Source organism: Amycolatopsis sp. NPDC104863 (assembly GCF_055582965.1).
Window position 1 is genome coordinate 396,267 of the sequence record NZ_JBVJOW010000005.1, and the last position, 43,621, is coordinate 439,887.

46 protein-coding genes and 1 pseudogene (1 of these 47 running past the window's edge) are annotated in these 43,621 nt (G+C 72.1%); 22 read left to right on the forward strand and 25 right to left on the reverse strand.

The window, feature by feature from the left end; translation table 11 throughout:
- On the forward strand, positions 1 to 2,147 hold the 3' portion of the coding sequence (locus ACZ63J_RS28700; protein WP_465401857.1) for an alpha-(1->3)-arabinofuranosyltransferase. Its footprint begins 1,864 nt before the window's first position; only the last 2,147 of its 4,011 coding nucleotides appear in the window; its start codon lies beyond the left edge, outside the window; it ends in the stop codon at positions 2,145 to 2,147.
- Positions 2,148 to 2,151: 4 nt separating this feature from the next.
- Here ACZ63J_RS28700 and ACZ63J_RS28705 read toward each other — a convergent pair whose 3' ends face one another.
- Positions 2,152 to 3,372, reverse strand: coding sequence for an oligosaccharide flippase family protein (locus ACZ63J_RS28705; protein WP_465401855.1), 1,221 nt, complete (start codon positions 3,370 to 3,372; stop codon positions 2,152 to 2,154).
- A 70-nt stretch (positions 3,373 to 3,442) separates the two neighbouring features.
- Between ACZ63J_RS28705 and ACZ63J_RS28710 the strand changes: the two genes are divergently transcribed.
- Genes ACZ63J_RS28710 through ACZ63J_RS28720 form a run of 3 tightly spaced genes read left to right on the forward strand, consistent with a single transcriptional unit; the run spans position 3,443 to position 6,386 of the window.
- Entirely contained in the window at positions 3,443 to 5,125 is a 1,683-nt protein-coding gene (locus ACZ63J_RS28710) for an MmpA family trehalose lipid delivery protein (RefSeq protein ID WP_465401853.1), read from the forward strand.
- Between the two features lie 3 nt (positions 5,126 to 5,128).
- A complete protein-coding gene (locus ACZ63J_RS28715) occupies positions 5,129 to 5,311 on the forward strand; it encodes a hypothetical protein (protein ID WP_465336623.1) in 183 nt (60 codons plus the stop codon).
- A gap of 4 nt (positions 5,312 to 5,315) precedes the next feature.
- On the forward strand, positions 5,316 to 6,386 hold the full coding sequence (locus ACZ63J_RS28720; RefSeq protein ID WP_465401852.1) for a hypothetical protein: 1,071 nt from the start codon (positions 5,316 to 5,318) through the stop codon (positions 6,384 to 6,386).
- 6 nt (positions 6,387 to 6,392) lie between these two features.
- Here ACZ63J_RS28720 and ACZ63J_RS28725 read toward each other — a convergent pair whose 3' ends face one another.
- On the reverse strand, positions 6,393 to 7,529 hold the full coding sequence (locus ACZ63J_RS28725; RefSeq protein WP_465402213.1) for a glycosyltransferase family 4 protein: 1,137 nt from the start codon (positions 7,527 to 7,529) through the stop codon (positions 6,393 to 6,395).
- Positions 7,530 to 7,689: 160 nt separating this feature from the next.
- Here ACZ63J_RS28725 and ACZ63J_RS28730 point away from each other — a divergent pair, with 160 nt between their 5' ends.
- Entirely contained in the window at positions 7,690 to 8,385 is a 696-nt protein-coding gene (locus ACZ63J_RS28730; RefSeq protein WP_465401850.1) for a class I SAM-dependent methyltransferase, read from the forward strand.
- 1 nt (position 8,386) lies between these two features.
- Here the strand turns inward: ACZ63J_RS28730 and pgfA are convergent, their stop codons facing one another.
- Positions 8,387 to 9,481, reverse strand: coding sequence for a cell envelope lipid trafficking protein PgfA (gene pgfA, locus ACZ63J_RS28735; RefSeq protein WP_465439673.1), 1,095 nt, complete (start codon positions 9,479 to 9,481; stop codon positions 8,387 to 8,389).
- A 238-nt stretch (positions 9,482 to 9,719) separates the two neighbouring features.
- Between pgfA and ACZ63J_RS28740 the strand changes: the two genes are divergently transcribed.
- Positions 9,720 to 10,217: a hypothetical protein gene (locus ACZ63J_RS28740; RefSeq protein ID WP_465401848.1), complete on the forward strand. Its 498-nt coding sequence runs from the start codon at positions 9,720 to 9,722 to the stop codon at positions 10,215 to 10,217.
- A 469-nt stretch (positions 10,218 to 10,686) separates the two neighbouring features.
- On the opposite strand, the gene ACZ63J_RS28745 is transcribed toward ACZ63J_RS28740, so the two are convergent.
- Complete coding sequence (locus ACZ63J_RS28745) at positions 10,687 to 10,860, reverse strand: hypothetical protein (RefSeq protein ID WP_465401846.1); 174 nt, start codon at positions 10,858 to 10,860, stop codon at positions 10,687 to 10,689.
- 23 nt (positions 10,861 to 10,883) lie between these two features.
- Positions 10,884 to 11,315 carry a RidA family protein gene (locus tag ACZ63J_RS28750; RefSeq protein WP_465303441.1) on the reverse strand — a complete coding sequence of 144 codons (432 nt, stop codon included), beginning with the start codon at positions 11,313 to 11,315 and terminating at the stop codon, positions 10,884 to 10,886.
- A 68-nt stretch (positions 11,316 to 11,383) separates the two neighbouring features.
- Here ACZ63J_RS28750 and ACZ63J_RS28755 point away from each other — a divergent pair, with 68 nt between their 5' ends.
- Complete coding sequence (locus ACZ63J_RS28755; RefSeq protein WP_465401844.1) at positions 11,384 to 11,851, forward strand: MarR family winged helix-turn-helix transcriptional regulator; 468 nt, start codon at positions 11,384 to 11,386, stop codon at positions 11,849 to 11,851.
- Here the strand turns inward: ACZ63J_RS28755 and ACZ63J_RS28760 are convergent.
- The 4 genes from ACZ63J_RS28760 to ACZ63J_RS28775 all read right to left on the reverse strand — a co-directional run bounded on the left by ACZ63J_RS28760 (position 11,848) and on the right by ACZ63J_RS28775 (position 14,490).
- A complete protein-coding gene (locus ACZ63J_RS28760; RefSeq protein ID WP_247056639.1) occupies positions 11,848 to 12,054 on the reverse strand; it encodes a helix-turn-helix domain-containing protein in 207 nt (68 codons plus the stop codon). The two genes, ACZ63J_RS28755 and ACZ63J_RS28760, sit on opposite strands and share 4 nt — an antisense overlap.
- Positions 12,054 to 12,533, reverse strand: coding sequence for a DUF2975 domain-containing protein (locus ACZ63J_RS28765; RefSeq protein WP_465336628.1), 480 nt, complete (start codon positions 12,531 to 12,533; stop codon positions 12,054 to 12,056). The genes ACZ63J_RS28760 and ACZ63J_RS28765 overlap by 1 nt, the downstream gene beginning before the upstream one ends.
- Positions 12,534 to 12,583: 50 nt before the next feature.
- Entirely contained in the window at positions 12,584 to 13,756 is a 1,173-nt protein-coding gene (locus tag ACZ63J_RS28770) for a PucR family transcriptional regulator (protein WP_465401842.1), read from the reverse strand.
- A gap of 107 nt (positions 13,757 to 13,863) precedes the next feature.
- Complete coding sequence (locus ACZ63J_RS28775; RefSeq protein ID WP_465401841.1) at positions 13,864 to 14,490, reverse strand: class I SAM-dependent methyltransferase; 627 nt, start codon at positions 14,488 to 14,490, stop codon at positions 13,864 to 13,866.
- 151 nt (positions 14,491 to 14,641) lie between these two features.
- Here ACZ63J_RS28775 and ACZ63J_RS28780 point away from each other — a divergent pair, with 151 nt between their 5' ends.
- Positions 14,642 to 16,627 (forward strand): glycosyl hydrolase family 28-related protein, encoded by a 1,986-nt coding sequence (locus tag ACZ63J_RS28780; protein ID WP_465401839.1) that lies wholly within the window; start codon positions 14,642 to 14,644, stop codon positions 16,625 to 16,627.
- 16 nt (positions 16,628 to 16,643) lie between these two features.
- Positions 16,644 to 17,120, forward strand: coding sequence for a nitroreductase family deazaflavin-dependent oxidoreductase (locus tag ACZ63J_RS28785; protein WP_465336632.1), 477 nt, complete (start codon positions 16,644 to 16,646; stop codon positions 17,118 to 17,120).
- Here the strand turns inward: ACZ63J_RS28785 and ACZ63J_RS28790 are convergent.
- A complete protein-coding gene (locus ACZ63J_RS28790) occupies positions 17,110 to 17,643 on the reverse strand; it encodes a GNAT family N-acetyltransferase (RefSeq protein WP_323322308.1) in 534 nt (177 codons plus the stop codon). The genes ACZ63J_RS28785 and ACZ63J_RS28790 overlap by 11 nt on opposite strands.
- Positions 17,644 to 17,728: 85 nt before the next feature.
- Here ACZ63J_RS28790 and ACZ63J_RS28795 point away from each other — a divergent pair, with 85 nt between their 5' ends.
- Entirely contained in the window at positions 17,729 to 18,310 is a 582-nt protein-coding gene (locus ACZ63J_RS28795) for a YdeI/OmpD-associated family protein (RefSeq protein WP_465401837.1), read from the forward strand.
- Positions 18,311 to 18,338: 28 nt separating this feature from the next.
- The gene (locus ACZ63J_RS28800; RefSeq protein ID WP_465402209.1) at positions 18,339 to 19,688 is read left to right on the forward strand and encodes a pyridoxal phosphate-dependent decarboxylase family protein; all 1,350 of its coding nucleotides are present in this window, start codon (positions 18,339 to 18,341) and stop codon (positions 19,686 to 19,688) included.
- Here the strand turns inward: ACZ63J_RS28800 and ACZ63J_RS28805 are convergent.
- Positions 19,682 to 20,074 (reverse strand): hypothetical protein, encoded by a 393-nt coding sequence (locus tag ACZ63J_RS28805; protein ID WP_465401835.1) that lies wholly within the window; start codon positions 20,072 to 20,074, stop codon positions 19,682 to 19,684. The genes ACZ63J_RS28800 and ACZ63J_RS28805 overlap by 7 nt on opposite strands.
- 147 nt (positions 20,075 to 20,221) lie before the next feature.
- On the opposite strand from ACZ63J_RS28805, the gene ACZ63J_RS28810 reads away from it, so the two are divergent.
- Positions 20,222 to 21,424 carry a glycoside hydrolase family 18 protein gene (locus ACZ63J_RS28810; protein ID WP_465401834.1) on the forward strand — a complete coding sequence of 401 codons (1,203 nt, stop codon included), beginning with the start codon at positions 20,222 to 20,224 and terminating at the stop codon, positions 21,422 to 21,424.
- A 51-nt stretch (positions 21,425 to 21,475) separates the two neighbouring features.
- On the opposite strand, the gene ACZ63J_RS28815 is transcribed toward ACZ63J_RS28810, so the two are convergent.
- Complete coding sequence (locus ACZ63J_RS28815; RefSeq protein WP_465401832.1) at positions 21,476 to 22,612, reverse strand: MFS transporter; 1,137 nt, start codon at positions 22,610 to 22,612, stop codon at positions 21,476 to 21,478.
- A gap of 54 nt (positions 22,613 to 22,666) precedes the next feature.
- On the opposite strand from ACZ63J_RS28815, the gene ACZ63J_RS28820 reads away from it, so the two are divergent.
- Positions 22,667 to 23,026 carry a MerR family transcriptional regulator gene (locus tag ACZ63J_RS28820; protein WP_465336637.1) on the forward strand — a complete coding sequence of 120 codons (360 nt, stop codon included), beginning with the start codon at positions 22,667 to 22,669 and terminating at the stop codon, positions 23,024 to 23,026.
- Here the strand turns inward: ACZ63J_RS28820 and ACZ63J_RS28825 are convergent.
- From ACZ63J_RS28825 to ACZ63J_RS28835, 3 genes are all read right to left on the reverse strand, one after another.
- Positions 23,023 to 23,154 (reverse strand): hypothetical protein, encoded by a 132-nt coding sequence (locus ACZ63J_RS28825; protein WP_465401830.1) that lies wholly within the window; start codon positions 23,152 to 23,154, stop codon positions 23,023 to 23,025. The genes ACZ63J_RS28820 and ACZ63J_RS28825 overlap by 4 nt on opposite strands.
- A gap of 696 nt (positions 23,155 to 23,850) precedes the next feature.
- Entirely contained in the window at positions 23,851 to 24,807 is a 957-nt protein-coding gene (locus tag ACZ63J_RS28830; protein ID WP_465336640.1) for a LuxR C-terminal-related transcriptional regulator, read from the reverse strand.
- Positions 24,808 to 24,956: 149 nt separating this feature from the next.
- Entirely contained in the window at positions 24,957 to 25,379 is a 423-nt protein-coding gene (locus ACZ63J_RS28835; protein ID WP_465303471.1) for a DUF5709 domain-containing protein, read from the reverse strand.
- 98 nt (positions 25,380 to 25,477) lie between these two features.
- Here ACZ63J_RS28835 and ACZ63J_RS28840 point away from each other — a divergent pair, with 98 nt between their 5' ends.
- Positions 25,478 to 26,302 carry a cyclase family protein gene (locus ACZ63J_RS28840; protein WP_465336642.1) on the forward strand — a complete coding sequence of 275 codons (825 nt, stop codon included), beginning with the start codon at positions 25,478 to 25,480 and terminating at the stop codon, positions 26,300 to 26,302.
- Between the two features lie 48 nt (positions 26,303 to 26,350).
- Here the strand turns inward: ACZ63J_RS28840 and ACZ63J_RS28845 are convergent, their stop codons facing one another.
- From ACZ63J_RS28845 to ACZ63J_RS28860, 4 genes are all read right to left on the reverse strand, one after another.
- On the reverse strand, positions 26,351 to 28,666 hold the full coding sequence (locus ACZ63J_RS28845; protein ID WP_465401828.1) for a putative bifunctional diguanylate cyclase/phosphodiesterase: 2,316 nt from the start codon (positions 28,664 to 28,666) through the stop codon (positions 26,351 to 26,353).
- 96 nt (positions 28,667 to 28,762) lie between these two features.
- Positions 28,763 to 29,581 carry an ABC transporter permease gene (locus ACZ63J_RS28850; protein WP_465401826.1) on the reverse strand — a complete coding sequence of 273 codons (819 nt, stop codon included), beginning with the start codon at positions 29,579 to 29,581 and terminating at the stop codon, positions 28,763 to 28,765.
- Positions 29,571 to 30,464, reverse strand: a complete 894-nt coding sequence (locus ACZ63J_RS28855; RefSeq protein WP_465401825.1) for an ABC transporter ATP-binding protein — start codon at positions 30,462 to 30,464, stop codon at positions 29,571 to 29,573. The genes ACZ63J_RS28850 and ACZ63J_RS28855 overlap by 11 nt, the downstream gene beginning before the upstream one ends.
- Positions 30,373 to 30,924, reverse strand: coding sequence for a hypothetical protein (locus ACZ63J_RS28860; RefSeq protein WP_465401823.1), 552 nt, complete (start codon positions 30,922 to 30,924; stop codon positions 30,373 to 30,375). The genes ACZ63J_RS28855 and ACZ63J_RS28860 overlap by 92 nt, the downstream gene beginning before the upstream one ends.
- Before the next feature lie 112 nt (positions 30,925 to 31,036).
- Here ACZ63J_RS28860 and ACZ63J_RS28865 point away from each other — a divergent pair, with 112 nt between their 5' ends.
- From ACZ63J_RS28865 to ACZ63J_RS28875, 3 genes are all read left to right on the forward strand, one after another.
- On the forward strand, positions 31,037 to 32,086 hold the full coding sequence (locus tag ACZ63J_RS28865; protein WP_465401821.1) for an amidohydrolase family protein: 1,050 nt from the start codon (positions 31,037 to 31,039) through the stop codon (positions 32,084 to 32,086).
- A gap of 142 nt (positions 32,087 to 32,228) precedes the next feature.
- The gene (gene sigJ / locus ACZ63J_RS28870) at positions 32,229 to 33,110 is read left to right on the forward strand and encodes an RNA polymerase sigma factor SigJ (RefSeq protein WP_465401819.1); all 882 of its coding nucleotides are present in this window, start codon (positions 32,229 to 32,231) and stop codon (positions 33,108 to 33,110) included.
- 33 nt (positions 33,111 to 33,143) lie between these two features.
- The gene (locus tag ACZ63J_RS28875; protein ID WP_465402207.1) at positions 33,144 to 33,776 is read left to right on the forward strand and encodes a TetR/AcrR family transcriptional regulator; all 633 of its coding nucleotides are present in this window, start codon (positions 33,144 to 33,146) and stop codon (positions 33,774 to 33,776) included.
- On the opposite strand, the gene ACZ63J_RS28880 is transcribed toward ACZ63J_RS28875, so the two are convergent.
- Together ACZ63J_RS28880 and ACZ63J_RS28885 are read right to left on the reverse strand one after the other, a co-directional pair.
- On the reverse strand, positions 33,773 to 33,928 hold the full coding sequence (locus ACZ63J_RS28880; protein ID WP_465401817.1) for a hypothetical protein: 156 nt from the start codon (positions 33,926 to 33,928) through the stop codon (positions 33,773 to 33,775). The genes ACZ63J_RS28875 and ACZ63J_RS28880 overlap by 4 nt on opposite strands.
- A 273-nt stretch (positions 33,929 to 34,201) precedes the next feature.
- Entirely contained in the window at positions 34,202 to 34,369 is a 168-nt protein-coding gene (locus ACZ63J_RS28885) for a hypothetical protein (protein ID WP_465303487.1), read from the reverse strand.
- 269 nt (positions 34,370 to 34,638) lie between these two features.
- On the opposite strand from ACZ63J_RS28885, the gene ACZ63J_RS28890 reads away from it, so the two are divergent.
- Positions 34,639 to 35,595 carry a hypothetical protein gene (locus ACZ63J_RS28890; RefSeq protein WP_465336649.1) on the forward strand — a complete coding sequence of 319 codons (957 nt, stop codon included), beginning with the start codon at positions 34,639 to 34,641 and terminating at the stop codon, positions 35,593 to 35,595.
- On the opposite strand, the gene ACZ63J_RS28895 is transcribed toward ACZ63J_RS28890, so the two are convergent.
- Positions 35,576 to 38,320, reverse strand: coding sequence for a hypothetical protein (locus ACZ63J_RS28895; protein ID WP_465401815.1), 2,745 nt, complete (start codon positions 38,318 to 38,320; stop codon positions 35,576 to 35,578). The genes ACZ63J_RS28890 and ACZ63J_RS28895 overlap by 20 nt on opposite strands.
- Positions 38,321 to 38,624: 304 nt before the next feature.
- Here ACZ63J_RS28895 and shbA point away from each other — a divergent pair, with 304 nt between their 5' ends.
- The 3 genes from shbA to ACZ63J_RS28910 all read left to right on the forward strand — a co-directional run bounded on the left by shbA (position 38,625) and on the right by ACZ63J_RS28910 (position 40,408).
- On the forward strand, positions 38,625 to 39,269 hold the full coding sequence (gene shbA, locus ACZ63J_RS28900) for an RNA polymerase sigma factor ShbA (protein WP_465401813.1): 645 nt from the start codon (positions 38,625 to 38,627) through the stop codon (positions 39,267 to 39,269).
- Positions 39,270 to 39,297: 28 nt separating this feature from the next.
- Positions 39,298 to 40,185 (forward strand): 1-aminocyclopropane-1-carboxylate deaminase/D-cysteine desulfhydrase, encoded by an 888-nt coding sequence (locus ACZ63J_RS28905; RefSeq protein ID WP_465401811.1) that lies wholly within the window; start codon positions 39,298 to 39,300, stop codon positions 40,183 to 40,185.
- A 61-nt stretch (positions 40,186 to 40,246) separates the two neighbouring features.
- Positions 40,247 to 40,408: a hypothetical protein gene (locus tag ACZ63J_RS28910; protein ID WP_465401810.1), complete on the forward strand. Its 162-nt coding sequence runs from the start codon at positions 40,247 to 40,249 to the stop codon at positions 40,406 to 40,408.
- 11 nt (positions 40,409 to 40,419) lie between these two features.
- Here ACZ63J_RS28910 and ACZ63J_RS28915 read toward each other — a convergent pair whose 3' ends face one another.
- The 3 genes and pseudogenes from ACZ63J_RS28915 to ACZ63J_RS28925 all read right to left on the reverse strand — a co-directional run bounded on the left by ACZ63J_RS28915 (position 40,420) and on the right by ACZ63J_RS28925 (position 41,759).
- Positions 40,420 to 40,716, reverse strand: coding sequence for a cupin domain-containing protein (locus tag ACZ63J_RS28915; protein ID WP_465401808.1), 297 nt, complete (start codon positions 40,714 to 40,716; stop codon positions 40,420 to 40,422).
- Between the two features lie 9 nt (positions 40,717 to 40,725).
- Positions 40,726 to 41,237, reverse strand: a pseudogene (locus tag ACZ63J_RS28920) (sigma-70 family RNA polymerase sigma factor).
- 156 nt (positions 41,238 to 41,393) lie between these two features.
- On the reverse strand, positions 41,394 to 41,759 hold the full coding sequence (locus tag ACZ63J_RS28925) for an RNA-binding S4 domain-containing protein (protein WP_465336653.1): 366 nt from the start codon (positions 41,757 to 41,759) through the stop codon (positions 41,394 to 41,396).
- Positions 41,760 to 42,037: 278 nt separating this feature from the next.
- Between ACZ63J_RS28925 and ACZ63J_RS28930 the strand changes: the two genes are divergently transcribed.
- On the forward strand, positions 42,038 to 43,516 hold the full coding sequence (locus ACZ63J_RS28930) for a GMC oxidoreductase (RefSeq protein ID WP_465401807.1): 1,479 nt from the start codon (positions 42,038 to 42,040) through the stop codon (positions 43,514 to 43,516).
- Positions 43,517 to 43,621: the final 105 nt, after the last annotated feature.

The window sequence follows — 43,621 nt, forward strand, 5'->3', positions numbered from 1 at the left end:
ACGGCGGCTCGCCGGGCGGGCCCCGGCTGGTGACCGACGGCCTGCGGCGCGCCGAGCGGAACGTCGGCGGGGTGCGGGACAACCTCAGCCAGACGCTGACCGCCGGCGAGGCCTACCGCCAGCAGCGCGCGGCCGGCGACGTGCTGCCGTTCCCGGGTCAGGAGCACCAGACCGTGGCCGCCTACCGGGGCATCCGCTCGGTGACGGCGTCGACGGCCGCGTCGTTCGCCGACGCCTTCGGCGGCTCGGACCCGGGGCACCAGCCGTTCGCCGCGATCGACGGCGACCCGCGCACGGCGTGGCACTCGTCGTCGTTCACCGGGCCGATCGGGCAGTGGCTCGAGGTGGAGCTGGACACCCCGCGGCTGGTGACCTCGGTGGACCTGCAGATGGTGGACGACATCCGGGTGGGCTGGCCGGCGACCCGCGTCCGGATCACGACCGACAACGGCTCGGTCGACCAGCAGGTCGTCCGCGGCGCGGGTGCGCACAGCTACTCCGTCGCCGCCGGCGTGACGCGCAAGGTGCGGATCACGTTGCTGTCGCTGGTGGTCGGGCGGCAGGACGGGAACGTCGGCATCGCGGAGCTGGCCATTCCCGGCACCCAGCCGCAGCGCGCGCTGGAGGTGCCCGCGGACCTGCCGGCCGGCCCCGCGCCCGGGTTCGCCTTCACGCGCGGTGCGTCACCGCGGTACGCGTGCCTGCCCGTGGACGGCGCGGTGCGGTGCGACGCCTCCGCCGCCCGCGACGGCGAGGAACCCGACGGCATCCGGCGGCTCTTCAGCACCACGGCCGAGCAGACGTTCCTGGTCGGCGGCTCGGTGCTGCCCGCCGGGGGCGGGAAGAACCCGGTGCAGCTGCCCGGGGTTTCGGTCGCGTCGACGTCACAGCTCGGCGGCGACCCGGCGGCGGGCGGGTTCGCGGCCGTGGACGGCGACGCGGGCACGACGTGGCGGCCCGACATCACCGACCTGCGGCCGACGCTCACGCTCGGGTGGACCGGCCCGAAGCGGATTTCCGGGCTGCACATCGGGGTTTCGCCGTCGAGCGGGGCCCGGGTGCCGCGGCAGGTGCAGCTGGTCGGCCGCACGGGCAACCGCACGGTGGAGCTCGACGCGGGTGGGTCCGCGAGCTTCGAGCCGCTGGACACCGACCAGCTGCAGATCGTGCTGCCCGGAGACGACGACGATCCCACGGCCCGCTCGGCGGTGGGGATCGGCAACCTCTCACTGTCCGGAACGGACGGTCTGCTGCCCGGGCCGGACCCGGCGTTCACGGTGCCGTGCGGGTCCGGGCCCAACGTCCACCTGGACGGCCTCGACTACCGGACGTCGGTGCAGGGCACGCTGGCCGACATCACCGCGCACCGGCCGCTGGAGCTGCGGATGTGCCGCGACTCCGAGGGCGGGATCGTGCTCCCGGCGGGCGGGCACGAGCTGCGGACGGACCGGTCGGAGTCGTTCGTGGTCCAGGACCTCTGGCTGCGTCCGGCGACGGCCGCGGCGCCACCGGTGCACCGCGCGGTCCAGGTGGGCAAGTGGGACGCGGCGTCGCGGTCGGTGACGGTGGCGCCGGGCGAAGAGGCCGTGCTGGCGGTGCCGGAAAACGCGAACGCGGGCTGGACGGCCACTTTGGACGGTCGTGAGCTGACCCGCACCCGGGTCGACGGCTGGCAGCAGGCGTGGATCGTCCCGGCCGGCGCGGGCGGGGTGGTGTCCCTGTCGTTCGGCCCGGACTCTTCGTACCGGCTGGGGTTGCTGATCGGCGCGCTGGCGGTGCTTTTGCTGCTGGTGGGGGTGTTCTGGCCGGCCCGGCGGAAGGTTTTCGCGGTGGCTCCGGGCGGGTCGCTGGTGCCGGTGGTCCTGATCGGGCTGCTCGTGACGCTGGGCGGGATGCTGCCGGTGGTGCTGTTGATCGGGTGCCTGCTGGCGCGGCAGTTCTCGGAGCGGGCGCCGCGGTACATCGCCTTGGGCGGGGTGCTCGTGGCGGTGGTGGTGTCGGTGTTCGGGCGGGTGCTGGGGCACGGGCAGGAGTGGGCCTACGGGCCGGTGACGCAGGCGGCGTTGCTGCTGGCGGCGGCCGCGATGGTGTCGACCTGTGTGGACTGGTTCACCCGCAAAGATGTCGTGAGTGGTAATTCGGGTTAGAACCCTAATTACCACTCACGACGGCCGCGGCAGACCGGCGAGCTCGCAGCTCCAGCGCCACTCCGGCCACCGCCAGCCCGCCGGCACAACAAGCCGCCACCGTCACCACCTGCACAGCCGACGCGTGCAGCCAGGCCGTGATCACCAGTGCCTCCACGGCCACCGCCGCCCACATCAGCACCGTCACGCGGCGGTCGCCGTCGGCCAGGCGCGCGTACAACAGGATCTGCACCAGCGCCAGCATCGACCCGGCCAGCGCGAACGGCCACACCGGCATCGTGCTCCCGGCGTACTTCGCGCCGCCGATCAACGCCAGCAGCGACGGGCCCAGCACCACGGAAACCAGCAGCACCACCGAGTCCAGCGCCGCGCACACCGCCAGCGCCACCGGCAGCACCCGGCGACGGCCGGCCGACAGCGCGAACCGGGGGAGCACCAGCACGCCGACCGCCTGCGGCAGCCAGTACGCGATCTTCGTGACGATCGCTCCCAGCGCGTACTCGCCGGCCGACGCCGCCGGGAGCGTGTGCCGCGCCAGGACCAGGTCGAGGTTCACCAGGAGCACCAGCGCCAGCATCGCCTGGGCCGTGTGCAGCACCTCGGCGCCGTGGCGGTCGGACCAGCGGGGACGCGGGCGGCCGCAGACCTGCCAGCCCGCCGTGACCACCGCCAGCGAACCGATCGCCGTGCCGGCCAGCGCGCCCGTCGTCGACCCCGAAACCAGCAGCCCCACCAGGGAACCGCCGACCTTGCCCGCCCCCTCCAGCGCGATCAGGCCGGCCAGCGTCGAGAACCGGTGGCCGCCCTGCAGGAGCCCGTGGAACAGCCCGAGCAGCGTCAACGGCCCCAGCGAGGCCGTCAGCAGCAGCGCCGGCGCCAGGGAGCCCAGGTGCAGCAGGAGCACCAGCAGCGGGCTGAGCGTCAACGCCGCCGTGGCGACGATCGCGCTGGTCATCAGCCCCAGCGCGAACAGCGAGCCGCTGTGCTGCGGCGAGCGGGCGACGCGCAGCGCGACCACCGTCTGCAGGCCCATCGCCGGGACGACGCCGATCACCAGCACCGCCAGCAGCGAGCTCAGCTCCCCGAACGCACCGGGCGCGAGGAGCCGCGCGGCCACCAGGCTGAGCACGTAGCTGCCGGCGTTGTTGCCCGCGAGCGCGAGCGAGACGAGGATCGCCGCGACCCGGTTGCCCGTCCGCGTCGGCACTTCGGTGTCTACGCTCAACGGCGGGCTCCCGTTACCGGCGGGTAATGACCAGGCACCATAACCGTGCCCGCACCGGAAAGGAAGGGCAGTGGACACACCGAGCCGACGCTTCGCGCTCCCCGTGCTGTCCGCGGTGCTGGCGTTCGCTGTCTGCGCGCCCCTGCTCGGGCGCGGGTTCGTCCTGAGTTACGACATGGTCTTCGCGCCACGCCAGTATTTTGTGCCGGACGCCTTCGGCCTCGGCGCCGTGCTGCCGCGCTCGGTCCCCGCCGACGCCGTCGTCGCGCTCGTGACCACCGTGGTGCCCGGAGACATCGTCCAGAAGATCGTCTTGCTGCTGGCCATCTTCTTCGCCGCCCAAGGCGCCGGCCGGCTCGTCCCGACCGAACACCTCGGCACCCGGCTCGTCGCCGCGACGGCGTACGCCTGGACGCCGTACGTCGCGGAGCGGTTGTTCATCGGGCACTGGCCGCTGCTGCTGACGTACGCGTGCCTGCCGTGGATCGTCCGGGCGGGACTGTCGGCACGCGACCACGAACCCAACGCCCTGCCGAGGCTGGTGCTCGCCTGCGCCCCGGCCGTGCTGACTCCGCCGGGTGGAGTGCTCGCGGCCGCCGTCGCGATCGTGGCGGCGGGACCGCGCCGGATCTGGCAGACGGTCGCGCTCTCCCTGCTGCTCAACCTGCCGTGGCTGGTGCCGGCGTTCCTCAACACCGGCGGCACGTTCTCCGACCCGGCCGGCGTTGCGGCGTTCAGCGCCCGCGCGGAAAGCTGGGGCCCCGCGCTGCTCAGCGTGCTCGGCCTCGGGGGCATCTGGAACGCCGAAACGGTGCCGGGCAGCCGGAGCATGCCGCTGATCCCGGTGCTCGTTCTTGTCGTCGTCGCCATCGCGGTCGCCGGGTTCCGCCCGCTCGCCGCGCGGTGGGGGACCCCGCCCGTCCGCGCCCTGGTCCTGCTCGGTGTCGCGGGGGTGCTCCTGGCGTCCCTGGCGACGTTGCCGGGCGGGGCGACGCTGCTGGACTTCGCGACGCGGCACGTGCCCGGCGCGGGACTGCTGCGGGACGCCCAGAAGTGGGTGGCCTGGTGGGCATTGCCGCTCTCGCTGGGGTTCGCGCTGGCCATCGAGGTCGCCGCGGCGAAGCTGCGGACCGCGGGCGGCCGCGCCGCGCTGGTGACCGCGGCGGTCGTCTTCCCGCTGCTCACCATGCCGGACCTGGCCTGGGGCGGCTGGGGACGGCTCGGCACCGCGCAGTACCCGCCCGACTGGCAGGCAGTGTCCGAAGTGCTCGGTGACCGGCCGGGTGACGTGCTGGCGCTGCCGCTTTCGGCGTTCCGCGGCTTCGCCTGGAACGACAGCCGCACGCAGCTCGACCCGGCGCCGCGCGTCCTGCCGAAACCAGTGTTGATGGACGACGCGCTGCAGGTCGGTCCCGAACGCATCGCCGGTGAGGACCCGAGGATCGGGGACGTCCGCGCGGCGACGTCGGCGCGGCAGCTCACCGACGCGGGCATCGGCTGGATCCTCGTCGAACACGGGACACCCGGCGAGGTCGACACGCGGTTGCTCGACGGCGCGACGGAGGTGTGGTCGGGTGACTGGCTGACGCTCTACCGGACCCCGGGTGTGCCGGCGGTGAAGGAGATCGCGTGGGCGCCCGCCTTGGTGGCGAACGGAGTAGCGCTCGGGTTGCTGTGCGTCGCACTGTTGTGCCGCATGTTACCGATGCGTACATTGGGCCGCGGCAGGAGTTCCCCGCCGCGGAAGGAGTGACACGTGGGCACGGTCATCGGCGTGGTCGCCGCCGTCATCATCGGAGGCGGACTGGCGACGGGGGCGGGCTTCGCACTCACCAAGGGCGCGGATCCGGACAGCACCACGCAGGTGCAGGAAAAGCTCAACGCGCCGTTGAAGTACAACCCCGCCGACCACCCGGCCAAGCTCTACGGGAACCGCTGACGCGGTGCCCCGGCTCGCCTCCGACCACGCGCACCGCGTCGTCGGGCTCTACGGCGACCCCACCGTTTCCTGGAGCATCCTCCTCGAAGCGGAGCTCGGCACGGCCGTGCCCGACCCGGAGAAGCTCCGCTCGCGGCTGGCTGCCGCCGCTCAGCAGTACCCGCATCTCGGTGTGCTGCCCGAAATCGAGCTGACCACCGCGGCCGACCTGCCCGCCGTCCGCGAGCGGTTCGCTGTCGCGCCTTACGAACGCGCCGATCCGCTGGTCCGCGTCGCCGTCTGTGTGGACGAGCTGACGCTCCTGGTCGCGGCACACCACGGCGCGCTCGACGGTCTCGGCCTGCTGGCCCTGCTCGGCATCCTCCTCGACGTCCCGGTGTCCTCGGGCGCGACCGGGATCGGCGAACGCGTGGCGGGCAAGGCGTTCCTCGTCTCCGCCGTCCAGCGGTTCGCTGAAGCCCTTTTCACGCCGCCCGCAAGGATTGCGCCCGACCGGGCCGCTCCGGCCGCGGGAGACGTCTTCGCGGCCGCGTACGAGCAGCGGGTGCGCCTGGGCGCCGCGGGGTTCGTCGCCGCGGCGGCCCGCACGACCGAACGCTGGAACCAGGCCCACTGGAAGCGCGCCGACCGGATCGTGGCGGCGCTGGGCGCGTCGTGGCGGCCGGGCGCCGCGCCGGAACCCGTGCACGACAGCGCGTTCTTCCGGCTGCGGCTGGGAAACCACCCGGCGGCGGGCGACGTCGCGACGGTGTTGCGCGAACAGCCGCCGGAGCCCGACTTCCCGGCCCGCAGCAGCCGGCTGGCGCGGCTGGGCACACGCCTGCTGGCGAGCCGGCTCGGCTCGACGTTCCTGATGTCGAACCTGGGGGTGGTGTCCACGGGGGACACCGTGCGCTCACTGGCGTTCTACCCGGCGGCCAGCGGCCGGTCCGGGGTGGCGTTCGGCGCGGCGACCACGGGCGGCACCACGACGGTGACGGTCCGTGCCCGCCGCAAGGACTTCGACGCGCTGGCGGCGGCGCGGCTGCTGGCTGAGTTCCGGGACGCGGTGCGGGAGCAGGGGTCGGGGCGCTGAGTCAGTTCACTCGGCGAGCTCCGGGACCCGGGCCGGGACCAGGACCCGCGGCCGCGGCGCCGGCCGCCCGGAGACGTCCTCCACCAGCGAAGCGAACTCGCCGACACTCGCGTCCCAGCTGAACCGGCCGGCCCGCTCGGCTCCGGCCAGGCCCATCTCCGCGCGCCGCAGGCCGTCGGCGAGGAGGCCGTCGACCCGGGCCGTGAAGTCGTCGAAGTCGTCCGCCAGTAGGCCCGTGCGGCCCTCCACAATGGATTCGGCGACCCCGCCGGCCGACCGGTAGGCGACCGAGGGCACGCCGTGCGCCGCGGCCTCCATGATGACGATGCCCCAGCCCTCCTTGACCGACGGGCACAGGTGCAGCCACGACCGCGCGAGCACCTCGTGCTTGGCCTGCTCGTCGACCCAGCCGTGCAGGACCACGCGGTCGGCCACCCCGCGCGACGCCGCGTGCGCGCGCAGCACCTCGTCCCACGGCCCCTGGCCGACGACCTCGAGCCGCAGCTCCGGCCAGCGCCGGGCGAGCTGTGCGACGACGTCGATGGCGTGCTCGATCCGCTTGTGCGGCACCAGCCTGCTCACCGCGACGAGCGTCGGTGACGCGTCCCGTTCGGACACGCACACCGGTGGCGCGTCGAGCCCGTTCGGCACCACGCTCACCCGCTCGTTCTCGACGCCCAGCCCGGCCAGCTCGGCCTTGGTGACCTCGGAAACCGTGACGTACCGGCACTTCCGGAACAGCCACGGCGCCAGCCGCGACTCGATCCACCAGCCGGCCCGGCCCAGCACCTCGCCGAGCGCGCTGATCCACTGTTCCTTGTGGACGTGGTGCACGAGCACCAGCACGGGACAGCCGGCGACCAGCCGGGCGAAGAACGGCATGCCGTTCTGGACGTCCACCACGAGGTCGGCGCGGGCCCGGCGGATCGCCCGCAGCGCGTGCGCGTAGACGCCGAACTTGTTGCCCCGCCGCCGGTAGCGGACGCCGTCACGCCACTCGCCGTCGGTCGCGCCCAGGTAGGCGGCACACTGGATCTCGACCCGGTACCCCGCTCTCGCGAGCCCTTCGGCCATCCGCTCGACGTACCGCTCGGACCCGCCACCTTCGGGGTGGCCGGTGTCGCGCCAGTTGACGAGGAGCACTCGAGGTCGTTCCATCGGGTTATCCAAACGTTAGCGACGATGCTAGGTTACCGGTGCGTACACAGTAGAGGAACGTATTCGGGAAAGCGACGGTTCAATGGTAGGCAATCGAATTTCTCCCGTGGCCGGGCAGCCGCATCGCGCGACGCTCCGCCGTTCCGTGACGCTGTTCCGCACGTTCCTCACCGAGCAGTCCGACCCGGACGGCTTCTATTCCGCGCTGGCCGCCGATTCGGTGCGGCAACTGGCCGCGCACACTCCGCTGTCCGGCCGCACGGTCCTCGACGTCGGCGGCGGCCCCGGGTACTTTTCGGACGCCTTCCGCGCGGCGGGCGCGGTGTACCTCGGGCTCGACCCGGACGTCGGCGAGCTGTCCGCGCGGGGTGAGCCCGGCGAGAACATGATCCGCGCCAGCGGCACGGAACTGCCGGTGCGCACCGGATCCGTCGACGTCTGCTACTCGTCGAACGTCCTGGAGCACGTCGCCGAGCCGTGGGTGATGCTCGAGGAGATGTGCCGGGTGACCAAGCCTGGTGGCACGGTCTTCGCGTCGTTCACGCCGTGGTACTCCCCGTGGGGCGGCCACGAGACGGCGCCGTGGCACTTCCTCGGCGGCGACTACGCCCGGCAGCGCTATCTCCGGAAACTCGGGAAGCAGCCGAAGAACAAATTCGGGGAAAGCCTGTTCCCCGTTTCGGTGGGCGCCGCGCTTCGCTGGGCGAAGACGACGCCGCTCGCCGACGTCGTCGCCGGGTATCCGCGTTACCACCCGAGCTGGGCGATGTGGATCGTGCGGATTCCCGGCCTCCGGGAAATCGCGTCCTGGAATCTGGTGCTGGTGCTGCGCCGGCGGTGAATCAGGTCTGGGCGAAGACCACCTGACGCCGTTTCCGCGGCGCCGGCGGTTCGGGGCGCCGGCGCCGGAACAGCACCACGAGCGAGGCGATGATCAGCACACCGCCGCCGATGCCGAGCCAGAGCGGGCCGGTGCTGGACAGGAACTCCAGCTTGCCCTTGTTCGCGTCCACCTGGTCGACCATCTGCGCGATGGTCTTGCCGTTGTAGGCGAGCGTGCCGTCGAACACGATCGTCGCGGTGGTGAGGGTGCGCAGCTCTTGGTGCTGTTGTTGCTGCTGCTTGACCTCGATGCCGGTGACCGGCTCGACCCACATCGTGTTGACACCGCGGTAGTAGAGGTCGGCCTTGACCGTCGGCTCGGTGCGGCCGACGAGCGCGCCCGGCACGTCCTTGGTGGCGATCTTCGTGTCGGGGATGTCCTGGACGTACCGGTAGGTCTCGATCCCGTTCACCGTCTCGGTGCCGGAGAACTTGGCGGTGACGGCCTTGCCGGTGTTGTCGTCGTAGACCGGGTAGTCCTTCTGTTCGGCGCCGAACGGGAACTTGAAGTTCAGGCCGGGCTGCGCCTTGTAGTCGTTGGTCTCGGGCGGCTTCTGCCCGTCCTTGTCGGCCTTGTCCTTCAGCTCCGTGACGAAGCTGCTGTTGGCGTCGCACGGCGGGTCGGACTCGCCGTGCGGTTCGTAGCCGGCACCGGTGCGCCGGTCGAAGCAGACCTGCCGCTTGCTGGCGGAGAGCACGGTGTTGTCGGCGTCGTCGGTGACCTGCACCGCCAGGAGCCAGACCGCGTAGTCGGTGTCCTGACGCATCTCCGGCGCGGCGAAGTTCGCCTGCACGTGCCCGGTCGCGGTCAGCTTCGCGTCTTCGCGGATGTTCGAGACCGGACCGGATCCGTTGTCGGTCACGGCGAGGACCTTGCTCGCGGTGCCTTCCAGCACCGACGTCGAGTCCTGGTCGAGCGGCACCTTGGCGAGCTCGGGGTACACGTAGGTCGGGAGGAGCACTGCCCCTGCGACCGCAAACACGCCCAGTGCCAGCAAGATCAGGCCGAAAGCACGTCGCAACGGTCCTCCTGGGTCGTCGTCGACACCACACAAATTACCCGGCGGTAATCAGTGCCCGGATAGTGGCCCGCGCCACGCCGCGCGTCAAAGTGTGACCGGCGGTCACAGCCACCCGGTGCGACCGGAAGGTGGCATGTGCGCGGCCGTTCGGACCAAGCGACCAAACATGTTTGTTCCCGGGCACAACGGGCATGGGCCCACCATCGGACGATCCTCACTCCGCCGCGCCGGACCACCAAGGAGAATTCCTCTTTTGCCCCAGGACCCATCGATGGTCGCCATCGCGGCGACCGCGCGCTGGCGGGCCCGGATCGTGGCGGCGGCCGCGAGCGCGGGGATCACCCTCACCGATCCGCTGGCCGGCGTGCCCGGCATCCGCGTGCTCGCCTGCACCCCGGGCGACCTCGGCGTGCTCGTGCCCCGGCTCGTCCGGGACGAAGTGCCGTCCCGAGCGGCGATCGGCGCGCATTCGGACTCGATCGCCGACCCGGAGCTGCGTGACGCCGTCGCCGACGTCGCGGCGCTGCTTTCGTTGCACGGCAACGTGGTGCTCGACCTGGACGCCGGCGGCCGCCGGCGGGCCCCGGCCCGGCCGGACGTGGTCGTCTCGGCCGGTGTGGACCGTCCCCAGTGGACGGAGCCGGCGGTGACGCTCCCGGTGGGCACGGCCCGCCGCGGGGGCCCGCTCACGGTGGCGCTCACCGCCGGTCCCGGCTTCGAAGGCCTGCTGCTCGACCTGGCCCGCCTGGTCGAGGCCGACGCGGCCTAGGCCGGGCGGAACTCGGCTTCTTCGAAGGCGGCCTTGCCGGCGAACGAGCTCCGCACGAAGACCGTGCCGTCCTGGAAGTCGGCGCCGAGGAACTGGGCCTCACCGGAGAAGCTTCGCGGATGCGGCAGCCCAGGAGGCTGAACTCGACGAGGGTGGCGCCGGTGAGGTCCAGGTCGATGTGGGGCCGGAACGTGGGTTCCGGGTGTCTCGGGTCCGCGCCGGGTTGAGGTGCTGGGTGAGGATCCGCCGGACGGTGCGCCGGACCCCGCGTTCTTGCCGGTCTGGTCGGTCTGCGCGGCGACGCCCGCCGGCACCGGTTCGGTGTACGGCGTCCGCAGGCAGGAGCAGAGCACGTTGACAACGGTTTGCCGCTGCCCGAGGTTGTCCTGCGCGACGCGTTCGAGCGCGTTCTGCGCCGCTCGTTACCAATCCGGCCGCGGTCACGGCGGAAACCGGCACGTCGGGCTGGTCAGTCGCGAAACGTGCGCCGTCCGTTGAGGACCAGCGCGACCGCGCCGCCGGTGCCGGCGCCGACCGCGGCGGCGGCGATCACCGCGACCGGCACGACGATGACGACGATGCCCCACCACCACGTCCCGCCGCGCCGCCGCCACCCGCGGCCGGCGCTCTTGAGCAAGTTCACGCGGCCCAGTCCGGCCGACCGGCTCAGCCGACGACGGCGGTGGCCCGGATCTCGACCCGCATTCCCGGCGCGCCCAGCGCCGTCACCCCGAGCTGCGTCCAGATGGGCGCGCGGTCGCCCATGCGCTTGCGGAACTGCTCGACCATGACCCGGGTGTGGTCGTCGCCGATGGTGTCGGGGGCGGTCGGGACGTGGAAGGAGTCCACCGCGACGACGTCCGCCCAGCCGGCGCCCGCCGTGGCGAGCGTGCGCTCGACGTTGTCGAAGGCCCGCACGATCTCGTCCTCGAGGGACTCGGGGAAGACGGTGTCGTCGTCCCAGCCGCCCTGACCCGAGATTTCGACGCGGTCGCCGATCCGGACCGCCTGGCTGTAGTGCAGGGCCTCGAGGTGCCGGGGGCCGTAGCCGGGGGTGACGAAGAACTGCGGCATGGTGTTCCCTTCGGTTGACTTCACGCTTGAAGTTAACCTAGCACGGTTTTACTTCAAGCGTGAAGTCATGCGGGTCCGGGTAGGGTGCCGCCATGGCGTCCACCGACGAGCCCCGATGGCTCAACCCGGCCGAAAAGGAAGCCTGGACGGGCCTGGTTTCGCTCGTCCTGCTGCTGCCGGGCCGCCTCGAAGCGCCGCTGCAGCAGGAAGCTGGCCTGACGCTCTTCGAGTACCTGACGCTCAGCCACGTCTCGGAAGCGCCGGAGCGCCGGCTGCGGATGAGCGAACTGGCGTACCTCGCCAACGGTTCGCTGTCCCGGCTGTCCAATGTGGTCAAGCGGTTCGAGCAGCGCGGCTGGGTGGCCCGTTCGCCGGACCCGGCGGACGGCCGGTACACACTGGTCACCCTGACCGACGCCGGGTTCGCGGTGGTCGAGGCCGCCGCGCCGGCGCATGTCCGGAGTGTGCTGCAGGTGCTGGACCCGCTGACGGCCGCCGACCAGCAGGCGCTGGCCCGCATCGCTGAGAAGCTGCGGGTGCGGCCGGTGGATCTGGCCTAGTCGTCCACCCACTCCAGCAGGTCGCCGGGCTGGCACTCCAGGACCCGGCACATCGCCTCCAGCGTGCTGAACCGGACCGCCTTCGCGCGGCCGTTCTTCAGCACTGCCACGTTGGCCGGGGTCAGGCCGACCTTCTCGGCGAACTCCCCGACACTCAGCTTGCGCTTGGCCAGCTCGACGTCGATGCGCACGACGATCGCCATCAGATGACCGCTTCCAGGTCGGTCCGCAGGCTGGTCGCCTGGCGCAGCAGGGCGCGCATGACGATCATCAGCAGGCCGAGCACCGTGATCCCCACGGTCACCAGGAACAGCAGCATCGGCATCCCCGGGTCGTCCGCGTTGAAACCGACGAAGATCAGCATGCCGACGACCACCAGCCAGGCCGCGCCCACGGCCCAGACGATCACGTCGACCCACTTCAGGGACGCCGTGGTGAAGATGCGGTCCTTCTTGACCAGCGTCAGCAGCTTCCAGGTCGCGACGACCACGACCTCGACGCACAGCACCAGGAACACCGCGATGGCGGTCAACGGCCAGCGCAACGGCGCGTCGTGCGGGTTCTGCGCCGTCTGGTAGGCGATCCCGCCCGGCAGGGACAGCGTCTGGAACACGAGCAGGACGCCGAACAGTACGACGAGGAAGACCCGGAGCGCCGCAACAGCGCGTCTTTCGGTGAGCATGCGACGACTATCGCCGGTTATCTATCGAAAGTCAATCGGTAGTTGTCGATCTACGATGGCTCCGGCTCGAGCCGCACCGATTCGAGGGCGACGTACAGCTCGCCGATGTCCGCCGGGTCCGTCAGGTCGCGCTTGGTCAGGTCCTGGACGCGGCGCAGGCGGTAGCGAACCGTGTTGGGGTGCACGAACAGCCGGTCCGCGGCCTCCTTCGCCGAGCCGTGGCCGGCGAACCACGCGAGCAGCGTGTCGAGCAGGACCTTGCGTTCCGCGCCGGGCAGGGCGAGCACGCCGGACAGCGCGGAGCGCACGACCTCGCGGGCCATGCCCGGCGCGGCCGCGACCAGCGTCGTCACCGGGGAGTCGCCGAACACGACCACCCCCGGGGTCGCCGACGGCAGCGACCGGCGGGCGATCCGGGCGCGGTGCAGCGCGTCCGGGACCTCGGGGAACCCGGTGAACGGCCGGCTCATCCCCGCCGCCAGCGGCAGGGAACCCAGCACCTCGCGCAGCCGTCGGACGTCCTCGATCCGGTCGATCGCCACCAGCCCCGCCTCGCCGCCGGGCCGCCACGCCGAGCGCCAGCGGCGCGCCCGCAGGAGTGCCTCGACGGAGTCCTGCTCGTCCGGCTCGATCCGTTCGGTGACCACGACGACGAACATCCCCGCGGTCGGCAGGCCCAGGTCGCGGGCCGCGGCCTCCATTTCGGCCTGGCCGGTGAGCCGGCCGCGCAGCAGGTCGTCCAGCCGCCGCACGTTCGCGTGGGACGGCTCGGCCGCGACCTCGTCGTACGCCGTGGTCAGCGCGTCCGAGTAGAGGTCGATCGCCTTCCAGACGTAGGAGTTGATCTCGATCGTCCGGGTCGGGTTGAGGAACCCCGGACCGGCGAGCTCGAGCAGGGCCTCGTAGACGAAGGTGCCGCCGATCCGGAACGCGCGCAGCACCGCGGGCAGCGGGATGCCCTGGCGCGCCTGGACGAGCCCGGTCTTGCGGGCGGCGTCGAGGGCCAGGCCGCGGCCTTCGGCCAGTGCCGACAACGCGCGTTCGAGGTTGGCGCGGCAGACCTGGCGCAGCTCGTCGGGGGCGACGTCATCAACCTGGCGGTAGAACTCGTCTTCCGTGCTGAGCAGCCGGGCGAGGCGGTCGGAGAACTCCGGGAGCCGGGCCAGCATCTCGCGCACGAGCTCGCGGTGTTCGCGAGGTACCGGCTCGGCCAGAGTGCCCATCCCTCACTTTAGCTCGGGTCCGCGGCCGGGGACATGCACGAACTTGAGCAAAATTCATGTCCAACGGGTGATCGTCGGTGTGAGGGGTTGACGCCACGATCGACCCATCAAGGCTTGCGCGCGGTCAGGTAGACGTGCGGCTCGGGTGTGGCGCCGGGGTGGTCCGGGACGAACTCCGCGTGCTCCTCGCGCACGATCTCCAGGCCCACCGCCCGCAGGCGCTCGGCCAGCGCGTCGGCCGCGAAGCTGCTCGCGCGCACCGGGTGTCCCATGAAGACGATGTCGACGCCGTCCACATCGGCCGGCACGGTCGCGAACACCAGCAGGCCGCCGGGCTTCAGCCAGGCCGCGAACCGGCCGATCATCGTCTCCTGGTCGGGCCGGGGGAGCTGCAGCATCGAGAAGAACGCCGTGATCGCGTCCCAGGAACCGTCGTCGAAGCTCAGCTCACGCATGTCCCCGAGCTCGAAGCGCGCGGCGGGCACCTGCGCCCGCGCGAGCTCGACCATCTTCGGGGCGACGTCGTAGCCGGTCACCTCGTGGCCCGCGGCGGCCAGCCGCTCGGCGACCGGGCGGCCGGTGCCGGCGCCGAGGTCGAGCACCTTCGCGGCCGCGGGCAGCGACTCGAGCAGGTCGGTGATCGTGTCCCGCTGGGCGGTCGCGGCGCGGAAGGCGGTTTCGTAGTCCTTGCCGAGCGCGTCGAAGACCTCGGCGGCGGTTTCGGGACGAGTCATGGGCTCACCCTGCCAGACGTCGGGTTGCGCAACTTCTGTATTGATACGTGCAAGTACCGAGTAAGTTCGGGCAAAATCGGGGCAACACCTTGTGGGTTCGGGTGTGCGCGACCTACTCTTCCGCCGCACTCCCGAGAGAATCGAGGCCGCGATGTCGCTGCGCACGTTCGGAGCCACGCTCGTCGCGGTGGTCACCGCGCTCGTTTCGGTCGCGGCCCCCGCGACCGCCGCCGCGGACCGGCCCGTCGTGACGCGCGCGGCGCTCGACCCGGGCCTGGTCGCCGGGCGCGGCGCCCCCGTCGGCTTCCTGGAGCAGGAGGCCGAGAACGCCCGCACGAACGGCGTCGTGATCGGCCCGGACCGCTCGGCCTACACCCTGCCCGCCGAGGCCTCCGGGCGGCGCGCGGTCCAGCTGAGCGCCGGGCAGCACGTCGAGTTCACGCTGCCCGCCGCGGCGAACGCGATCACCGTCCGGTACAGCATCCCGGACGCGCCGGGCGGCGGCGGGATCACCGCGCCGCTCGACGTCACCGTGAACGGCGCGCACCGGCAGCGGATGACGCTGACCTCGCAGTACTCCTGGCTCTACAACCAGTACCCGTTCACCAACGACCCGGCCGCGGACCTGCTGCACCCGGACTGGTGGATCACGGAGTGCTCGTGTGTGCCCGCGGCCACCACCCCGGCGCCGGTGATCACGAAACCCTTCCGCCCCAGCCACTTCTACGACGAACAGCGCCTGCTGCTCGGCAGGACCTACCGGGCGGGGGACAAGGTCGAGCTGACCGTCCCGGCCGGGACGCCCGCCGCGTGGACGGTCGTCGACCTGCTCGACTCCGAACTGGTCGCGCCGCCGCACGTCGACCTCTTCGCCGCGAACGTGCTGCTCTTCGGCGCCGACCCGACCGGCCGGCGTGACTCCGCCGACGCGCTCGACCGCGCGATCGCCTTCGCCCGCCGGGCGCACCTCAAGGTCTACCTGCCGCCGGGCACCTACCAGGTCAACCGGCACATCATCGTCGACGACGTCACGATCGAGGGCGCCGGCAGCTGGTACACGATCGTCCGGGGGCACGAGGTCAAGCTGGACACCCCGGCGCCGGACGGCTCGGTCCACACCGGCGTCGGCTTCTACGGCAAGGACGCCGCGGCCGGCGGCAGCCACAACGTCCACCTCTCCGGCTTCGCGATCGTCGGCGACGTCCGGGAGCGCATCGACACCGACCAGGTCAACGCCGTCGGCGGCGCGCTCAGCGACTCCACTGTGGACGGTCTGTACCTGCACCACACCAAGGTGGGCCTGTGGTTCGACGGCCCGATGAAGAACACGCGCGTCACCGGCAACGTCATCGCCGACCAGGTCGCCGACGGGCTGAACTTCCACACCGGCGTCACGGATTCGTTGGTGGCGAACAACTTCGTCCGCAACACCGGCGACGACGGCCTCGCGATGTGGTCGGAGAAAACCGAGAACGCGCGGAACACGTTCAGCCGCAACACCGTCCAGACCCCGGTGCTGGCCAACGGGATCGCGATCTACGGCGGCACGGACACAACCGTGACCGGCAACCTCGTCGCCGACCCGATCCGCGAAGGCAGCGCGATCCAGGCCGGCTCGCGCTTCGGCGCCGAGCCGTTCACCGGGAAGCTGCGGATCACGGACAACACCACCGTGCGGGCGGGCACCTTCGAACTGAACTGGCGGATCGGGCTGGGCGCGCTCTGGTTCTACGCCCTGGAGCGGGACATCGCCGCCGACGTCGAGGTCACCGGTGACCACTTCCTCGACAACACCTACAACGCGATCATGCTCGTCAGCGACTTCCCGGTGAAGGACAAGTACTCGATCACCGGGCTGAAGTTCGCGGACCTGCGGGTCGACGGCGCCGGGACGTCGGTGCTCAGCGCCCGGTCGGCCGGCTCGGCGTCGTTCCGCAACGTCGACGCGCGCAACGTCGGCGCGGTCGGGGTCAACAACTGCGGGTCGTTCAACTTCCCGCCCACCGGGTCGGAGTTCGCGCTGACCGACCTCGGCGGCAACGACGGCGGCTGGCTCGCGCCGTGGCTGCTGCCGAACACCATCACCTGCGACGACCGGCCGCCGGTCGTGCCGCCCCCGGCGCCGTCGGCCTGGTGAGGCTAGGGTTTGGCACGTGGCGGAGTTGCGGAAGGTCTTTGCGGGGATCGGCAAGAGCAAGGCGTTCGCGGCGGTCGGGCGCGCGCTCGCGCCGGCCGACCGGGTGCTGCTGCGGGTCAGCGGCGGCCGGTTCGGCGTCGGCACGGCGGTCGGGCTGCGGACCATGCTGCTCACCACCATCGGGCGCCGCAGCGGGGAGCCGCGGCAGGTGCCGCTGCTGTACGTCGAGCGCGCCGGCGGGTACGTCGTCATCGGCTCGAACTTCGGCGGCGAGGCGCACCCGGCCTGGTCGGGCAACCTGCTCGCCGAGCCGAAGGCCTCGATGACCATCGCCGGCCGCGCAGTCGAGGTCACCGCGCGGCTGCTGGCCGGCGACGAGCGCCAGGAGATGTGGGACGCGGTCGCCGCGTACTGGCCCGCGTACGACCAGTACGCCGTGCGGGCCGAGCACCGCGAGATCCGCGTCTTCCTGCTGGAGCCGGTCAGTCCATGAGGTCGGTGTGCCGGATCCGGTACACCTGCAGCCGCAGGTTGTAGTACTTGTCGGTCTCGCCGACCCACTGCATGCCGAGCCGCTTGGCGACGGCGATCGCGCGCGTGTTGTTCGGCCGGGCGACCGCGAACAGCTCGTCGGTGTCCTGCGTGAACGCCCACTGGATGAGCGCCTGCGCCGCCTCCGACGCGTAACCCTGGCCCCAGACACCGGGGCTGAGCTGCCAGCTCAGCTCGAGGTCCTCTTCGTACGGCGGGAGCAGCCGGATGCCGAGGCCGCCGATCACGGCGCCGTCCTCCTTGCGCTCCACGGCCCAGCGCCCGCGCGGCGGCCAGAGGTTGGGCTGCGCCTCCTGCCACGCGTTCAGCACGGCGCGCATGGCGCCGACGTCGCCGACCCGGTCCATGGCCGGGGTCAGCCAGTGCGTGACGTCTTCCGCGCCGTAGATCTCGAACGCGGCTTCGGCGTCGTCCACCGTCCAGTCCCGGATCACGAGGCGGTCGGTGCTGAGCGCAGTCTCCATATCAAGACGCTACGCCGGGAGGGTCCCGATTGTTCCCACGGCAAAGTGCTCAGAAGGTGAACACTTCACCCTCGATGATGTGGGCATGGAGACTTTGGAAGGCATCGCGGTGCTGAAGGTCACGTCGGTCGCCGAGTGGCGGGAGTGGCTGGCGTCGTGCGGCACGACGTCGTCGGTCTGGCTGGTGATCCGGCGCAAGCACAGCGCCGAGCCCGGCGTGCTGGTCCACGAAGCGATGGAGCAGGCGCTGTGCTTCGGCTGGATCGACAGCAAGGCGCTCCGGCGCGACGCGGAGAGCACGTACCTGTGCTTCACGCCGCGCAAGCCGAAGAGCACGTGGAGCCGCGTGAACCGCCTGCGCGTGGAGCGGCTGACGTCGGCGGGGCTGATGACTCCGGCGGGACAGGCGATGGTCGACCTCGCCCGGCGGACGGGGACCTGGGACGTGCTGGCGCCGGCTCAGGACGGAGTCGTGCCGGCGGACCTGGAGCGGGCTTTCGACGCGGGTGCGGCCGCGCACTTCGCGGCGTTCCCGCCGTCGTCGAAGCGGCTGATCCTGGAGTGGATCGCGAAGGCCAAGCGGCCGGAGACCCGGCAGCGCCGGATCGCGACGACGGTCGAGCTGGCCCGGGAGAACCGCCGCGCGGCCCACCCGAAGGCGGCTTAGCGGGGCCTAGAGTCGGGCCGTGGACGAGATGCGTGACCTCCTGGCCCGGGCCGCCGAGCTGGCCGCCGACCACCGCGAAAGCCTGCCGGACCGGCCGGTCGCCCGAGCCGTCGATCCCGCCGCCCTGCGTGCCGGGTTCGGGGAGCTGCGCGACGCCCCGACGCAGCCGTCCGCCGTGCTGGAGGAGCTCGCCCGGGCCGCCGGGCCCGGGCTGGTCGCCACCGCCGGGCCGCGGTTCTTCGGGTTCGTCATCGGCGGGTCCCTGCCCGCCGCCACCGCCGCCGACGTCCTCACCGCGGGCTGGGACCAGAACGCCTTCAACGCCGTCCTCTCGCCGGCCGCCGCGGCCGCCGAAGCCGCCGCCGGTGACTGGCTGAAGGACCTGCTCGGCATTCCCGCCACCGCGTCGGCCGGGTTCGTCACCGGCGGCCAGGCCGCCAACACCGCCGGGCTCGCCGCCGCGCGGCACCACGTGCTCGCCGAGGCGGGCTGGGACGTCGAGCGGGACGGGCTCACCGGCGCGCCGCGCGTCCGCGTCATCGCGAGTGAAGAGCGGCACGCCACCATCGACCGGTCCCTGCGGCTGCTGGGGTTCGGCACCCGGGCCGTCGAGCCGGTGGCCGCCGGGCCGCAGGGCGCGATCGACGTCGCCGACCTCGCGCGCGTCGTCGACGCCGGCACCGGGCCGGCGATCGTCTGCGTCCAGGCGGGAAACGTGAACACCGGGGCGTGTGACGACCTCCGCGCCGCCCGCGAAGCCGCCAAGGGCGCGTGGCTGCACGTCGACGGCGCTTTCGGGCTCTGGGCGGCGGCCAACCCGGCCACCGCGGGCCTCGTCGACGGGGCCGGGCTGGCCGACTCCTGGGCCTGCGACGGGCACAAATGGCTGAACGTCCCGTACGACTCGGGGTTCGCCTTCTGCGCCCACCCGGACGCCCACGCCGCCGCTTTCGCCAACCGCGCGGCCTACCTCACCGGCGCCGGTGAGGTGTCCGGCATGGGGGACCTGACGCCGGAGTCGTCGCGCCGCGCCCGCGGGTTCGCGGTCTGGGCCGCGCTGCGCGAACTGGGCCGCGACGGTGTCGCCGAGCTCGTCGACCGCTGCTGCCGCCTGGCCCGCCGCTTCGCGGGGAAGCTCGCCGACGGCGGCGCCGAGATCGCGAACGACGTCGTGCTCAACCAGGTCCTGGTGTCCTTCGGCGACGACGCCCGGACCGACACGATCGTCGGGAACGTCCAGCACGACGGCACCTGCTGGCTCGGCGGCACGACCTGGCGCGGCCGCCGTCTCCTGCGGATTTCGGTGTCCAACTGGTCGACGACGGAGGAAGACGTCGACCGCTCGGCCGCGGCGATCCTCCGCCTGGCCGCTCAGTAGCCTTCGCGCACCGAAAGCGAGTCCGTCCGCCAGCCGATCTCCTTCTCCGCGCCGGTCGGCCAGCTCGACGAGAGCCGCCGCCGGACGCTGCCGAGCGCGCCGAGCCGCACGAGGTCCACCCGGGATCCCTGCGCCGCCAACGAGGTCACCTCGGCGGCGGTGAGCGGGACGTAGTCGAAGTACTGCGCGTCCTCGCCGCCGGACCAGTCGACGAACTCGGAGAAGATCGCGGCGAACGCCTGGCCGCATTCGGGACATTCGCGCAGGGAGATGCCGAAATGCGACTGTTCGACCAGGCGGTGGGTTTCGCGCAGGCGGGTCGTGCAGAACGCCAGCGCGGTCAGGGCGTCTTCGCCGGAGCAGCGGGCGCAGCCGAACTCGGTCATCGCGGGATCATCCCATGCGGTGAATCCGGACCCGGCTCCGGGGCCAGTGCGAAACCCTTTGACCGCAACGATTCACCCTGGTCCGCAGTGGTCTGGACCTGTTAGCCTCAGCGCGTCCGACCGGCCGGCTCGCCGAAGGAGAATTCCGTGCTCCGCTTCAGGAAAAGCATCGCCGTCGCCGTACTGGCGTTGGCCGGCGCCTCGGTCGTCGCGCCGCCCGCCGAAGCGGGGCAGGCCCAGGGCAAGGTGATGGCCTACTTCGCCGACTGGGACGTCTACGCCCGCAACTACCACGTCAAGGACATCGAGACGTCCGGGTCGGCCGCGAAGCTGACCCACATCAACTACGCGTTCGGCAACGTGACCGGCGGCGGCTGCGCCGTCGGCGACCCGTGGGCCGACCACGACATGCCCTACGACGCCGCCATGAGCGTCAACGGCCAGGCCGACAGCGGCGCCCTGCACGGCAGCTTCAACCAGATCCTCCAGCTGAAGAAGCTGCACCCGAAGCTCAAGGTGCTGTGGTCCTTCGGCGGCTGGACCTGGTCGAGCGGCTTCACCGAGGCGGCGAAGAACCCGGCCGCGTTCGCCGAGTCCTGCTACAACCTCGTCAACGACCCGCGCTGGGCCGGGGTCTTCGACGGCATCGACATCGACTGGGAGTACCCGAACGCCTGCGGCCTGACCTGCGACACCAGCGGGCCGAAGGCGTTCACGGCGCTGGTCAAGGCGCTGCGCGACAAGTTCGGGCACAAGCAGCTCGTCACCGCCGCGATCACCGCCGACGGCTCGAAGAACGGCAAGATCGACGCGAACGACTACGCCGGGGCGAGCCGCTACCTCGACTGGTACAACGTGATGACCTACGACTACTTCGTCTCCGGTGCCAGCCCGACCGGGCCGACCGCGCCGCACTCGCCGTTGCGGTCCTACCCGGGCATCCCGACCGCCGGGTTCTACGCCGACGCGGCCATCCAGAAGCTGCGCCACCAGGGTGTTCCGTCGTCGAAGATGTTGCTGGGCCTCGGGTTCTACGGCCGCGGCTGGGACGGCGTCACGCAGAAGCAGCCGGGCGGCGCCGCGACCGGTCCGGTGACCGGGACGACGACCGGCGAGGACGGCGTCGAGAACTACAAGGTCCTCAAGACGACCTGTCCCGCCAACGGCAAGATCGCCGGTACGGCGTACGCGAAGTGCGGCTCGCAGTGGTGGAGCTACGACACCCCCGAGACCGCGTCGGCCAAGGCCGGCTACGCGAAGTCGCAGGGGCTCGGCGGGGTGTTCGCCTGGGAGCTGTCCGGCGACACCACCAACGCGGAGCTGCTGCGGGCCATCGCGGGCCGCTGCTGAACCCCTTAGCTGGAGGGCCCGGGCGCGAACCCGCCCGGGCCCTTCGTCCACTCAGGACCGGGCCGGGAAGCCGTGCCGCCGGGCGCCGACGACCACGGCGAGCACCGGCAGCAGGAGCACCAGCAGCGTCCACGGGAAGGACGCCGGCCCGGCGGCGTCGAGCAGCACCCCGCCGGCCACCCCGCCCGCGGCCATCGCGGCGTTCCACAAGGTGACGAGCATGGCCTGCGCGTTGTCCGCCGCCTCGCCGCCGGCGTTCCCGGCCGCCGTCTGCAGCAGTGTCGGGACACCGCCCCAGCCGAGGCCCCACAGCGCCACCGCGGCGAAGACCAGCGCCGGGCTGCCCGCGAACACCGCGAGCAGCGTCGCCGCCCCCGCGACGAGGACCGTGCTCAGCACCATCAGGGTGCGCAGCGCGCGGTCGATCACCGCGCCGACGACGAAGATCCCGGCCATCGACGCGACGCCGAACACGAGCAGCACGGCGTCGACGGCGGTTATCCCGGCGTGGCCGAGGAACGCGGCGATGTAGGTGTAGAGCACGGTGTGGGCCAGCACGAACACCAGCGTCACGGCGAGGACCGGCAGCACGCCCGGCACGGTGAGCGTGCGCAGCACCGGCACGCGGCCGCCGGCCTGTCCGGGCTGGTCCGGGACCCGCGCGGCGATCCAGGCGAGCAGCACGGCGGCGATCACCGACATGACGCCGAACGCCGAGCGCCAGCCGGCCAGGCCGCCGAGGAACGTCCCGGCCGGGATGCCGAGGGAGAGCGCGAGCGGGATGCCGGCCATCACGACCGCGATGGCCTTGCCCTGGTTTTCCGGCGACGCGAGCCGGCGCGCGTACCCGGCCAGCAGCGCCCAGACGACCCCCGCGGCCACCCCGGCGACGAACCGGGCCACCATCGTCAGCGCGTAGTCGGGCGAGAGCGCCGTGACGGTGTTGGCGACGGCGAACCCGGCCACTCCGGTCAGCAGCAAACGCTTGCGGGGCCAGGTCGCCGTGGCCGCGGCGAGGGGGATCGCGGTGAGGGCGGTGCCGAGCGCGTAGATCGTCACGGCCTGGCCCGCGGCGGGCTCGCCGACGCCCAGGCTCGCGCTCATGCCGGGCAGCACGCCCGCGGGCAGCGCTTCGGTGAGCACGGTGACGAACGCGGCGGTGGTGAGGGCGAGAAGCGAGCTCTTCATGCCGTTATGCTCGAACCTTCACATACGTGTGAAGGTCTACGTGAGGTGGCGCACATGCGGATCGGCGAACTCTCGGAGCGCACCGGCACGGCCCGCCGGCTGCTCCGGTACTACGAAGAGCAGGGCCTGATCATCGCCGCCCGCGGCCCCAACGGCTACCGCGACTACGACGAGCCGTCGGTCGACCGCGTCATCCAGGTGCGCGGGCTGCTCGACGCCGGGCTGCCCACCCGGATCATCAAACAGATCCTGCCCTGCCTCGACAAGCCCCGCGCGATCCACTTCCCGGACGCGACCCCGGAGATGATCGCGACCCTGGAGGCCGAACGCGACCGCATGACCCGGCGCGCGGAGTGCCTGCTGCGCAACCGGGACGCGATTTCGGAGTACCTGGACGTCGTGCGGGCCGGCTAATCGGGTTCTGCGGGCGCGGTCTGACTGACCCAGTGCAGGGTGTCGGCTTCGGGCCACCAGCCGGGCGGTTCCGGCCGGGGACGAGCGCCCTCCTCGGCCCACCAGCGCGGCGGCACGTCGTCTCCCATGCGATCGACGGTAGGAGCCCGGACGGCGCGGCGCACCGGTCGAGGGCGGCCAACGTCCGGTTCCGGCCGGGCGGACAGTGGCCGGAACCGGACACTGGCCGAAGCCGCCCCTGCCGGTGGGCTGCCGGGGGTCTTACGTTGGGCCGGGGAGATCACGGCGCGGAAGGAAGAGGCATGGTCAAGCGCGTGCTGGCGAGCTTGCTCGCGGCAGCGGCGATTGTGACGGCGACAGCACCTGTGGCCGCGGCGGCCGGTGATCCCCCGGGGGTGCGGGGGCCGGGGGTGTGCATCTGGATCTGGACCCACGGGCCGCCGGAGTGCAAGAAGATGGAGTAGCGCGGGGTGGGCGTGGCACGACCGCCCTCGGTACAGCCGAGGCGGCGATCCCGCCGGTTCAGGCTGCGAGGCCGGACCGTGGGTGCGAGGTCGCGGCGGCCGGGTTTGCCTGGCGGTGATCCCGCCGGTTCAGGCTGCGACGCCGGACCGTGGCCGCGTGGTGGTGCGGCCGACGGGTTTGCCTGGCGGTGATCCCGCCGGTTCGGGCTGCGAGGCCGGGTTGTGGCCGCGTGGTGGTGCGGCCGGGCTGCGATCCCGCGCTTGGCCTCGGCCCAGCTTGCGAGTCGCGCTTCGGGCCGCGCCCTTCGGCGCACCCGCGCGTCGGCGATCTGCCGCTGAATCTGCCGCCGCGACCGGGCCTCAGCCCAGCCAGCCCAGCCGGGTCGCGGCGAAGACCGCCGCCACCCGGTTGTCCGCCTGCAACGCCTCCAACAGCCCCTGCACGTGCCTCCGGACCGTTCGCTCGCTCACGTCGAGGTGGCGGGCGATCGCTCCGTCCGTCATGCCCGTGGCCAGGAGGTCCAGGACCTTCTCCTGCGTCGGGGTCAGGCCGTGGCGGGGCTGGGCCGCCGGGCCGTGGACCGCCACCGACTGGCTCCAGACCAGCTCGAACAGCATGCGCAGGGCCGCCACGATCGTCGGGCTGCGGACGAACACCGCGCCCTCCATGCCGCTCGGGTCCAGCGGCACCAGCGCGGAATGCCGGTCCGCGACCACCATCTTCATCGGCAGCTCCGGGGCCACCCGCATGGTCCAGCCCGCCGCGACACTCGCGTCGACGATCTCCTTCGCGCCGTCGAACTCCAGGGCCGCGCGCTCGTAGACGTTGCGCAGGCGCACTCCGCGCTCCGTCACCGCTTCGGGCAGGCGCATCACCGTGCTCGCGTCCGGCTTCCGGCGGAAGTGGCGCGTGGTGAACGTCAGGAACTCCTCGCGCGCCGACAGGCACAGCTCCAGCGACAGCGAGCCGATGCGCCGCGGGTCGGTGAGGACCTCGACCGCCGAGTCGCCGCCCGTGCCGTTCGCGGCCCGGTACACCGCCTGCAGCATGTCGAGCTGCTGACGCGCGGCGACGATCTGGCGCTGCTGCTCCAGCAGCCGCTGCTGGGCGCCCAGGATGGCGTGGTCGACCGCGCGGACCGGCTCCATCGGCGCGATCACCGGGTCTTCGCGGTAGTCGCGGCGCACGAACCCGCGGTCGAACAGCTCCCGCATCTCCGGGCTCTCGGCCCGCGGGTCGTCGAGCGGCACCGGCCCGGTGCGCACCATCGTGTCGTACAGCGCGCCGGCGCCGGCCGTCAGCAGCCCTTCCAGCATCCGTGTCCCTCCGCGGCAGGGACGGGGCCCGGCCGGATCCGGACGCTGACCGCTCTGCCACCTACCCTCACGCGCCGGACGGGGGAAAGGATTAGGCCGCTCGCGGAAATCGGGGGACCGGACCCGTCGTGGGGGCGGGTCCGGTCACCTCACCAGCGCCGCGAAGGGTCGATCACGTGGACGGCCGCTTCCTCCGCCGACGCCGCGCCGCCGTCGATGCCCGCGTCGGACGCGTAGAGCTCTTCGTCGCTGTCTTCGCCGAAGCCTTCGTCGGTCGCGACCAGGCGGCCCGCGCGGACGTCGCCGACCTCGTCGTCGATCAGCTCGCCGTCGGTGTCGTCGCTGTCGCCGAGGCCGTCACCCTCCTCGTCCTCGACGTCCGGGACCTCGCGCGCCAGCCGGCCTTCCCAGCTCTCGCCTTCGGCGGCCTCGCGCGCGGTGGTGCCCCATTCTTCGGTGCCCCGCGGGCGTTCCGGCGGTGAATAACCCTCCGCCTGCTCGTCGCGGTCGTCCAAAGTGTCCTCGGGATCGAGGATGCCTTCGTCGGCGTGGTCTTCGATGTCGTCGTCCATGCGCCCATCCTCGCGCAACTCCTTGGCCGCGGCGGGCGCGGGTGATATCACCGTGCAGGCCGCCGCACGGGCGGTGTTCCGGTGAAAGGTGATTCCCCATGCCGATGAGACGCAGGGTGCTGGCCGCGGGGCTGGCCGGGGTGTTCGGCGCCGCGCTGTCCGGGCGGACGGCCCAGGCCGCGCAAGCGACGCCGCCGGTGCGGCTCGACCAGCTCAACCTGGTCAACCTGTCGCACGTCAACGACCCGGCCACGACCAACGTGTTCCCCGGCGACCCGGCCTTCGAGCTGGAAACCATCGCCACGATCCCCGACGACGGCTACTACCTGCAGTTCGTCCGCGAAGGCGAGCACACGGGGACGCACTGGGGCGCGCCCGGGCACTTCAACACCGGCGAGCCGCTCGCGGACGACATGGACCCGGCCGATCTATTCCGGCCCGCCGTCAAGATCGACGTGAGAGCGAAGGCCGCGCGCAACCCCGACTACGCCGTCACGGTCGACGACCTCAAGGCGTGGGAGCGGAGCCACGGCCGGATCCCCGACGAGGCCGTCGTGGTGCTCTGGACCGGCTGGGACGCCAAGTGGGGCACCCCGGCCTACCCGAACACCGGCGCCGACGGCGTGCTGCACCAGCCCGGCTTCTCCATCCCGGCGGTGAAGTGGCTGATCGACACCGGCCGGCTGGGCCGCCGCGGCGGCACCGGCACCGACACGTTCAGCCCGGACGTCGGCCTCGACGAGACCTACACGGTGTCGAAGCTCGTCTACCGGCGGCACCGGATCAGCCTGGAGATCCTGGCGAACCTGAAGGCGCTGCCGACGACGGGGGCGTGGGTGCTGGCGGGCGGCCCGATCAACCGCAAGGGCGCGGGCTCGACGGCGACGATCTTCGGCGTGCTGCCGCCGGGAGTGCGGGCTTAGCCGAAAGATGTCGTGAGTGGTAATTCGGGTTAGAACCCCAATTACCACTCACGACAGCTGCGGCAGACTCGTGAGCCGTAGCGCGGACAGCGGCGCCGGGCGGCCGAACCGGTACCCCTGGGCGGCGGGACACCCCGCCCGGACCACCAGTTCGGCCTGCTCGGCCGTCTCGATCCCCTCGGCGACGACGTCGAGGTCGAGGTCGGCGCACAGCCCGACCAGCGACCGGCACAACGCCGCGTCGCGTTCCGGCTGGACGCCGGTCGTCAGCGCGCGGTCCAGCTTGATCAGGTCGACCGGCAGCGCGTGCAGCACGGTCAGCGAGCTGTACCCGGCGCCGAAGTCGTCGAGCGCCACCCGGACGCCGAGAGCCTGCAGGCGGCGGATCGCGGCCGCGCCCGCGGCCAGGTCGGGCACCGGCACCGTCTCGGTGATCTCGACGACCAGCCGGGACGCGGGCAGCCCGTACCGGCCCAGGGCCGCCGCGACGCTCTCCTCCAGCGCGGCCGCGCCCAGCCGGCTCGCGCAGACGTTGACGTGCACGGTCAGGTCCAGTCCGGCCGCGGTGATCTCGCGGCAGGCCAGGTCGAGCACCAGCGCGTCCAGCTCGGCGCCGAGCCCGGCGCTTTCGGCCGCGCGGACGAACGTCTCGGGGGAGACCGACGTGCCGTCGCGGGTGGTCCAGCGGGCCAGCGCCTCCACGGCCACCGGGGTCTCGTCGGCCAGCCGGACGATCGGCTGGAACACCAGCCCGAAGCCCTCCGGGATGCCGCCGGAAGCCCGGCGCAGCGCCGCCGGGAAGTCGGGCGGGCCGTCCTGCGACGGCCGGTAGACGACCGTCGTGTCCTTGCCCAGCCGCTTGCCCGCGTACATCGACGTGTCCGCGCGGCCCAGCAGCACGTCCGACGTCACCAGCGGCTCGGCCGGGTCCGGCACCACCAGGCCCATGCTCGCGCGGACCGGGACGAGCGTGCCGTGCACGGCGAACGGCCGCCGCAGCGCGCCCTGGATCCGGTCGGCGACCGCCTGCGGCGCGTCCAGCTCACCCTCCAGCAGGATCGCGAACTCGTCACCGCCCAGGCGCGCCACCGTGTCGGTCGCGCGCACGCAGCTCAGCAGCCGCTGGGCGACGGCGTGCAGCAGGACGTCGCCGCCCGCGTGCCCGAACCGGTCGTTGACCTCCTTGAAGTCGTCGAGGTCGACGAAGATCAGCACGAGCGGCCGCTGCCCGCCCTCGGCGCCCTGCTCGACGGCCCGGTCCAGCCGGTCGGCGAAGAGCGCGCGGTTGGCCAGCCCGGTCAGCGGGTCGTGGTAGGCCTGGTGGGTCAGCTGCTGCTGGCCCTCGTACACCCGGCGCAGCAGCAACCTGTTGTCCAGCAACGAAAGCAGCTGCCGGGCCAGTACCAGGAAGACCACCAGCACGCCGACGAACACCTCGACGCCGTCCGGGCCCGCGCCGGCGATCAGCTGCACGGTGATCAGCAGCGCCACCGCGGTCACCGGGACGTACGGCAGCGCCAGCTGCCACCAGTCGACGCCGCCCGGCGACCCGGCCTCGTCCCGGCGGCGCGCTCCCGGCGTCACCAGCAGCGCGAACGCGATGAACAGCGGGCCGAGCACAAAACCGCCGTCCGACCACGGCTTCATGCTCTCCGCGCCGATGCTGACCAGATAGGCGAACACACTGTCGGACGCGGCCAGCGCGACGATCCCGACCGCGGCCAGCAGCAGGTTCGCGCGGTAGGGGCGGTCGACCCGGTCGAACACGACCAGCAGCACCGCCACGACCACGATCACCAGGTCCGACAGCGGGTAGGAGATGGCGACGGCCCAGGTCAGCTTGTCCGGCGCGGTGGCCCGGACCAGCTGCCCGAGCGCCGCGGTCCAGGTGAGGATGAACAGCGAGCCGGTGACGATCAGGCCGTCGAGCACCACCGCGACGCCGAAGTGCGCGGTCCACTGCGCGGGCTGGAAGCGTTCGCGGTCCGGCCGGACGCGCGCCCGGGCCAGCACGAACAGGGCGGCGAGCGCGAACACCGGGAAGCTCAGGTACCCGACGTCGGCCAGCGACGGCGAGGGCAGCCCGCGCCCGTCGATGAGCTGGTACCAGGACCAGACGCACTGGCCGAGCGACCAGTCGGCCATGCCGGCCGCGACCAGGACCCGCCACCAGCGCTGGTGGCCGCGGACCCGGCGGGCCACCAGGAAGCCGCAGACGACGGCACCGACGCCGGCGCTCAGCTGCATGGCGTCGTCGATCCACAGCGCGAACGTGTCGCCCCAGAACGCGAAGCCGTTCACCACGACCAGGGCCACCGTGACGAGGACGAGCAGGACCGCCACTGGGTACCGCCGCACTGTCATGGCACCTCACGTGGGTCACCCGCCGGTCGGACCGGCAAACAGTACACCGCGCGGGCGGTGGCGCCGGCTCACCGCACCGGTGGCCGGCACCCCGCGTCAGGCGATGTCACGGCGGTGCAGCAGCCAGCCGCCGAGCGCCCCGAACACGAGCACGTAGCCGGCCAGCACGGCCGTGGCCTGCCCCGATCCGACGATCTGCCCGACGCCGGGCGCGTTCGCCCCGAACGCGGCGGCCAGCGCCCCGGCGTTCGGGCCGGGCAGCGCCTTCTGCAGCTGTGCCACCCAGTCGAGCAACGGCGCGGCGATCGAGGCGAGCAGGTTCTGCACCGCCAGCAGCCACACCAGGCCGAGGCCGATCGGCAGCGCGACCGAGCGCAGGCCGACCGCCAGCAGCACGCCGAGCGTGCCCCACATGGTCGCGACGAGCCACCCGGCGCCGAGGCCGCGCAGGACGTCGGCGATCGGCGGCCAGACGAGCGCCTGACCTTCGAGGGACGCGACGAGCGCGCTCGCGCCGGCGGTCGCGGCGAACAGCGCGAGCACCACGGCCAGCGCCGCGGCGGCGACGGTGACCAGCTTCGCGCCGTAGACCGCGACGCGCGACGGGTGCTGCACGAGGATCGTCTTCCAGGTGCCGTAGCCGTACTCGCTCCCGGCGACCAGCACACCGAAGATCAGCGCGAGGGCGCCGACGAAGATCGGCAGCCCGCCCAGCGCGCTGCCGACGAAGGCGTCGGGCAACATCGCCGCCAGGCCGCGGTTCGAGCCCGGCGGCCCGGACGTGGCGCCGCTCAGGCCGGCGTAGGGGATGGCGTAGCCGAAGGTCAGCGACAGCACAACGGCGACGGCCAGCAGCAGCCAGCTCGCCGGGCGGCGGGCCTGCTTGGTCAGCTCGGCTCGGATGTCACGCAGCATCGGGGTTGCCTCCGGTCAGGGCTAGGAAGGTCTGTTCGAGGTCGGGTTCGTGCCAGCGCAGCTCGGTGACCGTGAGCCCTGCGCCGACCAGTTCGGCGTTGACCCGCCCGGCTTCGCCCGGGTCGACGTCGAGCTCGAGGGCGTTCCCGTCGACCCGGACGTCGCCGTACAGCCGGCGCAGGTGGTCGCGGGCCCGGTCGATCGGGTCGGCGACCACGCGCAGCGCGCCGCCGGCGCGCAGGTCCTCGACCGTCGTCTCGGAGACGAGGTGGCCGTGGTCGAGCACGCCGACGCGGTCGCAGATCTGCTCGACCTCGGCGAGCAGGTGGCTCGAGAGCAGCACCGTGCAGCCGTCCGCGGCGAGCTTGCGCAGCGTCACGCGCATGTCGGCCATGCCGGCCGGGTCGAGGCCGTTGGTCGGCTCGTCGAGCACCACCAGCTCGGGGTCCTTCAGCAGGGCCGCGGCGAGGCCGAGGCGCTGCTTCATGCCGAGCGAGTACGTCGCGTACCGGTCCTTCGCGCGGTCGGTGAGCGTGACGACGTCGAGGACTTCGTCGACGCGGCCGCGGCTCACCGCGGCGTGGTCGGCGAGGATCCGCAGGTTCGCCCGGCCGGAGAGGTACGGGTAGAACGCGGGGCCTTCGATCAGCGCGCCGACGCGGGCGAGGCTGCCGGGGCCCGGTTCGGCGCCGAAGAGCCGGACGCGGCCGGACGTCGGCCGGATCAGGCCGAGCAGCATCCGCAGGGTCGTCGTCTTGCCCGCGCCGTTGGGGCCGAGGAAGCCGTACACCTCACCGGCGCGCACCGACAGGTTCAGCTCCTCGACGGCGGCGGCGGTTCCGTAGCGCTTGGTCAGTGCGGTTGTCCGAACGGGCTCGGTCATGGGTTTCCTTCCGGAGGCGGCCCCACGGCTTGAAGACCGAGAGGACGCTGGCGAACAGCAACAGACTGGGAGCGACGATCACGGGGTAGAGCAGGCCCTCGACGTCCTGGCCGGATTCGGCGGCCGCGGTGATGCCGGGCCGCAGCGCGACGAGGATCAGCACCGCCATCAGGACGTTGACCGCGAGCTTCGCCGCGACCCACCAGTAGCGGACGAGGCCGTACTTCGACCCGAGGGCGAGCACGGCGCCGGTGGCGAGCGCGAGCAGCGCGGCGACCAGCATCGGCCAGACGGCGAACAGCTCCAGGGCCTTCAGGCTGGTCGCGCGGACGGCGGCGTCGTCGGTGACCAGCGCGGTGCAGACCAGGATCCCGAGCACCGCGTCGATCCCGATCCACGCGCCGGTCGACACGATGTGCGCCACCAGCCACCACTTCCGGGACCGGGTCTTCAGCGTCATGGCGTCTCCTTTTCGACGCCTTACATCGTCCGGGCCCGGGCGCCTCCGGTCGTCCGGCTGCGGACGGCTCTTGCGGCTACGCCGGAGCGCGTACGCGGGTACGTTCGGTGTGGTGATCGTCCGCATCCGGGGGTACGCGCTGCCGCACGGCGAGTTCGTCGACCTCTACGCCGACGGGGACCGCTGGACGACCGACCCGGTCCCCGGCGCGTCGCTGGTCGGCGAGGGCTGGCTGCTCCCGGGCCTGGTCGACGCGCACACCCACCCCGGCGCGGCCGAAGTGGGCCAGCCGATGGACCCGGAGCTGCTGCGGGAACAGCTTCACCAGCACGTCGACGCCGGGGTCACGCTGATCCGTTCGCCGGGCCTGCCGGGCGAGCCGCCGCCGTGGTTCGGCGAGGACCCCGACGTGCCGCGAGCGCGGCACGCGGGCCCGTGGCTGGCCCAGCACGGCCAGTTCTTCGACGGCTGGGGCCGCCGCGCGGACCACGACGAGCTGCCGGCGCTGGCCGCCGCGCAGGCGGCACGGACCGGCTGGGCGAAGCTGATCGCGGACTGGCGGATCGGCGACTCCGCGGTGCCGGTGGACGTGCTGCGGGCGGTGGTGCGCGAGGTGCACGCGGCCGGCGGGCGTGTCGCGGTGCACAGCCAGCACCCCGAAGGCGGCGCGGCGGCAGTCGCGGCGGGTGTCGACTCGCTGGAGCACGGCATGTGCCTCGACCCGGACCTGCTGGCGCGCATGGCCGCCCAGGGCACGGCGCTGACCCCGACGTTGTCGACGCTGGTCGCGGGCCTGCCGAACGCGCAGAAGGCGCCCGACAGCCCGAAGCGCACGTGGTTCCTGCGCGGCGCGGGGGCGCACGGCGCGCTGACGGCGGCCGCGGCGGAGGCCGGTGTGCGGGTGCTGGCGGGCACGGACTCCCTGCCCCACGGCGGGATCCACGCGGAGATCCGTGCCATGGCGGCCGCCGGGATGCGTCCGGAAGCGGCGCTGGCCGCGGCGTCGTGGAGCGCGCGCGAATACCTGGGCCTGCGCGGTCTGGAGCCCGGCGCCCCGGCCGACGCGGTGGTGTACGACCGGGACCCGCGGGCCGATCTGGACCAGCTCGCCGACCCGGTCGCGGTGGTGCTGCGGGGCCGTTGTGTGCGGAGCCGCGCCTAAGCCGGTCCGGCCAGAGGTAGGCCGACCCCTCGAGGGTCAGGCGACCGTTGCCACGAGGGCCGTTCGGCCGTGACCGTGGCCGGATCGGCGCCAATCGGCAGAGCCGCTGTCACAGTCGGCCGCTTCCGTTCGTCAGAACCGCATGAGCACCTCATCCGCGCTGAGCGAGCGGCCGCAGCTGATCGGCGTCGCCTACCGGCTCCTGGGTTCGCTGAGTGACGCCGAAGACGTCGTCCAGGAGGCCTACGGGCGCTGGTTCGCGCTGTCCGAGCCGCAGCGCGCGGCGATCCGTTCACCCGGCGCGTGGCTCACGACCGTGGCCGGCCGCATCTGCCTGGACGTGCTCGGCTCGGCGCGCGTCCGGCGGGAGCGCTACGTCGGCGAATGGCTGCCCGAGCCGTTGCCGGACGCCGGCCCGGCGGACCCCGCCGACCGCGTCACGCTCGACGAGTCGGTCACCATGGCGTTCCTCGTCGTGCTGGAGGCGATGACGCCGGCCGAGCGGGTGGCGTTCGTCCTGCACGACGTGTTCGGTTATCCCTTCGGCGAGGTCTCCGGCGTCCTCGGCCGGAGCCCGGCCGCGTGCCGGCAGCTGGCGTCGTCGGCGCGCCGCCGGGTCCGCGCCGCCCGGGAGCCGGAGCCGTCCCCGGCCCGGAGCGCGGCGATCGTCCGGGACTTCAAGCTGGCGTGGGAGGCGAAGGACATCGAGGGGCTCGTGCGGCTGCTGGACCCGCAGGCGAGCGTGACGTCCGACGGCGGCGGCCTGGTGAGCGCCGTGCTGCACCCGGTCACCGGCGCCGAGCTGATCGCGCGCCGTTCGGTGGAGATCGGCGCGCGGATCCTGGCGTCGACCGTCCTCCGGGAGCGGACGGTCAACGGCCGGCCGGGCCTGGTGATGGAGCGCGACGGCGCCGTCGTCACGGTGATGGCGTTCGAGTTCGCCGGCGAGCGGATCAAGCGGATCTGGGCGGTCCGGAACCCCGAGAAGCTCCGGCCGTGGTCGGTCAAGTGCTCGATAGAATGAAATTCGGCAACCACGAAGTGACGGGCGGTGCAGGTGACGGAGGCCAAGGAGCGGACCCGGGACCGGATCTCCCGCCGCCAGGTCGACAAGTTCGAGCAGCGGCGCGCGCAGCTGGCCGAGTCGGCTCTGCAGACGCTCGCCGAGCTCGGCTACGCGCGCACCAGCCTGCGTGAGATCGCGCAGAACGCGGACTTCTCGCACGGCGTGCTGCACTACTACTTCGCCGACAAGGTCGACCTGCTGACCCACTGCGTGCGGCAGTTCGAGGAAGTCTGCGTCACCCGGTACGACGAGATCGTCGCCCGCGCGCGGACCGCGGAGGAGCTGGAGCGGGACTTCGCGGCGGCGATGGCCGCGACGCTGCGCGCGGACGCCAAGATGCACCGGCTCTGGTACGACCTGCGCAACCAGAGCCTGTTCGAAGAGTCGTTCCGCGCCGACGTGCTCGAGATCGACCGGCGCCGCGAAGAGATGATCTGGCACGTCGTCTCGCGGTACGCGGACCTGACGTCCGCGGCGGTGGACGTGCCGCCGCCGGTGGCGTACGCGCTGCTCGACGGCCTGTTCCAGCAGGCCCTGCTCCGGCACCTGGCCGGCGCGGAGACGGCGGCGGGGGAGCTCGACCGGGCGGTGCCGTCCGTGCTGGCCCGCCTGGTGGCCGGCTAGCTGCCCAGGCGCTCGTGCTGGGTCTGCGGCGCCGGGACGAGCACCGCGATCGCCGTCGCCGGCACCCCCACGAACAGCGAAAGGTGCGCCGCGGACGGCACCGCGCCGATCAGGAAGAGCCGCAGCGACCCCGAGATCAGTAAGCGCCACACTCTGCCGTTGGTTGCCGCCCCGGCCACAGCCACGGCCGACGATTTTGCGACAGCAGTCACGTGCCGCTCGAAGGCCGGCCTGCTTTTGGCCGGGCCGGCAACTTCGGGTTCATGATCAACAAGTACCCCCGGGCGCGCGACCGCGAACCCGGCCCGCCGACGATCACCCGGCCGTGGTGACGGCTCCCGGGCGAGCGTCACCACGGCCCGGCGGTCAGCCGAGGAAACCGGCCAGCAGGGCCAGGACCAGCCCGATCGCGTGGGTCTGCATCGCTACCGCACCTCCTTCGCGGGCTCGGTGTGCGCGACGACCACGGGCGTGTCCGGCACGGGCGGTGCGGTGTCCCCGTGCTGCCCCAGCGCGACGCCGGCCACCAGGGCCACCGCCGTCAGCCAGAAAGCCAGCCGCAGGAGCTGCGAAAACGAACAGATGACCTTCATTTCGACTCCTTCGACAGGGGCGCACGAGGGCAGCGCGGGGCCACCCGGGAACACCCCGTGGTCTTGTGGGTTTTTCGCCGCGTAATCGATGCGGCCCACTCAGAATGCGGCCGCCGGTAACCGCGCGGCAAGGCGTTTCCCGTTTCCCGCCGAGGTGGGACGGGAAACCGCGGGATAACGATCCGTTTGCCGTGCCATGATCGACTGGACAGGGGCGGCGAGGCTGACGAATATTGATCCCCGTGCGTGGAACGGCGAGGGGAGGAACGGTGGACTTCAGCCCGGCGGACGTGGTCGGAGAGCTGAAGGTCCTGCGCAAAGGGAGGGGAATTTTCACCACACCGCTCGCGGATCGCGTCGGGCCCGCATTGCGCACCGTGTGCGGCATTCTGGAAGATGACGACACGGTGGAGATGCGGCGTAAGCTGTCGGGTCGTTTGCGGCCGCTCGTCGAGTCCTTGCCGGACGACCTGAAGATCGCCCTGCTCGCCGCGTTCGCGCTGGACGAGCGGGCGCGCAAGCCGTTCTACCAGGAACGGGTGCACTGGGCGGCGATCACGATCGACCGCGACGACCGCACGGTGCGGCGGCGGATCGACGAGGGAATCGAGCAGGTCGCGGCAATGGCGGTCGCGGCGGGCGCGCCGGAAGCCCGGCCGCGCTATCCGAGCCGGAGTTGGCACACCGAAGAACTGCGCGTCTCACTGGCGCTGGATCAGCCGGTGGCGGAGGCGTTCGAATTCCGCCGGGTGGTCGCCGACGCCGACGAAATCGCCGAACTGGACCTGGCGTTGACGCTGACCGCGCCCGGCGAATCCGTCGAATCGGCACGCGCTTCGGAACTCGAGGTCGATGTGTTCCACGGCGGTGTGCTGGCCGGTCGCGTGATGGAGTCGAGTGACCGCGTCGGGTTGTCGCTGCGCCTGCCGGAACCGTTGCGCCGTGGTGAAAGGCACGAGATCGGGCTGCGATTCCGCGCGCCGATGACGGAACCGCACTACGTGTGCGTGCCGCGCCATCCGTGCGATCTGTTCGACCTGCACGTCCGCTTCGGCGACCGCGTGCCGGACCGGATCGTCCGGCTGGAGAAGGCGTTCCAGGTCGACACGCGCGACCGGTCACCCCGCGGGACGGCCCTGGAGACGGACGGCTCGGGCGAGGTCCACGTCCGCTTCCGGCACCTGGCGCCGGGGTTCGCGTACGGGATCAGGTGGCAGGCCGGCTGAGCTGACCTTCGAGGGCGAGCACCGAGTCGACCACTGCCAGCGGCAACCGCACGACCCGTTGCGCGGCCCGCGCTTTGCCCCGAAGAGCCCCGACGGCATCCCGGGCGGCGTCGTCGACGAGGGCGGTGGCGCGCTCGCGGGGACCCTGGCCGCTGAGGGCGAGCGCGAGCCCGAGGTCGAGCCGGCTCTCGACGGTTTCGGGGTGGCTTCGGCCGAGCAGCCGGGTCTGCGCGCGGACGACGTCTTCGAGGAGGTCGGCCTGGCGGTCGAAGTCCCGCAGCCGGGCGTGGGCCAGGGCCATGGCGTGGCGGAGCCGGTGGTTCAGCGGGTGGTCGTCACCGAGGGCCCGCAGGGTGATCTGCTCGGTCGCGGCCAGGGCTTCGAGGTCCGAGTGGGCCCGGGCTCGGGCGGTCAGGGTAAGGGGATGTTCGGGGCCGTGCTGGTCGGTGTAGGTCTTGAGGAGTTCGGCGGGGCTCCGACCGTGGGCCAGGTCCAGTGCCAGGGTTGCGTCGGCCTGGAGCAGCTGGGCTTCGGTGTGCTGGGGGTGCCGTTCGGGGAGCCGCGCTTCGAGTTCGGCGGCGACGTCGTGTGCGCTTTGGGGGTCTCCGGCTCGGAGGAGGCACTTGGCGCGCTCGAGGTCTCGTTCGGCCGTGGGAGCTGCGGCTTCGAGGAGTCTGAGGGCTTCTTGGGGGTGGCCGCGGAGTCTCTGGGCGCGTGCTGCGGGGGTTCCTTCGGCGTGCGCGGTGTGCCAGAACGTTTGGTCGGCTTCGGCGTAGTCGCCCTGGCAGTCGAGGGCTTGCGCGGCGATCATCGCTGCGGCGTGTCGTCCGGGCTCGTCGAGGGCGAGGGCTTCCCGCGCGTGCTCGATGGCTTCGGCGTGGAGGCCACAGGCGATCTCGACGCGGGCGGCGGCGGTGAGGTCGGCCGAGGTGGCTTCGCCGGTGGCGAGGATCGCGGCGTGGATTTCGCCGGCGGTGGCGGGGTCGCCGTGGGCTTCGAAGGCGGCGGCTACGGGGCGGAGCAGGCGGACTCGGTGAGTGGGTGAGTGCTCGGCGACCACGCGGGAGTGGGCGAGAAGCCCGGCGTCGAGGATGGCTTGGGGCGCGTCGCCGAGGAAGGAGCCGAACTCACCCTGGGCAACCTCGACAGCGAGGGCTTGCAGTCGCAGCTCCCCGTCGGCAGGTAGAAGGCTGCTGCGGGTCGGGGTGGCGGGCTCCCCAGCGACCAGCGCCGGTTCGCTTGCGACTCGCGCTCTTTGGCTCGCGGGTTCCTCGGCGCCGAGCCACGGTTCGCGGCGGGTCGGGGTGGCGGGTTCGTGGATGGTGGGCTCCCCAGCGGCCACCGGCGGTTCGCTTGCGACCCTTGCTCTTTGGCTCGCGGGTTCCTCGGCGCTGAGCCACGGTTCGCGGCCGGTCGGGGCGGCGGGTTCGCGGGTGGGCTCCCCAGCAGCCAGCGGCGGCGGTTCGCTCGCGACCCTTGCTCTTTGGCTCGCGGGCTCCTCGGCGCCGAGCCACGGCTCGCGGCCGGTCGGAGTGGCGGGCTCGCGGGCGGCGGGCTCCCCAGCGGCTGGCGGCGGTTCGCTCGCGATCTGCCTGCTCGGCCCTTCGGTCTCGGACTTCTCATCGACCGTCGGCAGGTCGCTCCCCACCGCAGCGGAGTCCTCACCGGCCTGCGCCTCACGCCCCAGCTCTCCGCCGGTCCACGTCGCAAACCCGTGCCTCACCAGCTCCTCCACCGCCGCGTCGAACTCCGCCGCGTCCGGCGACCCCAGCGCCCTCCGAGCCACCCCCGGCGGCACCGGCGCCGGCGCGAGCACCCCGCCCAGCCGAAGCAAGTCGCGCGCCAACCCGCCCAACCCCCGGACCACCACTCGGATCGCCTCCGGCGCCGAATCCAGCCCCCCATGCCCCGCGTCAGCCACCGCCCGGATCGTCATCGGATGGCCGTCGCAACCGCGAACCGTCCGGCGCTCCGCCTCGCCCGCACCCGGGCGGATCGACGTGAACAGCCGCAACCCCTCCTCCGGCGTGAGGCCGGGCAGGTCCACCGTCGCCCCGGCCCACAGCGAAGGCGGGAACCGGCTCGTGACCAGCGTGCGCACCGAACCGGCCGGCACCAAGAGCCGGTCGAGGACCGCCGGGGGGAGCGCGGCCGGAAGATCGTCGACCAGCACCAGGACCTGCTCCACGACTCGGTCGGCGAGGGCCGCGCGCAAGCGGTCGAGGTCCAGGCCGGACACTTCCACTCCCAGGCCGACCGCCGCCCGGGCCAGGGCCAGGTGGAAGCCCGGCAGGAAGTCGTCCGGGGCGAGGTGGCCGAACGGGCCCGTCCGGAGCACCGGGCCGGGGAAGAGGCCTGCGTACTGCTCGGCCAGCGTCGTCTTGCCGATGCCGGGCAGGCCGCCGACCACGGCCACCGGCCGCGAACCCAGCGCGGTGTGGACTTCCCGCAGCTCCGCAAAACGGCCGATCGAACCCGGACCACGGGTGGCTGCTTTGCGGCGGACCCGCTCGACGAAGTCCGGCCCGGAATTCGCGCAATGGGTGAGGAGCACCCGCGCCCCGGCCAACGCCTCGACGCGTTCCCGGGTGATCATGTCGAATTCGTCGATACGGCCGTCGCGGAACACGCGCAGCCCGCCCGCCCGGAGTTCCTTTTCGACCCGGTCGGCCGCCTCTCCGGTGGCGCGGAGGAACACGTCGAACCGGTCCGCCGTGGTGCTCAATGGGTGATCATGAGTTCGGTCCCTGGTGATCGGCTGCCGTCACGCGCGGTGGATCGGCGCGCGGCGGGATTTCGCTACCGATTTCCGGCGAGTGGCGCGGAACTGTCCACTATTTGACCCGTGTGCGCCGGGTGACCGGCGGGTAGCCCGAACGGTTAACGGACAATTGCTGGACAAGAAGTACGCTCTTGCAACGTTGCTGGTCAGCGCCTCGATTACTCCGTATGTCGGATCGCGGATCGTCCAAGGACCATTGTGGTCCATTGTGGACGGCGGGTCCGGTGGACGGAGCGAGGAGGGAACCGTGGACACCACGACCTTGGAGACGCCGGCCCCGGTCGAGGGCTATGTCGTACTGGAGGAACTGCCGCGCCCGGACGGCAAGCTGACCAAGGAGCAGCTCGACCCGGTCGTCGCGGCGGCGCGCACCGGCGACCCGGACGCCGTCCAGGCGCTGCTGCGGCTCATCAAGCCGACGGTCGTGCGCTACTGCCGCGCCCGGATCGGCGGCCGGGACCTGTCGTACCTCTCCGCCGACGACGTCGCGCAGGAGGTGTGCCTGGCGGTGCTGAAGGTGCTGCCGAACTACCAGGACCGCGGCGGCTCGTTCCTGTACCTCGTGCGGGCGATCGCGGCGAACAAGGTCGCGGACGCGTTCCGCTCGGTCGCGCGTGACCGGTCGAAGCCGGTGTCGGAGCTGCCGGACCGGCCGCTGGGCGGCAACGAGCCGGAGGCGCACGTCCTGGAGCAGGACCTCGGCGTCCGCCTCGGCCGCCTGGTGGCGCTGCTGCCGCCGCTGCACCGCGAGATCCTGTCGCTGCGCATCGTGGCCGGCCTGTCGGCCAACGAGGTGGCGGACGCACTGGGCATCTCGGCGGGCAACGTCCGCATCACCCAGTACCGCGCCCTGACCAAGCTCCGCGGCATGATCGGCGACGGCGACCTCTGAGCGGGCCGCACGGCGTTAAGCTGACCGTGTGGGATCCAGCGAAGCCGAGCTGGCCGGTCTGGCGAACCTGCCTTCGCCGCTTGCGGAGCTTCGTGACGAGCGGATCGAGCGCCACGGTGTCCACCTGCAGCTCAAGCGGGACGACCTGATCAGCCCGGAGATCCCGGGCAACAAGTGGCGCAAGCTCCGCCACAACCTCGAAGCAGCCCGGGACGAGGGCTTCACCAGGCTCTTGACCTTCGGCGGCGCGTTCTCGAACCACCTCCGGGCGACGGCCGCCGCGGGCCACCACCTGGGGTTCGAGACGGTCGGCGTCATCCGCGGTGAGGAGCACGAGCCGCTCAACGCATCCCTCGCCTACGCGGCCGAACGAGGGATGACACTGACCTACCTGGACCGTGCGGCTTATCGGCGCAAGACGGAGCCGGCCGTGCTCGCGGAGCTGGTCCGCCGGTTCGGTCCCTGCTACGTCCTTCCCGAAGGGGGCAGCAACGGTCTCGCCGTGCGGGGCACCGCCGAACTGGTCGGTGAGATCACGACAGACTTCGACGTCATCTGCTGTGCCACCGGAACGGGCGGCACGCTCGCCGGTATCGCCGGTGGCCTGACCGGTCCCCGGCGCGCGATCGGGTTCGCCGTCCTCAAGGGCGGAGGGTTCTTGGCCGACGAAGTCCGACGGCTTCAGCAGGACGCGTACGGGAAGGCCACCACGAACTGGACGCTCGACCTCGACTTCCATTTCGGTGGTTATGCCAAGCGCAGCCCCGTGCTCAACCGGTTCATCGCCGACTTCGACGACCGGCACGGTGTCACGCTCGATTGGGTGTACGAGGGCAAGATGCTTTACGGGCTCTTCGAACACGTCGAGGCCGGAGCTTTCGCGCCGGGCGCTCGTATCGTCGCGGTGCTGAGCTAGCGCCTACGCCTTTTCGTGATACGCGCGCTGGGTCGCCTTGTTCGAGGAGAAAACCGGTCCGATGGCCGTTGCGCTCAAGCACGGCTACTGCACCACCTACCTGACCGACGAGCGGCCACTGCGCAGCTACCACGCCACGGCGAAAGCTCTCATGCGGCGAGCTTTCGACGAGTTCCTCCCCGTCGAGGCGCTGGCCCGCTCGGCGCGGCTCCAAGCGTCCTGAGGCCGGAGCGGTCACTCCAGCCATTCGGTGATGAAGTGGTCGCTTTCGTGGATGTGCACGGCCTCGTAGACGCCGGGGCCGAGCACGGCGAACTTGTGCGGCGTCGCGGCCGGGACGACCAGGACGTCGCCCGCGGTGCCGTCTCGGTGGGTGTCGCCGATCGTGAAACGGGCGCTGCCTCGGATGATCACGAACGTTTCCGGGTACGGGTGGCGGTGCAGGCGCGGTCCGGAGCCGACGACGTCGCTGCTTTCGCGGATGACCGAGATCCCGGACCCGACGTCGCGCCCCTCGAAGTTGTCGCTCACTTCGCCAGGCTAGCCCGAAACGACCTTTCGCAGCTGGCCGAGCGCCCGGTGCTGGGCGACGCGCACCGCGCCCGGGGTCGACCCGACCGCCGCCGCCGTCTCCTCCGCGGACAGGCCGACCACCACCCGGAGGACGACGATCTCCCGTTGTTTGTCCGGCAGCACCTGCAGCAGCTTGGCCATCCGTTCGCCCAGCTCGCGCCGGAGCGCGTGGTTCTCCGGGTCCAGGGCCGGGTCGACCTCGTCGGGCAGCTCGGCCACCGGCTCGTCGCGCTGGCGCGCGGCGGCCTTGCGGGCGGCCGCGACCTGGTGGCGGGCGATGCCGCAGACGAAGTTCGGGAACGGCCGGTCCGGCGGCCGGCCCGGCAGGGCCTCGAGCAGCGCGACGCACACGTCCTGCGCGACGCGTCGGCCGCGTTCGCGCCGAGGCGGGCGCGGCAGTAGCGCACCACCAGAGGCCGCGCCGCGGCCAGCAGGCGGGTTTGCTGGGTGATCATGACTTCCTCCCCACACCCGGACATCCGCGAGGGGGCTACCCACTTTCGGCCCGGACCCACCCGGTCCGGGCGGATTCCCGGCTATTTCCGGTACGGGCCCGCCCGCAACGTCGATTCGGCGGTCAACTCGGCCGGGGCCGGCGCCGGTGTCCATCCGGAATGCACGGAAAAGCGGGGGACTCAGTGCTCCGGTGACCGGAACGCGTCCAGCACGCGACGCTCCCTTTTGGTCGGTCGGCCCGCGCCGCGGTCGCGCCGGGCGACCGGGACCACCGCCTCCGGGGACGGCTTCGGGGTCCGGTCGACGAAGCACGTCGCCGCGTCCGCCGCGCCGACGCGTTTCTGGATCACCCGTACCACGTCAAGGATTCTGGTCGTTCCGCCGACGCGCACGCGCACCTCGTCACCCGGCACCACCGTCGTCGCGGGCTTCGCCGGCTTGTTGTTCACGCGCACATGCCCGCCCCGGCACGCCGCCGCGGCGTCCGGTCGCGTCTTCGTCTGCCGGACCGCCCACAGCCAGCGGTCCACTCGGGTCGACTCCACAGTCGTCCATCATGGCCCATTCAGCGGAATCCCCGCACAACCCACGGATGTTACTTGCGGGTAAATGTCGACTTGTCTGCACCACTGAGTTATAACCTGTTCTAATATACCTCAACGGTGAGGACTATCACATGCGTGACGAACCCGTGTGGAGAACAGCTTCTGGCGCAGTTTCCCGTCGTCTCTTCATTGCTGGAACCGGTTCTATATTGGCGGCCGCGGCAGTGGGGGGCCGTGCGGCCGCCTCTCCGTCCCCCGCCATCGCCGACGCGGCGCGCGTGCCCGCCCTCGTGATCGGCTCGGGGTACGGCGGCCAGGTCACCGCGCTGCGGCTCGCCCAGGCCGGCATCGACGTCCAGCTGGTCGAGATGGGCATGGCCTGGGACACCCCGGGCGCCGACGGCAAGATCTTCGCCAACACGACCACGCCGGACCAGCGCTCGTTCTGGTTGCGCACCAGGACGAAGCAACCGCTGTCCAACTTCCTCGGGTTCCCCATCGACAAGGACATCCCGAAGTACACCGGCATCCTCGACGCCGAGGAGTTCAGCGGCATCACCGTGTACCAAGGCCGGGGCGTCGGCGGCGGCTCGCTCGTCAACGGCGGCATGGCCGTCACGCCGAAGCGGGAGAACTTCGGCGCGATCCTCCCGACCGTCAACGCCGACGAGATGTACAACACCTACTACCCGCGCGCCAACGCCGGGCTCGGGGTCGGGCTCATCGACCCGGCCTGGTTCGACACCGCCGAGTGTTACCAGTACGCGCGGGTCGGCCGGAAACAGGCGCAGCGGTCCGGGTTCCCGTTCGTGTTCGTCCCGGACGTCTACGACTGGAACTACATGAAGCAGGAGCAGGCCAACACCGTGCCGCGGTCGGCGCTGGCCGGGGAAATCCTGTACGGCAACAACTACGGCAAGAAGTCGCTGCAGAAGACCTACCTGCCGCAGATCCAGGCGACCGGGCGCGTCACCATCTCGCCGCTGCACCGCGTGGCTTCCGTGACACCCGCGTCCGGCGGCGGGTACACGGTGACGATCGAGCAGCTGAACACCACCGGCGCGGTGACGGCGACCAAGGTCGTGACGGCGGACAAGGTGTTCTTCGCCGCCGGCAGTGTCGGCACGAGCAAGCTGCTGGTGAAGCTGAAGGCGACCGGCGCGCTGCCGAACCTCAACGGCGAGGTCGGCAAGAACTGGGGTGACAACGGCAACGTGATGTGCGGGCGCGCCAACCACATCTGGGACCCGACCGGCAGCCTCCAGTCGTCGATTCCCTGCGGGGGCATCGACAACTGGGCCGCGGGCGGCGCGTTCGCGGAGGTCGCGCCGCTGCCGACCGGGATCGAGACGTGGGCGTCGTTCTACCTGTCCATCACGAAGAACCCGAACCGCGCGCAGTTCTCGTGGAACCCGGCGACGCAGCAGGTGGACCTGAACTGGCAGACGGCGTGGAAGCAGCCGTCGATCGACATGGCGAAGTCCATCTTCGACAAGATCAACTCGAAGGAGGGGACGATCTACCGGACCGACCTCTTCGGCGTCTACAAGATCTGGGGTGACCACCTGACGTACCACCCGCTCGGCGGCGCGGTGCTCGGCAAGGCGACCGACAACTACGGCCGGCTCGCCGGGTACCAGGGCCTGTACGCGATCGACGGGTCCTTGATCCCGGGCAACACGAGCGTCAACCCGTTCGTCACCATCACGGCGCTGGCCGAGCGGAACATCGAGAAGATCATCGCCACGGACTTCTGACCCGAGGGTCGGGGGGGGGGGGGGGGGGGGGGGGGGGGGGGGGAGGGGTAGGGGGGGGGGGGGGGGGGGGGGGGGGGGGGGGGGGGGGGGGGGGGGGGGGGGGGG

Excerpts from the sequence above, each read along its gene's own strand:
- ACZ63J_RS28740 (WP_465401848.1), top strand. The coding sequence starts at position 9,720 with ATGGTCGCCATCGCGGCGACCGCGCGCTGGCGGGCCCGGATCGTGGCG.
- ACZ63J_RS28755 (WP_465401844.1), top strand. The coding sequence starts at position 11,384 with ATGGCGTCCACCGACGAGCCCCGATGGCTCAACCCGGCCGAAAAGGAA.
- ACZ63J_RS28760 (WP_247056639.1), bottom strand. The coding sequence starts at position 12,054 with ATGGCGATCGTCGTGCGCATCGACGTCGAGCTGGCCAAGCGCAAGCTG.
- ACZ63J_RS28765 (WP_465336628.1), bottom strand. The coding sequence starts at position 12,533 with ATGCTCACCGAAAGACGCGCTGTTGCGGCGCTCCGGGTCTTCCTCGTC.
- ACZ63J_RS28770 (WP_465401842.1), bottom strand. The coding sequence starts at position 13,756 with ATGGGCACTCTGGCCGAGCCGGTACCTCGCGAACACCGCGAGCTCGTG.
- ACZ63J_RS28775 (WP_465401841.1), bottom strand. The coding sequence starts at position 14,490 with ATGACTCGTCCCGAAACCGCCGCCGAGGTCTTCGACGCGCTCGGCAAG.
- ACZ63J_RS28780 (WP_465401839.1), top strand. The coding sequence starts at position 14,642 with ATGTCGCTGCGCACGTTCGGAGCCACGCTCGTCGCGGTGGTCACCGCG.
- ACZ63J_RS28790 (WP_323322308.1), bottom strand. The coding sequence starts at position 17,643 with ATGGAGACTGCGCTCAGCACCGACCGCCTCGTGATCCGGGACTGGACG.
- ACZ63J_RS28795 (WP_465401837.1), top strand. The coding sequence starts at position 17,729 with ATGGAGACTTTGGAAGGCATCGCGGTGCTGAAGGTCACGTCGGTCGCC.
- ACZ63J_RS28800 (WP_465402209.1), top strand. The coding sequence starts at position 18,339 with ATGCGTGACCTCCTGGCCCGGGCCGCCGAGCTGGCCGCCGACCACCGC.
- ACZ63J_RS28805 (WP_465401835.1), bottom strand. The coding sequence starts at position 20,074 with ATGACCGAGTTCGGCTGCGCCCGCTGCTCCGGCGAAGACGCCCTGACC.
- ACZ63J_RS28815 (WP_465401832.1), bottom strand. The coding sequence starts at position 22,612 with ATGAAGAGCTCGCTTCTCGCCCTCACCACCGCCGCGTTCGTCACCGTG.
- ACZ63J_RS28820 (WP_465336637.1), top strand. The coding sequence starts at position 22,667 with ATGCGGATCGGCGAACTCTCGGAGCGCACCGGCACGGCCCGCCGGCTG.
- ACZ63J_RS28825 (WP_465401830.1), bottom strand. The coding sequence starts at position 23,154 with ATGGGAGACGACGTGCCGCCGCGCTGGTGGGCCGAGGAGGGCGCTCGT.
- ACZ63J_RS28830 (WP_465336640.1), bottom strand. The coding sequence starts at position 24,807 with ATGCTGGAAGGGCTGCTGACGGCCGGCGCCGGCGCGCTGTACGACACG.
- ACZ63J_RS28835 (WP_465303471.1), bottom strand. The coding sequence starts at position 25,379 with ATGGACGACGACATCGAAGACCACGCCGACGAAGGCATCCTCGATCCC.
- ACZ63J_RS28840 (WP_465336642.1), top strand. The coding sequence starts at position 25,478 with ATGCCGATGAGACGCAGGGTGCTGGCCGCGGGGCTGGCCGGGGTGTTC.
- ACZ63J_RS28845 (WP_465401828.1), bottom strand. The coding sequence starts at position 28,666 with ATGACAGTGCGGCGGTACCCAGTGGCGGTCCTGCTCGTCCTCGTCACG.
- ACZ63J_RS28850 (WP_465401826.1), bottom strand. The coding sequence starts at position 29,581 with ATGCTGCGTGACATCCGAGCCGAGCTGACCAAGCAGGCCCGCCGCCCG.
- ACZ63J_RS28855 (WP_465401825.1), bottom strand. The coding sequence starts at position 30,464 with ATGACCGAGCCCGTTCGGACAACCGCACTGACCAAGCGCTACGGAACC.
- ACZ63J_RS28860 (WP_465401823.1), bottom strand. The coding sequence starts at position 30,924 with ATGACGCTGAAGACCCGGTCCCGGAAGTGGTGGCTGGTGGCGCACATC.
- sigJ (WP_465401819.1), top strand. The coding sequence starts at position 32,229 with ATGAGCACCTCATCCGCGCTGAGCGAGCGGCCGCAGCTGATCGGCGTC.
- ACZ63J_RS28885 (WP_465303487.1), bottom strand. The coding sequence starts at position 34,369 with ATGAAGGTCATCTGTTCGTTTTCGCAGCTCCTGCGGCTGGCTTTCTGG.
- ACZ63J_RS28910 (WP_465401810.1), top strand. The coding sequence starts at position 40,247 with ATGGCCGTTGCGCTCAAGCACGGCTACTGCACCACCTACCTGACCGAC.